Annotated in this window: 48 protein-coding genes and 4 pseudogenes (2 of these 52 running past the window's edge); 23 read left to right on the forward strand and 29 right to left on the reverse strand. The window is 64.1% G+C overall.

Annotation, left to right across the window (positions count from 1 at the left end):
* From DDQ68_RS02605 to DDQ68_RS02620, 4 genes are all read left to right on the forward strand, one after another.
* Positions 1-252: the 3' portion of a 7-carboxy-7-deazaguanine synthase QueE gene (locus tag DDQ68_RS02605; protein ID WP_211320269.1), read on the forward strand. It extends 330 nt beyond the left edge of the window; the window shows 252 of its 582 coding nt (coding positions 331-582); the start codon falls outside the window, past its left edge; it ends in the stop codon at positions 250-252.
* Between the two features lie 10 nt (positions 253-262).
* Positions 263-2,257, forward strand: coding sequence for an OmpA family protein (locus DDQ68_RS02610; RefSeq protein WP_109654557.1), 1,995 nt, complete (start codon positions 263-265; stop codon positions 2,255-2,257).
* A 423-nt stretch (positions 2,258-2,680) separates the two neighbouring features.
* Positions 2,681-3,061, forward strand: coding sequence for a hypothetical protein (locus DDQ68_RS02615; RefSeq protein WP_109654559.1), 381 nt, complete (start codon positions 2,681-2,683; stop codon positions 3,059-3,061).
* Between the two features lie 72 nt (positions 3,062-3,133).
* Positions 3,134-3,325, forward strand: coding sequence for a DUF4177 domain-containing protein (locus DDQ68_RS02620; protein WP_109654561.1), 192 nt, complete (start codon positions 3,134-3,136; stop codon positions 3,323-3,325).
* An 85-nt stretch (positions 3,326-3,410) separates the two neighbouring features.
* On the opposite strand, the gene DDQ68_RS02625 is transcribed toward DDQ68_RS02620, so the two are convergent.
* The 5 genes from DDQ68_RS02625 to DDQ68_RS02645 all read right to left on the reverse strand — a co-directional run bounded on the left by DDQ68_RS02625 (position 3,411) and on the right by DDQ68_RS02645 (position 9,748).
* Positions 3,411-4,703 carry a citrate synthase gene (locus DDQ68_RS02625; protein WP_109654563.1) on the reverse strand — a complete coding sequence of 431 codons (1,293 nt, stop codon included), beginning with the start codon at positions 4,701-4,703 and terminating at the stop codon, positions 3,411-3,413.
* Positions 4,704-4,870: 167 nt separating this feature from the next.
* On the reverse strand, positions 4,871-6,277 hold the full coding sequence (gene mnmE, locus DDQ68_RS02630; RefSeq protein WP_109654565.1) for a tRNA uridine-5-carboxymethylaminomethyl(34) synthesis GTPase MnmE: 1,407 nt from the start codon (positions 6,275-6,277) through the stop codon (positions 4,871-4,873).
* A 274-nt stretch (positions 6,278-6,551) separates the two neighbouring features.
* The gene (locus tag DDQ68_RS02635; protein ID WP_109654567.1) at positions 6,552-7,208 is read right to left on the reverse strand and encodes a metal-dependent transcriptional regulator; all 657 of its coding nucleotides are present in this window, start codon (positions 7,206-7,208) and stop codon (positions 6,552-6,554) included.
* A 278-nt stretch (positions 7,209-7,486) separates the two neighbouring features.
* Positions 7,487-8,488, reverse strand: coding sequence for a 3-oxoacyl-ACP synthase III family protein (locus DDQ68_RS02640; protein WP_109658296.1), 1,002 nt, complete (start codon positions 8,486-8,488; stop codon positions 7,487-7,489).
* A gap of 90 nt (positions 8,489-8,578) precedes the next feature.
* Positions 8,579-9,748 (reverse strand): glycosyltransferase, encoded by a 1,170-nt coding sequence (locus DDQ68_RS02645; RefSeq protein WP_109654569.1) that lies wholly within the window; start codon positions 9,746-9,748, stop codon positions 8,579-8,581.
* A gap of 88 nt (positions 9,749-9,836) precedes the next feature.
* On the opposite strand from DDQ68_RS02645, the gene DDQ68_RS02650 reads away from it, so the two are divergent.
* The gene (locus tag DDQ68_RS02650) at positions 9,837-10,673 is read left to right on the forward strand and encodes a 2,3,4,5-tetrahydropyridine-2,6-dicarboxylate N-succinyltransferase (protein WP_109654571.1); all 837 of its coding nucleotides are present in this window, start codon (positions 9,837-9,839) and stop codon (positions 10,671-10,673) included.
* 271 nt (positions 10,674-10,944) lie between these two features.
* Here DDQ68_RS02650 and msrA read toward each other — a convergent pair whose 3' ends face one another.
* The gene (gene msrA, locus DDQ68_RS02655) at positions 10,945-11,484 is read right to left on the reverse strand and encodes a peptide-methionine (S)-S-oxide reductase MsrA (RefSeq protein WP_109654573.1); all 540 of its coding nucleotides are present in this window, start codon (positions 11,482-11,484) and stop codon (positions 10,945-10,947) included.
* Positions 11,485-12,104: 620 nt separating this feature from the next.
* Between msrA and DDQ68_RS02660 the strand changes: the two genes are divergently transcribed.
* The 6 genes from DDQ68_RS02660 to DDQ68_RS02685 all read left to right on the forward strand — a co-directional run bounded on the left by DDQ68_RS02660 (position 12,105) and on the right by DDQ68_RS02685 (position 16,522).
* Entirely contained in the window at positions 12,105-12,554 is a 450-nt protein-coding gene (locus DDQ68_RS02660; protein WP_109654576.1) for a Rieske (2Fe-2S) protein, read from the forward strand.
* Between the two features lie 60 nt (positions 12,555-12,614).
* Positions 12,615-13,070 (forward strand): thioredoxin family protein, encoded by a 456-nt coding sequence (locus tag DDQ68_RS02665; RefSeq protein WP_162549755.1) that lies wholly within the window; start codon positions 12,615-12,617, stop codon positions 13,068-13,070.
* 16 nt (positions 13,071-13,086) lie between these two features.
* A complete protein-coding gene (locus tag DDQ68_RS02670; protein ID WP_162549756.1) occupies positions 13,087-14,184 on the forward strand; it encodes an FAD:protein FMN transferase in 1,098 nt (365 codons plus the stop codon).
* Positions 14,181-14,414, forward strand: a complete 234-nt coding sequence (locus tag DDQ68_RS02675) for a DUF4266 domain-containing protein (RefSeq protein ID WP_109654582.1) — start codon at positions 14,181-14,183, stop codon at positions 14,412-14,414. Before DDQ68_RS02670 ends, DDQ68_RS02675 begins: the two co-directional genes overlap by 4 nt.
* 189 nt (positions 14,415-14,603) lie before the next feature.
* On the forward strand, positions 14,604-15,893 hold the full coding sequence (locus DDQ68_RS02680; RefSeq protein ID WP_109654584.1) for a DUF3570 domain-containing protein: 1,290 nt from the start codon (positions 14,604-14,606) through the stop codon (positions 15,891-15,893).
* 302 nt (positions 15,894-16,195) lie between these two features.
* On the forward strand, positions 16,196-16,522 hold the full coding sequence (locus DDQ68_RS02685) for a hypothetical protein (RefSeq protein ID WP_162549757.1): 327 nt from the start codon (positions 16,196-16,198) through the stop codon (positions 16,520-16,522).
* Positions 16,523-16,681: 159 nt separating this feature from the next.
* Here DDQ68_RS02685 and DDQ68_RS22435 read toward each other — a convergent pair whose 3' ends face one another.
* From DDQ68_RS22435 to DDQ68_RS02700, 3 genes are read right to left on the reverse strand one after another with little or no spacing between them, the layout of a single operon-like run.
* A complete protein-coding gene (locus DDQ68_RS22435; RefSeq protein WP_162549758.1) occupies positions 16,682-18,334 on the reverse strand; it encodes a hypothetical protein in 1,653 nt (550 codons plus the stop codon).
* Complete coding sequence (locus tag DDQ68_RS02695) at positions 18,331-19,542, reverse strand: FecR family protein (RefSeq protein ID WP_109654590.1); 1,212 nt, start codon at positions 19,540-19,542, stop codon at positions 18,331-18,333. Before DDQ68_RS02695 ends, DDQ68_RS22435 begins: the two co-directional genes overlap by 4 nt.
* Before the next feature lie 2 nt (positions 19,543-19,544).
* Positions 19,545-20,270, reverse strand: a complete 726-nt coding sequence (locus tag DDQ68_RS02700) for an RNA polymerase sigma-70 factor (RefSeq protein WP_109654592.1) — start codon at positions 20,268-20,270, stop codon at positions 19,545-19,547.
* A gap of 575 nt (positions 20,271-20,845) precedes the next feature.
* Here DDQ68_RS02700 and DDQ68_RS02705 point away from each other — a divergent pair.
* A complete protein-coding gene (locus DDQ68_RS02705) occupies positions 20,846-21,571 on the forward strand; it encodes an NADPH-dependent F420 reductase (RefSeq protein ID WP_109654594.1) in 726 nt (241 codons plus the stop codon).
* A gap of 129 nt (positions 21,572-21,700) precedes the next feature.
* Here the strand turns inward: DDQ68_RS02705 and DDQ68_RS02710 are convergent, their stop codons facing one another.
* From DDQ68_RS02710 to DDQ68_RS02730, 5 genes and pseudogenes are all read right to left on the reverse strand, one after another.
* Entirely contained in the window at positions 21,701-22,681 is a 981-nt protein-coding gene (locus tag DDQ68_RS02710) for an aldo/keto reductase (RefSeq protein WP_109654596.1), read from the reverse strand.
* A gap of 430 nt (positions 22,682-23,111) precedes the next feature.
* Complete coding sequence (locus tag DDQ68_RS02715) at positions 23,112-23,678, reverse strand: transposase (RefSeq protein WP_162549759.1); 567 nt, start codon at positions 23,676-23,678, stop codon at positions 23,112-23,114.
* Between the two features lie 18 nt (positions 23,679-23,696).
* Positions 23,697-23,975 carry a hypothetical protein gene (locus DDQ68_RS22440; RefSeq protein ID WP_162549760.1) on the reverse strand — a complete coding sequence of 93 codons (279 nt, stop codon included), beginning with the start codon at positions 23,973-23,975 and terminating at the stop codon, positions 23,697-23,699.
* A 459-nt stretch (positions 23,976-24,434) separates the two neighbouring features.
* Positions 24,435-25,392 (reverse strand): annotated as a pseudogene (locus DDQ68_RS02725) (IS701 family transposase).
* Positions 25,393-25,579: 187 nt separating this feature from the next.
* On the reverse strand, positions 25,580-25,825 hold the full coding sequence (locus DDQ68_RS02730) for an amidohydrolase family protein (RefSeq protein ID WP_109654603.1): 246 nt from the start codon (positions 25,823-25,825) through the stop codon (positions 25,580-25,582).
* Between the two features lie 110 nt (positions 25,826-25,935).
* Here DDQ68_RS02730 and gpmA point away from each other — a divergent pair, with 110 nt between their 5' ends.
* Positions 25,936-26,625 (forward strand): 2,3-diphosphoglycerate-dependent phosphoglycerate mutase, encoded by a 690-nt coding sequence (gpmA, locus tag DDQ68_RS02735; protein WP_109654605.1) that lies wholly within the window; start codon positions 25,936-25,938, stop codon positions 26,623-26,625.
* A 462-nt stretch (positions 26,626-27,087) separates the two neighbouring features.
* Here gpmA and accC read toward each other — a convergent pair whose 3' ends face one another.
* A complete protein-coding gene (gene accC, locus DDQ68_RS02740; protein ID WP_109654607.1) occupies positions 27,088-28,599 on the reverse strand; it encodes an acetyl-CoA carboxylase biotin carboxylase subunit in 1,512 nt (503 codons plus the stop codon).
* 215 nt (positions 28,600-28,814) lie between these two features.
* Between accC and DDQ68_RS02745 the strand changes: the two genes are divergently transcribed.
* Both DDQ68_RS02745 and DDQ68_RS24375 read left to right on the forward strand, forming a co-directional pair.
* Positions 28,815-30,062: an aminotransferase class I/II-fold pyridoxal phosphate-dependent enzyme gene (locus DDQ68_RS02745; protein ID WP_109654609.1), complete on the forward strand. Its 1,248-nt coding sequence runs from the start codon at positions 28,815-28,817 to the stop codon at positions 30,060-30,062.
* Positions 30,063-30,315: 253 nt separating this feature from the next.
* Positions 30,316-30,486 (forward strand): annotated as a pseudogene (locus tag DDQ68_RS24375) (BF3379 family histone-like protein); the annotation flags it as partial.
* Positions 30,487-30,679: 193 nt separating this feature from the next.
* On the opposite strand, the gene tyrS reads toward DDQ68_RS24375, so the two are convergent.
* A complete protein-coding gene (gene tyrS, locus DDQ68_RS02755) occupies positions 30,680-31,993 on the reverse strand; it encodes a tyrosine--tRNA ligase (RefSeq protein ID WP_109658297.1) in 1,314 nt (437 codons plus the stop codon).
* A gap of 149 nt (positions 31,994-32,142) precedes the next feature.
* On the opposite strand from tyrS, the gene holA reads away from it, so the two are divergent.
* On the forward strand, positions 32,143-33,204 hold the full coding sequence (gene holA, locus DDQ68_RS02760; RefSeq protein ID WP_245897261.1) for a DNA polymerase III subunit delta: 1,062 nt from the start codon (positions 32,143-32,145) through the stop codon (positions 33,202-33,204).
* Positions 33,205-33,304: 100 nt separating this feature from the next.
* On the opposite strand, the gene DDQ68_RS02765 is transcribed toward holA, so the two are convergent.
* The 9 genes from DDQ68_RS02765 to DDQ68_RS02805 all read right to left on the reverse strand — a co-directional run bounded on the left by DDQ68_RS02765 (position 33,305) and on the right by DDQ68_RS02805 (position 49,114).
* Positions 33,305-37,381: a T9SS type A sorting domain-containing protein gene (locus DDQ68_RS02765; protein WP_162549762.1), complete on the reverse strand. Its 4,077-nt coding sequence runs from the start codon at positions 37,379-37,381 to the stop codon at positions 33,305-33,307.
* Between the two features lie 496 nt (positions 37,382-37,877).
* Entirely contained in the window at positions 37,878-38,333 is a 456-nt protein-coding gene (locus DDQ68_RS02770; protein ID WP_109654616.1) for an XrtX-associated membrane protein, read from the reverse strand.
* Positions 38,323-38,889: an exosortase X gene (gene xrtX / locus DDQ68_RS02775; protein ID WP_109654618.1), complete on the reverse strand. Its 567-nt coding sequence runs from the start codon at positions 38,887-38,889 to the stop codon at positions 38,323-38,325. The genes DDQ68_RS02770 and xrtX overlap by 11 nt, the downstream gene beginning before the upstream one ends.
* 143 nt (positions 38,890-39,032) lie before the next feature.
* Positions 39,033-39,278, reverse strand: coding sequence for a PID-CTERM protein-sorting domain-containing protein (locus DDQ68_RS02780; protein WP_245897263.1), 246 nt, complete (start codon positions 39,276-39,278; stop codon positions 39,033-39,035).
* Positions 39,279-39,357: 79 nt separating this feature from the next.
* Positions 39,358-43,080, reverse strand: coding sequence for a DUF4394 domain-containing protein (locus DDQ68_RS02785; RefSeq protein ID WP_109654621.1), 3,723 nt, complete (start codon positions 43,078-43,080; stop codon positions 39,358-39,360).
* Between the two features lie 229 nt (positions 43,081-43,309).
* A complete protein-coding gene (locus tag DDQ68_RS02790; RefSeq protein ID WP_109654623.1) occupies positions 43,310-44,659 on the reverse strand; it encodes a sugar MFS transporter in 1,350 nt (449 codons plus the stop codon).
* 171 nt (positions 44,660-44,830) lie between these two features.
* On the reverse strand, positions 44,831-46,225 hold the full coding sequence (locus DDQ68_RS02795) for an FAD-containing oxidoreductase (RefSeq protein ID WP_109654625.1): 1,395 nt from the start codon (positions 46,223-46,225) through the stop codon (positions 44,831-44,833).
* Between the two features lie 449 nt (positions 46,226-46,674).
* The gene (locus DDQ68_RS02800) at positions 46,675-48,246 is read right to left on the reverse strand and encodes an ABC transporter permease/substrate-binding protein (RefSeq protein ID WP_109654627.1); all 1,572 of its coding nucleotides are present in this window, start codon (positions 48,244-48,246) and stop codon (positions 46,675-46,677) included.
* A 226-nt stretch (positions 48,247-48,472) separates the two neighbouring features.
* Positions 48,473-49,114: a chloramphenicol acetyltransferase gene (locus DDQ68_RS02805; RefSeq protein ID WP_109654629.1), complete on the reverse strand. Its 642-nt coding sequence runs from the start codon at positions 49,112-49,114 to the stop codon at positions 48,473-48,475.
* Here DDQ68_RS02805 and DDQ68_RS02810 point away from each other — a divergent pair.
* Positions 49,113-49,451 (forward strand): hypothetical protein, encoded by a 339-nt coding sequence (locus DDQ68_RS02810; protein ID WP_109654631.1) that lies wholly within the window; start codon positions 49,113-49,115, stop codon positions 49,449-49,451. The two genes, DDQ68_RS02805 and DDQ68_RS02810, sit on opposite strands and share 2 nt — an antisense overlap.
* Before the next feature lie 109 nt (positions 49,452-49,560).
* Here the strand turns inward: DDQ68_RS02810 and DDQ68_RS02815 are convergent, their stop codons facing one another.
* Both DDQ68_RS02815 and DDQ68_RS02820 read right to left on the reverse strand, forming a co-directional pair.
* A complete protein-coding gene (locus DDQ68_RS02815) occupies positions 49,561-50,532 on the reverse strand; it encodes an ABC transporter ATP-binding protein (protein WP_109654633.1) in 972 nt (323 codons plus the stop codon).
* Positions 50,533-50,664: 132 nt separating this feature from the next.
* On the reverse strand, positions 50,665-51,447 hold the full coding sequence (locus DDQ68_RS02820) for a T9SS type A sorting domain-containing protein (protein WP_109654635.1): 783 nt from the start codon (positions 51,445-51,447) through the stop codon (positions 50,665-50,667).
* Here DDQ68_RS02820 and DDQ68_RS02825 point away from each other — a divergent pair.
* The 4 genes and pseudogenes from DDQ68_RS02825 to DDQ68_RS22445 all read left to right on the forward strand — a co-directional run bounded on the left by DDQ68_RS02825 (position 51,415) and on the right by DDQ68_RS22445 (position 52,469).
* Positions 51,415-51,882: a hypothetical protein gene (locus tag DDQ68_RS02825; protein ID WP_162549763.1), complete on the forward strand. Its 468-nt coding sequence runs from the start codon at positions 51,415-51,417 to the stop codon at positions 51,880-51,882. The genes DDQ68_RS02820 and DDQ68_RS02825 overlap by 33 nt on opposite strands.
* A 167-nt stretch (positions 51,883-52,049) precedes the next feature.
* Positions 52,050-52,100: pseudogene (locus tag DDQ68_RS24920) on the forward strand (hypothetical protein); the annotation flags it as partial.
* Positions 52,101-52,106: 6 nt separating this feature from the next.
* Positions 52,107-52,271 (forward strand): hypothetical protein, encoded by a 165-nt coding sequence (locus tag DDQ68_RS23655; protein ID WP_245897265.1) that lies wholly within the window; start codon positions 52,107-52,109, stop codon positions 52,269-52,271.
* 24 nt (positions 52,272-52,295) lie between these two features.
* Positions 52,296-52,469, forward strand: a complete 174-nt coding sequence (locus DDQ68_RS22445; protein WP_162549764.1) for a hypothetical protein — start codon at positions 52,296-52,298, stop codon at positions 52,467-52,469.
* 15 nt (positions 52,470-52,484) lie between these two features.
* Here DDQ68_RS22445 and DDQ68_RS22450 read toward each other — a convergent pair whose 3' ends face one another.
* Positions 52,485-52,646 (reverse strand): hypothetical protein, encoded by a 162-nt coding sequence (locus DDQ68_RS22450; protein ID WP_162549765.1) that lies wholly within the window; start codon positions 52,644-52,646, stop codon positions 52,485-52,487.
* Positions 52,647-52,728: 82 nt separating this feature from the next.
* Complete coding sequence (locus tag DDQ68_RS02835; protein WP_211320222.1) at positions 52,729-53,109, reverse strand: RCC1 domain-containing protein; 381 nt, start codon at positions 53,107-53,109, stop codon at positions 52,729-52,731.
* Positions 53,110-53,275: 166 nt separating this feature from the next.
* On the opposite strand from DDQ68_RS02835, the pseudogene DDQ68_RS02840 reads away from it, so the two are divergent.
* Positions 53,276-54,261 (forward strand): annotated as a pseudogene (locus DDQ68_RS02840) (aldo/keto reductase).
* A 295-nt stretch (positions 54,262-54,556) separates the two neighbouring features.
* Positions 54,557-57,517, forward strand: partial view of a tetratricopeptide repeat protein gene (locus DDQ68_RS02845; RefSeq protein ID WP_109654643.1) — the 5' portion only. Its footprint extends 312 nt past the window's final position; only the first 2,961 of its 3,273 coding nucleotides appear in the window; it begins with the start codon at positions 54,557-54,559; its stop codon lies off the right edge, out of view.

The following is a 57,517-nucleotide window of genomic DNA, read 5'->3' on the forward strand; positions in this document are numbered from 1 at the left end:
CCCAAGAAGTTCAGGGCCCCGCGGCCCGACGTACTGGCCCACGCCGACGAGCTGAAAATCATTGTTTTCAACGACAGCGACTTTGCCTGGGCCGAGGAGCACGCTGCCCTGGTGCCCGCCACCACGCGCCTCTACCTCCAGCCCGAATGGAGCCGCGCCGCCCGCATGACGCCCGCCCTCATCGATTACGTGAAGGCCCACCCGCGCTGGCAAGTATCGCTGCAAACGCATAAATACCTCGACATTCCGTAGTTTGCGGGCTATGCGACTACTGGGTACTTTTTGGGATAAAGGCCGGCGTTACGCGCTGGGCAGCGGGCTGGTTTTAGCAGTGGTCCTGAGCGGGCCCTTATCGGCACAGGCTCAGGGAATTGCGCCCCCAGTCATCACCAATACCAAGGCCCGTGGCCTCTATGAGAAGGCTAAGGCCCAAGCCAAAGACCGCGAGTTTAGCAAGGCCCTGGAGACGCTGGGTACGCTCACCCAGAAATTTCCGTCGCTCGGCGAGGGCTGGCTTATGAAGGGCTCGCTGCTGAAGGCTCAGGGCGACACCCGCGGGGCCTTGGTGGCCTACCGCGAGGGCTTGGCCAAGGTGCCGCCCGATGCCGCCCGCGCCACCCAGTACCTACTGCTCGGTGACCTGGCCCTGCAATACGGTGACTACGCCACCGCAGGCGTGGCCTACCGCCAGCTACTGAAAGTTGGCCCCAAAGTGGCCCGCCACCGCGCCGTGGCCGAACGCGGCCTGCGCACCTGCGTGTTTGCCGAAGCGGCCCTGAAGCACCCCGTGGGGCCTCCCCCCGCGCCACTGGGGCCCCCGCTGAACGGCTTCAAGTTTCAGTATTTCCCGACCCTGACGGCCGACAGCCGCTTCCTGCTCTTCACGGGGCGGCCGATGGTGAGCAGCGGCGAGGACCTGTTTGTGAGCCGCCGGGCGGCTGACGGCACATTCAGCCCGCCCGTCAGCATTGCCCCAACCATCAATTCGAGCTATAACGAAGGCGCAGGCACGATTTCGGGCGATGGCAAAACGCTGGTGTTTGCCTCCTGTGACCGGCCCAAGAGCGTCGGCAACTGCGACTTGTACATCTCGCGGCGCACCGGCAACACCTGGAGTCCGCCCCAAAACCTGGGCGCCGCTGTGAACTCGCCAGAGTGGGACTCGCAGCCCTCGCTCTCGGCCGACGGGCGCACACTGTACTTCACCTCCACCCGCCGCGGTGGCCAGGGGCAGGAAGACCTGTACGTGACCACTTTGCAGCCCGACGGCGCCTGGGCCCCCGCCAAAAACCTGGGGGCACCAGTGAACACGCCCGGCAAGGACATGGCCCCCTTCATCCACGCCAGCGGCACTACGCTCTACTACGTCACCGACGGACTAGTGGGCATGGGTGGGCTCGATGTGTTCCGGAGCGAAGCCGCTGCCGGCGGGACCTGGGGGCCCCCGGCCAACCTGGGTTACCCGCTGAACACGTTCGAGGACGAGGCCTCGATGTTCGTGTCGTCTGACAACCAGCGCGGCTTTTACTCGCGCACGCAAATGGGCGATGAAAAGCCGGCCGCTCCCGGGGCCCCCGCGCTCGAGCGGGGCGTGCAGCTCTTCGGCTTCGACGTGCCCGCCGAGGCCAAGGCCCGTGAAACCAGCACCTACGCCCAGGGCCGGGTGTTCGACGCCACCACCAAGAAGCCGATGCGGGCCGACGTGAAAATCTACGACGTGGACACCGACGCCCTCACACAGTTCGTGACCTCTGACCCGGAAACCGGCGAGTATACCGCCGTGCTCAACGAGGGCCACCGCTACGCCATGTATGCCGCCGCCGACAAGTACTTACTCAAAAGCCTGAGCTTCGATTACGCCGGCAAGCAGCAGTTCAACCCGTTCACGCTCGACATTTACCTCGACCCCGTGCGCGCCGGCCGCAGCGTGGTGCTGAACAACCTGTTTTTCGATACCAACAAGTACGAGCTGGAGCCCCGCTCGCGCACCGAGCTCAATCGCCTCATCGAGTTCATGCGCCAGTACCAGGATGTGCAAATCGAGGTATCGGGCCACACCGATAACGTGGGCACCGACGCGGCCAACCTCCAGCTTTCCGAGCGCCGGGCGCAGGCCGTGGTGGCCTACCTCACGGCCCACGGTGTACAAGCCGCCCGCCTGCGGGCCAAAGGCTACGGCGCCGCCCGCGCCCTGGGCCCCAACGACACCGACGCCAGCCGCCGCCTCAACCGCCGCATCGAGCTGCGCATCCTCTAGCCAGGAATCCCGGTTCGGGTACGATTCCTTGTTTCAGGCGGCGTATGCCCTTGCCGCTAAGCGGCGGTGCCAGTGCAGCCTGGTGGTACAGGCGTCCTGTTGCATCTATTTAGGGTTTTTACTTAAAGCAAGGCTTTAAGACAGTGAAAATAATTTGGCATTCCGTAAAGAAAGTCTTGTCGGTATGGATAGCTGCTAAAAAGTGGTGGCGTAAATGCTGTATTTTCGATTATGAAATATAAGATTGTTAATCAGTAGTTTATGGTTAATCCGTGAAATAGCTGAGTTAGAAACCGGCTGAAAACTAGGAAACTTGGCTGGATGAAAAATAGAATTACGTTTGGAGAACCTAAGCCGCCAGCCCTACCGGCTGGCGAGGGATACAAGCCGAAATTTCTCCAATACCTTTTTTCTTTCACCACCATGTACAACTTTTTCGCTACGTTTTGCCTAGTGGCCGGCCTCGGTGCTCAACCTGCTGCCGCGGCCCCGGCCGGTACCGATGATCCCGCCGCGTATTCGGCCGCCACCGTGGCGCGGGCCAACGGCCTGACCCGGGCCCTGGCCGGCCGCGTGCCCCTCGACGAAGCCCAGTACATCCGCATCCGGGCCCTGCACCTGTGCATGCTGGCCGAGCGCCAGGCCCTGGCCATCAGCCTGAGCGGCGCCAACCCCGCCGCCCGCGACCAAGCCCTGTCTGCCGCCCAGCAGCGCTACGAAGCCGCTCTGGCCGGCCTGCTGCGCCCCGCCCAGCTGGTGGCCTACCAGGGCCTGCGCAGCAGCTTCACCGCGCACCGGCTGTAATGCATGGGCCCCAGCGGTGATTGAGTTGTTTTAACCAGTCACTCAGCCGCAGCTCAACGCTGCCTTTAGCCCGTGAAAAAATTTGAATATCGCCTACTGGACGTCAACAGCGGCTTTTTCAGTGCCATTGATTACCAGCAGCTAACGGAACGGCTGAACGTGCTCGGCGAGCAGGGCTGGGAAGTGGTGACGACGGTCGAAACGGAGTTTACCCGCAACCAGGCCCGGGGCTTGCTCATCACCCTTAAGCGCGAAATCGCCTGAATGAGCCCCTGGGGGCCTAAAAAAGCCGTAGCCGGCTTGCCCTTGGGCAAGCCGGCTACGGCTTTTTTCAAGCAAAACGCTAGGGCTAGGCCCGCTCGCCGATGGCGGTGTAATTGCGCTCCAACTCGCCCACATAAATCTGGCGGGGGCGGCCGATGGGCTCCTTATTTTCGCGCATTTCCTTCCACTGGGCGATCCAGCCGGGGAGGCGGCCCATGGCGAACATCACCGTGAACATTTCGGTGGGAATGCCCAGGGCCTTGTAAATGATGCCCGAATAAAAGTCCACGTTCGGGTACAGCTTGCGCTCCACGAAATACTGGTCGGTGAGGGCGGCTTGCTCCAGCTCCTGCGCGATTTTCAGCAGCGGGCTGTCCTGCATGCCCAGGGCGTGCAGTACCTCGTCGGCGGCCTTTTTGATAATTTTGGCGCGCGGGTCGAAGTTTTTGTACACCCGGTGCCCAAAGCCCATCAGGCGGAACGAGTTGTTCTTGTCCTTGGCCTTGTCGATGAACTTGCTGGTGTCGCCGCCGTCCTTCTCGATGGCTTCCAGCATTTCAATCACTTCCTGGTTGGAGCCGCCGTGCAGGGGGCCCCACAGCGCATTGATGCCCGCCGACACCGAGCCGTAGAGGCTGGCATTGGCCGAGCCCACGAGGCGCACCGTGCTGGTCGAGCAGTTCTGCTCATGGTCGGCGTGCAGGATGAGGAGCTTGTTCAACGCACCCACCACCACTGGGTTGATTTCGTACTTCTCCGTGGGGAAGCTGAACATCATGTACAGGAAGTTGGAGGTGTAGTCGAGGTCGTTGCGTGGGTAGTTGAGCGGATGGCCCACCGAGTTTTTGTAGGTCCAGGCGGCGATGGTCGAGATTTTAGCCAGCAAGCGCACGATGTTCAGGTCGAACTCCTCGGGGGTCTGGTTGGGGCTGAGGCTTTCGGGGTAGAAGCCGGTGAGCGCGCAGGTGAGGCTGCTCAGGATGGCCATCGGGTGCGTGCTGGTCGGGAATCCGTCGAAAATCTTGCGCATGTCCTCGTGCACCAGCGTGTGCTTGGTGATGCGGTTGCTGAAGTCGGCCAGCTGGGCGGTCGTGGGCAGGGCCCCGTAAATCAGCAAGTACGCCACTTCGATAAACGACGACTTCTCGGCCAGTTGCTCAATCGGATAGCCGCGGTAGCGCAGAATACCCTCCTCGCCGTCGAGGAACGTGATGGCGCTTCTGGTGGCCCCGGTGTTCTTGTAGCCTGAATCGAGGGTGACGTAGCCGGTCTGTTCGCGTAGTTTGCCAATGTCAAAAGCTTTTTCGTGCTCGGTGCCTTCGATGACGGGGAGGCTGATGGATTGACCGTCTAGGATGAGTTCAGCAGATTCTGCCATGTGCGGGGAAGAAGGAATGAGGGAGTGGGTAAGAGGCGCGAAGCTACGGCCTGCGCGGCAAGCTGCCCGCCTTTTGTACCGTGTCTCTACTACAAAAGTAGCTGCGGCATGGGTTCCCTGGTTCAGGCCGGGCGTAGAACGGGCCCGGCGTGGCCCGGGGCCCCGGCCTACTTGCCGATGCAAAACTGGGTGAAAATGCTGGTTAGCAAATCATCCGACGAAATTTCGCCCGTGATTTCGCCCAGGGCTCCCAGTGCGTGGCGCAGGTCGGCGGCCAGCAGCTCGGTGCCCCGGCCGGCGTCGAGGCCGGCGCGCACGGCGGCCAAGTGCTCGGCCGCCACGGCCAAGGCCCGGGCGTGGCGCACGTTCGTAACGATGGTAGCCCCGGCGTGGCCGGCCAGGCCCGCGCCGCGCACGCGGGCCAGCAACGCCGTTTGCAACGCCTCCAGGCCCTGGCCCCGGGCGGCGGCCAGCCGCACAGCGGCGGTGCCATCCACCGCAAAGCCGTCGAAGCCAGCCAGCTGCTCGCCGCTGGCCAGGTCCAGCTTGTTGCCCACGGCCAGCACGGGCAGGGCGGGGTGCGCGGCCGTGAGGGCTCCAATTTCGGCTTGCACCTGGGCGGGCGTCAGCTCCGTGAGGTCAAAGAGGTAAAGGAGGAGGGCGGCCTGGCCGATGCGCTGGCGGGTGCGCTGCACACCGATGGCCTCCACCTCGTCGGCAGGGTCGTCGCGCAGGCCGGCCGTGTCCACGAAGCGGAAGCGCAGGCCGTCGAGGCTCACTTCGTCCTCAATAAAGTCGCGCGTAGTGCCCGGAATGGCCGATACGATGGCTCGCTCCTCGCGCAGCAACGCGTTGAGCAGCGTGGACTTGCCTGCGTTGGGCCGTCCGGCGATGACGACGGTGATGCCGTTTTTAATGACATTGCCCAGCTCGAATGAGCGCAGCAGCGCCGCCACCCGGTCGGCCACTTCGCCCAGCAAGGCCCTAAGGCCGGTGCGGTCGGCAAATTCTACGTCTTCCTCGCCAAAATCTAACTCCAATTCCAGCAGTGAGGCGAACGTGACGAGCCGGCCGCGCAACGTGCGCAGCTCCTGCGAGAAGCCGCCGCGCAGCTGGTTCAGGGCCACCTGGTGGCTCAGGGCTGAGTCGGCAGCGATGAGGTCGGCCACGGCCTCGGCCTGGGCCAGGTCCAGGGCCCCGTTCAGGAAGGCGCGCTTGGTGAACTCGCCGGCCTCGGCCAGCCGGGCCCCGCGACGCAGCAGCAGCGCCAGTAGCTGGCGCACCACGTAGTCGGAGCCGTGGGTGCTGATTTCCACCGCGTCTTCGCGCGTGAACGAGCGCGGAGCCCGGTACAGGGCCACCACCACTTCGTCGATCAGGGCCCCGCCGTCGGGGTCGCGGATGGTGCCGTAGTGCAGCGTATGGCCGGGCTGGGCAGCCAGATTCTTCTTAGAAAACACGCCGGCTATCAGGCCAACCGCATCGGGACCCGCAAGGCGCACCACGGCTAGGGCCCCTACGCCGGGCGGCGTGGCCAAGGCCACGATGGTATCGGAAAAAAGTGTCTGAACCACGGATTTATCGGATTGGGCGGATTTCGGGGACGATTGCCGGGGGCCGGTTGGGGGCCCCGGGCGGGCTGCCGGCTTTTCGCCGGCTGCCCGCTAATCGTTGAAATATTTATTAACCATCTTGCAGGCAGGTATTTTGACTCGGGCAAATAACGATTCAACGATTAGCGGGCAGCCGGCGAAAAGCCGGCAGCCCGCCCGGGGCCCCCAACCGGCCCCCGGCAATCGTCCCCAAAATCCGACGAATCCGCCCAATCCGATAAATCCGTGGTTCAGACTAAGCCGTTACGAACAAATTGCGGCTCACTTCGGCCGACACCAGGGCGGTGCGCTCCCGGTTCACACGCAGTTCCAGCGACTGGTCGAAGGCTACTTTGTCGAGCACTTCCACCAGGGCCCCCAGCTGGAGGCCCACCTTGTCGAGGTATTGCAGGAAGGGCCCCGACGTGTTTTTAACCGCCGTGAGGGTGGCGCGCTCGCCAGCTTCGAGGTCGGCGAGCAGGCGGTGGGAGGGGCGGCGCATGGCCCCGTCCTCGGCCGGAATGGGGTCGCCGTGGGGATCGAGGGCGGGGTGGCCCAGGAAGGCGTCGAGCCGCCGCATCAGCAGCGGCGACTGCACATGCTCCAACTCCTCGGCCACCTCGTGCACCTCGTCCCAGTTAAAGCCCAGCTGCTGCACCAAAAACACCTCCCATAACCGGTGCCGCCGGATGGTGAGCAGCGCCAGCCGCCGGCCCTCGTCGGTGAGCTGCACGCCGCGGTACTTCTCGTAATCCAGCAAGCCCTTTTCGGACAAGCGGCGCAGCATGTCCGTCACCGAAGCCGGGCGCGTGGCCAGGGCCCCCGCAATGCGATTGGTGCTCACGCCCGTCGCCGGCTCCGCTTCCGAGAGCTTGCAGATGGCCTTGAGGTAATTTTCTTCGGTGATGGTCATTTCATTTAATAGTTAATATTTATCATTTAACAAGCAAATAATCAATTTTTTAGCCCTGATTAACCGGCCTTTCGTTTTAGGCGCAGTTCAATTCGAGCGCGGGTTAAAGTGTTAACTGATAAATGTTATAGTCGTCACGAAGTAGGGTGCGGGGCTTGTCCCCGCCCGTCGTGGAACGAAAGCCGACGGAACCGTTCAAGGACGGGCGGGGACAAGCCCCGCACCCTACTTCGTTTTCGCATTCCACTTCGTGAGCAGTATAACTGTTAAATGAAAAATCACCACTTAATCAGCGCCGAGGCCCAGGTGAAGCCCGAGCCGAAGGCGGCCAGGCAAACCAGGTCGCCGCGCTTGATTTTGCCTTGCTCCACGGCTTCGCTCAGGGCCAGCGGGATGCTGGCGGCGGTGGTGTTGCCGTAGCGCTGGATGTTGCTGAATACTTTTTCGTCGGGCAAGCCCATTTTCTGCTGCACGTACTGGGTGATGCGCAAATTGGCCTGGTGCGGGATGAGCATGTCGATGTCGGCCGGCTGGTAGCCGTTGGTGTCCAGCGCTTCCTTGATGACCTGCGGGAAGCGCACCACGGCATGCTTGAACACGTTCTGGCCGTTCATGTAGGGGTAGAGGTCGGCGGCGTTGGCGATGACGTGGCCCACCCGGTCCTCCTTGTTCGAGCTGGGCTCCTTAACAATGAGCTCCTCGGCAAATTCGCCCTGTGAATAGAGGTGCGTGCTGAGGATGCCGTGGCCCTCGCGGGTGCTGGGCCGCAGCACCACGGCCCCGGCGCCATCGCCGAAAATGACGGCCACGCCTCGGCCGTTGGGCGTTTTGTCGAGGCCCGAGGAGTGAATTTCCGAGCCCACTACTAGTACCGTATCGTACATGCCGGTGCGTACAAACTGGTCGGCCACCGAGAGGCCGTAGATGAAGCCTGAGCACTGGTTGCGCACGTCGAGGGCGGGGCAATTGTTCGTCATGCTCAGCTCGCGCTGCAACAGCACACCCGAGCCCGGAAAGAAGTAATCGGGTGATAGCGTGGCGAATACGATGAGCTGCACGTCGTCGGGCTGGAGGCCGGCCATATCCAGGGCCCGGCGGGCGGCGCGGGCCCCCATGTTGGCCGTGGTGTCGGTGCCTTCCTCAAACCAGCGCCGCTCCTGAATGCCGGTGCGCTCCTGGATCCAGGTGTCCGAAGTATTGAGCAGGGGCTCCAGTTCGGCGTTTTTCACTACCCGGCTGGGCACGTAGTGGCCGACGCCGGCAATTTCGGAATGACGCAAAGTAGCCATGCAACGTAGGAAAAGGGTGGGATTGAGGAAGGAAACGTACGGTACTGCCCCGCCAAAAGGGCCGCAAAGTTGGCAGCTTATTCAGGATAAATGCAGCAGGGCCCATAATTTTTTGGCCTCACTGGCCCACAGCGCGCTGGCCGGGGGGCCCTGCGGGTAGAATGCCGGCCCCGCCGCCAGGGCCCCCAGCACGGCCGCGGCCGCCGCGGCTGGGTCGGCAAAATCGACGACCAGGCCCGCGCCGTGGGCCCGCACCGCCGCCGACCACAGCGGGTTGGGCGGCACCAGTAGTGGCAGGCCGTGGGCCAGGTACTCAAACAGCTTGGTGGGCTGGCATCGTTCCGAGCTGGGGTGGGGGCGGTAGGCCAGCAGGCCTAGGTGGGCCCGCCCAATGGCCGCCACCACGGCCGCGTAGGGCGCCGGCCGTGCCCCGCTTTCCAGCGCCAGCCAAGCGGGGTGCGCAGCGGCCAGTGCCGTAAGCTCTTGCAGCAAAGCCGGTTGCTGGCAGAAGCCGACGATGGTGAGGTGGGCCCCGCCGGGCCGGGCCGCGTGCAGGGCCCCCGCCAGGGCCACGGCCTCGCGTACGCCGTTTAGCTCCGAGAGGGTGCCCGAAAATAGCAGCCGCAGCGGCTCGTGGGGCCCCGGCAGTGGCCGGGCGGCGTGGGGCAGCGCTTCGCCCAGGGCGGGCTGGTACTTGTTTTCGAGCACCGCCACGCGGCCCGGGGCCCTACTTAAAAACGGCAGCTCGCCGGCGTAGCTGGCCTCGGCCAGCACGAGGCCAGCGGCGCGGCCGGCGGCCAGGGTTTCTATGCGGCGCAGGGCCCCGGCCAGCACGCGCCCCACCCACGGCGGGTACACGCGCTGGGTACGGATATTGAGCGCGAAATTTTCCTGGATGTCATAGATAAAGCGCCGCCCGGGGCCCCGTGCCTGCCACAGCAGCGTGAGGGGCAGTAGCTCCGGGGCGTGCACCACCACCAGGCCCGGCCGCAGGCGCCGCAGCAACTGCCAGTAGCGCAACTGGGCCCCCAAGCGGCTCAGCCCCAGCCGCGAGCCCTGGAAAATGGCGTGGGCGTGCAGCCGGCCCGCGGCGTCGGCCGCTCCGGGGCCCCGGCCGGCGCGGAGGCCCTGGCCGGCCACGTGCACAAGCACGTCGGGCCGCTCCAGCAGCGTAGCGGCAAACTTGCCGGCCATCCGCGGCTCATCGACGGGCTTGAGGACGGAGGCGAGCAGGACGGTGAGCGGCGGCATGGGCAAGCAAGGCAGAAAGGAAGCGCCGCTGCGCGGCCGCGGCGGCCAAAGATGCTAGTTTTGCTCCAGATTCACTTTTTCCGTTTTTATGTCATTCGATTCCGCCGCCGCGCAAGCCACCATCGAAGCTGCCTGGGCCGACCGCGCCCTGCTCCAAACTGCCGACACCAAAGCCGCCGTCGAGGCCATTATTGAGGAGCTCGACAAGGGCCGCCTGCGCGTGGCCACGCCGCCCGCCGCCGACGGCGGCGAGTGGACCATCAACGAGTGGGTGAAGAAGGCGGTTATCCTCTATTTCCCCCTGCGTCAGATGAGCACCCAGGAGGTGGGCCCCTTCGAGTACCACGACAAAATGCAGCTCAAAACCGACTACGCCGGCCAGCAGGTGCGCGTGGTACCGCCCGCCGTGGCCCGCTACGGCGCGTTTCTAGCTCCCGGCGTTATCCTCATGCCTAGCTACACCAACATTGGCGCCTACGTGGGCGAGGGCACGATGGTGGACACCTGGGCCACTGTGGGCAGCTGCGCCCAGGTGGGCAAGGGCGTGCACCTGAGCGGCGGTGTGGGCCTCGGCGGCGTGCTGGAGCCCGTGCAAGCGGCCCCCGTCATCATTGAAGACGGCGCCTTCATCGGCTCGCGTAGCATCCTGGTCGAAGGCTGCCGCATCGGCAAAGAGGCCGTCATTGGCGCGGGCGTCACCATCACTGGCAGCACCAAAATCATCGACGTGACGGGCGCCGAGCCCAAGGAGTATCGCGGCTACGTACCGCCCCGCTCGGTCGTCATCCCCGGCTCCATCCCCAAGCAGTTTCCCGCCGGCGAGTACCAGGTACCCTGCGCCCTCATCATCGGCCAGCGCAAGCCCAGCACCGACCTGAAAACGTCGCTCAACGACGCGCTGCGCGATTTCGGTGTGTCTGTCTAAACCGCAGATTAAGTGGATTTAACGGATAACAACGGATTGTAATAGTTGTTTATCTGTCGTCAAAAAGGCCACTCGATGAGTGGCCTTTTTAGTTGAGCTTTGAGACCGCAGGGCCGGGCTGTCGGCTCTTCGCTGGCTACCCGGTAATCGCTGAATCGTTGCGGTTGCGGGTAGGGCCCCTGCGCCGCTATAACGATTAGCGGACAGCCGGCAGCCCGCCTCGGCCCCCCCCGAATCCGCTCTTATTCGTTAAATCCACTCAATCTGCGGCTCAGGCAGTTTCCTTCAGCTTTTCGCCGAACAAGGCTTTCACCTTGTCTACTTTGGGCTTGGCTACGAACTGGCAGTAGGGCTCGTGGCCGTGCAGGTTGAAGTAGTTCTGGTGGTAGTTCTCGGCGGGGTAGAAGGTGGGGGCGGCCGTAATCTCCGTCACGATGGGGTTCGGGAAGGCGTGGCCGTCGTTGAGCTTCTGCTTATACTCCTCGGCGAGCTGCTTTTGCGCGTCGTTATGGTAGTACACGCCCGAGCGGTACTGGGTGCCTACGTCGTTGCCCTGGCGGTTGAGGGTGGTCGGGTCGTGGGTTTTCCAGAAGATTTCGAGCAGTTCCTTGTAGCTGATAACGGCCGGGTCGAAGGCAATGTCAATCACCTCGTTGTGGCCCGTCAGGCCGCTGCACACTTCCTTATAGGTAGGGTTAGCGATGCGGCCCCCGGCGTAGCCGGATACCACTTTCTCCACGCCCTTCAGGTTTTGGAAAACGGCCTCGACGCACCAGAAGCAGCCGGCGCCAAATAATGCATGTTCAGTCATGGGTCAGGAAAAGCGCGCGGGTTGTGAGGTGCGCTGCTGGAGTCTCAACGCAAATTAGGGCCCCGGCGTTCGGTTATGGCGTGTACGCTCCGAGTCCGCGGGGTTGGGCGGCGGTCGGGCGCCCGAATCAAATAGCACAGCCTATCAGACCCGCGTTGCGGTACGTTATCGTTGCGGTACGTTATAAGGAGCCATCCCACAAGCGGTTTTGCCAGGTAGTGCAAGCCTATGCAAAGGGCAGCATAGCCTTTGCACAAGCTGGTTGCGCCCAGCGCTTGCCATTGGCCGCCGGTGCACTGCGCGCCCCGGTCCGGAATGTCCCGCTGCTGGCCGCCCAGCATAGAGGGCCTCGCCACACGCACGCTCACCCATTGATTGCCAATCGTGCCTGAATGGAGCATGAAGTTGTGTATTTCGAAGAATCACCACGCCGCAACACTACTTGCTTATTTACAGATTTCTCAATGATTTAACGACATAAAACTTTGAAAATCAATATTTAACACTTCATAAATACGCTGCTAAAAAATAAAAATCGGCGAAGCGTAGGGGTAGGAGCGGGGCTATGCATCTTCCTAGCAAGGGCGCGCTCTTAACCACCGTCCTCCCTCTCCGAGACCATGCCCGACCCAGCAGGAATGAATCGCCAGAATTTTTTGCAACTCTTTGGCCTGGGAGCCGCCGGCTTGCTGGCCTCGGCGTGCCTGAGCGGGTGCAGCAGCGCCGGCAGCGACCCTGCGCCGACCGCCGCCACTGGCGTCGACTTCGCGGTGGACCTCACGGCCGTGACCAGCACCCCGCTCAACGATGCCGGCGTGGGCTATATCTACGGGGCCAACCGGGCCGTCATCGTGGCCAAAACCACGGCGGGTACCTACGTGGCCTTCCAGGCGCCGTGCCCGCATCAGGGCACCAGCGTGTACTTTGACCAAGCGGCAGCGCACTTCATTTGCCCCAACCATAACGCGGTGTTCAACCTGAGCGGGGGCATTATTAGCGGCCCAGTGTCGTCGGGGCTCAAGCAGTACGCCGTGGTGCAAACGGGCACCAGCCTGCACGTAACCGGCTAGCCGGCTGGTATCTGCAAATTATTAAACCTCATGTTGTTAATGGCTTTCACTTCTGCAATTATGCGCCTGCTTGCCCTTCCTTTTGTCGCGCTGCTGGCCGCCGGCAGCGCCCACGCGCAGGCCCCCGCCCCGGCCTGGACTTCGGACCTCGCCGCCGCCTTGGCGCGGGCCAAGGCGAGCCAACAGCCGGTACTGGTCGTGTTTTCGGGTTCCGATTGGTGTAAGCCCTGCATGATGCTCAAGCAGGAGGTATTCGACCAGCCCGAATTTGCGCAGTACGCCCAGGGCAAGTTTGTGCTGGCGCGCTTCGACTTCCCGCGCAACAAGAAAAACCGCCTCGATCCAGCCCAGACCAAGCGCAATGAGGACGCCGCCGCCCGGCTCAACAAAGACGGGGTGTTTCCGGCCGTGGTGCTGCTCTCGCCCGAGGGCAAGGTGCTGGCGCGCACCGGCTACCGCCCCGGCGGGGCCACCGCCTACGATGCGTACCTGAGCCAGCTTCTCGCCAAAAACTAAGCGTATGCACTTGCTAATGAATTGCCTGGCTGCTTGGCAGCAGCAAGCGCGGGCCGTGCTGCTGGTGGGGCTGTGCGCGGGCGGCAGCCTGGCGGCGGCCCGCGCCCAGGGGGCCCCCACGGTGGCCGCCGCCCGCCCGCCGCGCGCCTACACCCGCGCGGCGCACCTGATGGGCTCGCACTTCACCTTCACGGCCGTATCCAGCGACGACTCGCTGGCCTGGCGGGCCCTGCGCGCCGGCATGCGCGAAACCGGGCGTATCGACCGCCTTTTTTCCTATTGGGATTCGACCTCGCAAGTGGTGAAAATTAACCGAATGGCGGGCATCCGGCCGGTGGTGGTGGACCAGGAGGTGTACGACCTTATCGCGCGGACGCTCAAAATCTCGCAGCTCAGCGGCGGGGCTTTCGACATTACGTTTGCCAGCGGCGACAAGATCTATCAGTTTGATAAAACGGAGCACGCCAGCCTGCCCGATTCGGCCACGGTGCGCAATTCGGTGCGGCGCATTGGCTGGCAGAAGGTGCGGCTCGACCCGGCCGTGCATTCGGTGTACTTGCCCGAAAAAGGGATGCGGATCAATCTGGCCGGCATTCTGCAAGGCTACGGCGTGCGGCGGGCTTCAGAAATTATGAAAAAAATGGGCATCGCCGGGGGCCTCCTCAACGGCTCGGGCGACGTGTACTGCTGGGGCAAGCAGGCCGACGGCAGCGGCTGGCGCATTGCCATCGGCGACCCGGCCCGGCCCCAGAGCGTGTCCTCCTGGCTGACGGTCAGCGATATGGCCGTGGTCACGGCCGGTAACTACGAGCAGTATTTCACGGTGGCCGGCAAATACTACGGCCACATCATCAACCCGCACACCGGCTACCCGGCCACGGGCCTGCGCTCGGTCACCATCATTTGCCCCGACGTGGAGCTGGCCGACGCCCTCGACGACGCCGTGTTTGTGCTGGGGCCCCAGGTAGGCCTGGCGATGATAAACCGCCTCAAGGGCGTGGACGCCACCGTGATTACCGACGACGGCCAAACGCTGGTTTCTAAGGGCATGCAACTTAACTCGTACCACAGCGCCGCCGCGGCGACCGTTGCCAAAACCCCCGTTACCCGATGAAACTCTCTGCTTTTTTCCGCCCGGTAGCCCTGGGCCTGCTGCTGGCTGGCGCCGGGGCCCTGCCCGCCTGCGTGTCGGTGGCCGCCTACCAAAAGGCCTACCTCAACGACGAGGACATGAAGCTGGCCACCAAGAAGGTCGAGACCCCGGAAGTTAACTTCGAAAGCTACCGCGAAGGCGCAGGCGGGGCCAACGGCGGCAAGGTGGGCGGTGGCTGCGGCTGTAATTAGAGCAGTTTCCAAATTAGCGCACGTAGCTGCGGCGTTAGCGTGTACCACTAAGTTGTGCTTAGTCTTGCCCCAGGTGCCCTTAACGCGAAACCAAGTACAGCTTAGTGGCACAGACGTGCACCGTAACTAGGTACACTCACCTAGAAACGGTACTGGCGTAGTATTTACAAGCATATTAACTGCTTATTCATGAGATTTTTACTGGTTGCTGGCCTTGTGCTGGCGCTGCCTATGTCAGCCCTGGCCCAGGGCACGCCCACCTCCAACCGCCTCGATGGCTCAGGCCCGCCGGCGGCAGCCTCGGCGGCGCGCCTAGCGCCCGCGTCGGTGGGCGAAACTGACGTGGACTTTATCAGCAGTTACTACCAGCAAAACGGCGACCACGGGGCCGTGGAGGGTGGCATTGGCACGCAGCACCTCACCGACGTGTCCCCGACCATCATCCTGAATGTGCCGCTCGACTCGGTGGCGCGCCTCACGGCCAACGTGGGCTTCGACTACTACGCCTCGGCCTCGACCGACCGCATCGACCAGGTGCTCTCGTCGCCGTCGTCGCGCGATGTGCGCTACCACCTCGACCTAGGCTACTCGCGCACGCTCAAGGACAAGCGCACCATCCTGGGCCTCGGCGGCGGGGCTTCCAAAGAATATGACTACCAGTCGTTTAACCTGGCCGGTTCCTGGACGCACGGCTCGCGCGACGGCAACCGTGAGCTGAGCATCGGCGGGCAGGTGTACAGCGACCAGGTGACGCTGATTTTGCCCGTGGAGCTGCGCACCGGTACCACCGGCACAGGCAACCAGAAGCACGGCTCGGGCTTTGATAACCGCCAGAGCTATAACCTGAACATCGTGTATTCGCAGGTTATCAGCAAGCGCCTGCAACTGGCCGTGAGCACCGAGCTGGTGACCCAGCGTGGACTGCTAAGCACCCCGTTTCACCGGGTGTACTTCTACAACAGCGCCCCGGAACTGGGCACGCCCGGCCAGCTGGGCACCGCCAAAACCGAGCTGCTGCCCCGCCTGCGCACCAAGTACCCCGTGGGCCTGCGCCTGAACTACTACGCCACCGACCTGGTGCAAATCCGGGGCTTCTACCGCTTCTACAACGATAATTTCGGTATCCGGGCGCACACTTTTGAGCTGGAAGCGCCGGTAAAGGTGACGCCGTTTTTCACGCTCTACCCCTTCTACCGCTACCACACCCAGACGGCCGCGACTTACTTCGCGCCCTACCTGGCCCACTCCACCGCGGACGAATTCTACTCGTCCGACTACGACCTGGCGGCCTTTACGGCCCAGAAATTGGGCCTGGGCTTCCGCTACGCCCCACTCTACGGGCTCAGCCGCTTCAAAACGCCCTTCGGGGACCGGGTGGCCAAGTTCAAATCCATCGACCTGCGCTACGGCCACTACTGGCAAACCACCGGCCTCACGGCCAACATCGTGAGTGTCGATTTCTCCTTCGTCATGCCCTAAGTCGGGGCCCCGCGGCGGCAAACAGCGGCGCGCTGCGGCAGGAGCCAGCACGCAATGCCAAGCTTTGATAAACTGCTTATCCTGAATATTTTATAAAAAATTAACTGCATTCCCACGCCTTTTTGCCTGTGCGCAGCCGTTGCGCCCAAATAAAAACGGGGGCCGCGTGGGGGTAGCGGGGGCCCCGCGCCTCTTGTTGATGCGCGCGCTGCCTGGCAACAAGCCGCGCGAAGGGACTCGGAGACCTTCCGGCCGTAATTAATTCATCGTCAAGTACATGGGTTATGCAAAGCACTTATTTTTTGGAATATGCGCGGCCCACGGCGGCCGGCTGGCGGCCCGTGTGGCCCTGCACTGCGGCGCCGGTCCGCTACCTGCCGGCGCTAGCGGTCCGGCCCTGCGGCCCGGGCGCTGAGCTGCCGGGGTGGTCGTACGGGCCCGAGGCGCGGGGCCCCCTTGCCGCGCCGGCCTGGGGTAGCGGGCTGGCCCGGCAGCAGGCGGTGTACGAAGAGCTGCTGGCGACCCACGAGCTACCTGCCCCGGGGCCCACCCACCGCCCACCCTCCGCCCGCAAAATTGCCCGTGACCTGCCGGGCTGGGCCCCGCCTCATGCTCCCATTGCAACTTAACAATCGTCTGGATAGCTACTTACTCTAGCTTATTCTCTGGTTGAGCGCTCCCGCATCCGGCTCGCCGCTGGGTACGGGGTTGCTCAAAGGGGACCCCCGGTGGCCGTCGTGGCGCGGTGGCTAAGGCCGCATAAGGCCGCCAGACAAGGTAGGCGGTGCCTAAAATCTTAGGCCCAGCTGCACCCCGGGCCACAGGCGCAGCAGCGGTTGGTCATCGAGCGATTCAAACCACAGCCACTGGTCTTGCCCCACGTGCCAGCGCGGCCGTGCGCCCAGGGTGCGCCGGGCTGTGGCCAGGTTGAGGGTGGGCCCGCCCACCAGCTGCCACCGCCCGCCTTGTTTGAGCTGCCAAGCCAGCTGCGGGCGCAGCTGCGTGAGCTGGGTCCGGCCCACGCCGTCATCGTCGCCGTTTAGCCACCACAGTAGCAAATCGAGGCTGGGGGTGAAGCGGCCCCGGGCCCGGCCGGCTGTGCCCAACCCCACGCCCCACGCCGCCCCGTGGTGATGGCCGGTGGGCGCCAAGGCCGCCCCGAGCACGAGGTAGGCCGGGCGCACGCCCACTTTTACTGTTGCGCCCAGGGGCATGCTTTCGCTGGCCCACACCTCGCCATGTAGGTAGGTCCAGCTGCGCAACCCTGCCAGCAGGGGTGCGGAAGAAGGAACGGTGGCAATATTTTTTGCCACGGCGTTGCGTGCAGGATAAGGACTGGCCAGGGCCCCGGGGTGCGGGGCACCGAGCGGAATCGAATCCAGGGCCGCAAAAACGGGCCGCGCCCGCAACGGCTCCAACGAGTCGGGTGCAGCTAGCAGCGCCCGGCGCGCGTCACCGGCGGCCCGGGGCCTTGCCTCCGTGTTTTCCGCCGCGGGCAGGGCCTCAATTGCCCGCCGTGTCGGCGGTACGGGGGGGGCAGGGCTCTGGGCGAGGAAAGCGGTGGTGGTGCGCGGGGCTCCAGGGGCTCCAGGGGTGCCAGGGGCCCCTGCGGAGGCCGCCACCTTGACCCCTGAATCCCCACCCCCGACACCTGAATCCCCACCCCTGGAACCTGAATCTTCACCCCCGGAACCAAGGCCCCGTACCACCGAACGCGGCCGTGCTCGCCCAGCGGGTAGCCTTGTGGAAGCCGCCAGGCTAGCGGCTTTAGTCAAGGGGCTCGTGGCTTTGTTGTGGATGGGGGCCCCCGCCGTGGTTATACTGCTGCCCGGTTCCGCCGCCAATGTGGGGAGGGCGGAGCCAGCCGCTAGGGCGCGGCGGTGCAGCTCGTGCGGTGGGTCAGCAGTGAGCGCCGGGGCCCCAGCTTTTTGAGTAGACTGCGGCTTTGTTGCGAAGCTGGTTGAGTAAGCAGGACCGGGACTTTTTGCCAAGAAGGCCGCTTGGTTGGACAGGGGCGGCCCGCTGCTGGCAGGGTGGCCGTTCACGGCCGTGACGCCGGCGGGCAGGGCCGCCTGGGCGGGCCACAGCACGAGTTGGCCATCGAGCAAGCCATAGGATAAATGGGTAGCGGCCAGCATCTCGCGCAGCACTACGCCCAGTGGGCGCGGCGGCCCCGCCGCCAGCCGGTAGCGGTGCCCCACCGGAATGAGCGAGCTGCTGTAGCTGAACGGCAGCCGGCTCTGGCGCGACAGTTCAGCCAGCACCTCGCCCAACGGGCGGTTGCCGGGCCTCAACGCCACCGGGCGCGCCAGCACCGCGGGCACTGCCAGCGGTGGGCCGGGTTGCTGCGCCCGCGCCGGCCCGCCGCTGGCCAGGCCGCCGGCCGCCAGCGCAAACACCACGCGGCCCGTGGCCCGCCAGTACCCAGGGCCCCCGCTCACGGCTGGGCAACTAGCGTAGCCGAATCTGGGGGGAGGTCGGCCCCGGCCATACCCCCGGCGCAGCCGGGGCCGGCCAGCACGTAGCCGCCGCTGCCGTCGGGGGCCAAGCGGCTGGCGGTGGCGGCGGCTAGCACGGCCAGTATCTGGTGGGGCTGCGGGCGGGCAAAGGTGCCGGTGAAGCGGCACTTGCCCAGGCCAGCGCTCAGCAGCGTCACGGCCGTGCCGAAGGTGGCGCGCAGCGTCTGGGCCACCTGGGCCACCGGCGTGTCGCGGAAGCGCAGGGTATCGGTCTGCCAGGCCCGGAAATTGTGGTCGGCCGTGGGGGTGCGGCGCAGTGTGGCGGCCACGCGGCCGGGGGCATCGGTGGCGCGCAGGGCGGCGCGGGTATCGGCCGTAAGCAGCACGCTGTCGGGGGTGGCGAGGTGCAGCAGCCACACCCGGCCGTGGGTCACGCTCACCTCCACCGAGTCTTCGGCCGCGTAGGCCCGCACGTTGAAGGCCGTGCCCGTTACGCGCACACGGGCCGTGGCCGTGCTCACCAGAAAGGGCCGGGCGGGGTTATGCGCTACCTCAAAATACGCCTCGCCGGTGAGCTGCACGGCTCGCGCGCCAGTGCTGGCCGGTGCACCCAGGCCCCGGTAGTGCAGCCGCGAATGGGCATTCAGCCACACGCGGCTGCCGTCGGGCAAGCGCACCAGCTGGCGGCGGGCGGCGCTGGCATAGGTCGTCACGGTGTCGTGCTTGTGCAGAAACTGCCCATCAGTCAATAGGTAACCCCCACCTACCAGCAGGGCAAGCGCGGCGGCCAGCTGCCACCACCTGGTTGCGGTTGGCCTGGCCCCCGGCCACAGCGGGCGCACCACCGGCGCAGGGATAGGGGCAGGAATGGGCGTGGCGATGGGGCCCGGCGCGGGAAGGGGGCTGAGGGCGAGCGCAGATACGGCGAGTGGCCCGGCCGGTACGGCCATTAGGAGCCGGAAGCGCTGCCAGGCGGCCTCCACATCGGCCGGCGAGAAGAGTACGGGCTGCGCGGCGGCCTCGCCCGCCCGCTCCCAGGCGCGGGTAACGGTGGCCAGGATTTGCAGGTGGCGCGGGTCGGCCTGCACCCAGGCGCGCAGGTCGGCGCGTTCGGCGGCCGAGGTTTCGGCGGCCAGGTGGCGGGCCAGCAGCGCCCAGGGGGCATCCGGCGGGTCGGGGTAGCGTTGCATCGTCAAGCAGGAAGCCGGGGGAAGAGGACGGGGCCAGGTACTGTACGGATACGCCACGGCGCCCCTACCCCCACGCGGCCCCCAAAAATAGCGGCCGGCGCGGGGCGGGCGGGTCCGCCGCCGGCACTCAGCGCCCGCAGCGCCAGCAGGTAGAGCAGCAGTCCGTACAGGTTTTTGAGCACGCCCGCCAGCTCGCGCCGCAGAATGCGCAGGGCCTTACCCATCTGGTTTTCCACGGTTTTAGGCGATATCTCGAGCGCCTCAGCAATCTGCTGGTAGCTCATTTCCTCGTAGCGGCTCAGCTCGAACACCACGCGGCACTGGGGTGGCAGGTGGGCCAGGGCCGCCGCCACGGCCGCGGTGGTTTCGGTGGCGTGCAGCTGGGCCAGGGCGTCGGGGGCCACGGGGGCGCTGGCGGGCGGGGCCTCGTCCCAGGCCACGTGGCGCTGGGCGCGCTGCTGGTAGCGCACGGCGGCATTGAGGGCCATGCGCGTGAGGTAGGCGCGGTGCGAATCGATGGCTGGCAGCGTGGCTAGCCCCTGCCATACCCGTAAAAATACGTCCTGCAAAATGTCTTCCACCGCTGCCCGGTCGGGCACCACGCGGTAGGCCACCGCCCCAAGTGGGGCGTAAAATGCCTTAAACAAGGCTTCCAGAAACGCTGCGGGGTCGGCCTGGCGCAGGTGCGTCAGGCGGGTATCCAGGGCAGCATCGTTAGGGGTCGCCATAGGGGGAAGGCCCGGGGAATAGAGTCGGGCGGAGGGCGAGCCGCCAGAAATTAACAGCTCTGGGGGAAGTGCTGTTCCCCGGGTGGCCGCTCTTTCCGCAAGCTAAGCAGTGAACGCCATCCGCCGCTAAGCCTGTGGATGGGGCCCCGGGCAACTACTACCAGTCCCGGCCCTGCTACTGCGCAAAACCAGGGGGGCGTTGCCCGGGGCTTCGCGCGGTAAAGTCTTTAGCTCCTGCTGCCTGGTACATCGCGCGGAGAGGGGGCCACCGCGTGCAGACTGCCTTCTTATTTAGCGCGTTTTCCAGGTCCGTGTACCATTTGGCCGCTGCCGGTCTGCCGGCTTTTCACTTCTGAATAAGTAGCTACAAAACAAGATTTTGCTTAAGGGAAAACCCTCATCTACTAGCTGGCAAGGCGCTTTTTGGTGGATAGGCTTTTTGAATAAGACATTTGGCCAGTGGCGGGCTGGCCGAAGTCATTTGGAAGCGTCAGGTCAAACAATTCTATTGGCCAGGTAGCCTTGAAAAACGCAGTTGCGTAGAGCAGCTATCACTAATATTAACCTCACCAGTCATGAAAATAGGAATTATCGGAGCCGGCCACATCGGCAGCGCCCTTGCCGTGCGGCTCACCAGCCTCGGCCATTCGGTGCTCATTGCCAACTCGCGCGGCCCCGAAACGCTGGGCGACGTGGCCCAAAAAACTGGCGCCACCCCCTCTACGGCCCGCGAAGCCGCCCAATACGGCGAAATCATTGTGGTCACCATTCCCCTGATCAACATCCCCGACCTGCCCAAAGACCTGTTTGAAGGCGTGCCCGCCAGCGTGCCGGTGATTGACACCAGCAACTACTACCCCCTGCTGCGCGACGGCCACCTGCGCGAGCTGGAAACCGGTACCCTCACCGAGAGCGAGTGGGTGCAGCAGCACCTGGGCCGCCCGGTGGTGAAGGTGTTCAACAATATCTACGCCGAGCACCTCGAAAAATCGGGTACGCCCATTGGCACGCCCGGCCGCATTGCGCTGCCCGTGGCCGGCGACGAGGCCGCCGCCAAGCAGAAAGTGATGGCCCTGGTTGAGGAGTTGGGCTTCGATGCCGTGGAAGATGGCAGCTTGCACGAGTCGTGGCGGCAGCAGCCCGGCACCCCGTCGTACGGTGCCGACTGGACCGAACCTAAGTTGCGCGAGCACCTGCGCAGTCTGGGTCACGAGCGCACGGCGGCCCAGCACGCGCAGTTTCTGGCCAACCACGCCGAGCAGGAAAAGCAGATGGCGGCGCAGGGCATCAAGCTAAAGTAGCTCAGTGCGGCGCCCGGCCCGCCGTTGGGGCCCCCAACCAAAAGAGCCGCGGCAGTTGCCGTGGCTCTTTTGGTTTAAGCAGGTGGGCGGTGCTGGCGGGGAAGGCGCTTTGCCAGCACCGCCCGCCACCTACCTATTAATTGCCTGCTGCATCTGTGCGTTGTAACGTTCTCCCTGAATGGCTACCTGACTGATTGCCTGCTCTAAATGCCGCAAATCATCGGGCGTGAGGATGACCTTGGCCGCGCCGGCGTTCTCTTGCAGGCGGGGTAGCTTGGTGGTGCCGGGGATGGGGGCGAGCCAGGGCTTCTGGGCCAGCAGCCAAGCCAGGGCCACCTGGGCCGGGGTGGCCTGCTTGCGGCCGGCAAGTTGTTTTAGCAAGTCGACGAGGGCCAGGTTGGCTTGGCGGGCCGCCGCCTCGAAGCGGGGCAGGGAGCTGCGAATATCGCCGCTGGCAAACGTCGAGTCGGCGGTGATGGTTCCGGTGAGGAAGCCCCGGCCCAGCGGGCTAAACGGCACGAAGCCAATGCCGAGCGCTTCGAGTGTGGGCAGCACGCTCTGCTCGGGCTCGCGCCACCACAGCGAATACTCGCTCTGCAAGGCCGATACCGGCTGCACCGCGTGCGCCCGGCGAATAGCATCGGGCCCGGCCTCCGAGAGGCCAAAATACTTCACCTTGCCTTCCCGAATCAGGTCCTGCACCGCACCGGCCACGTCTTCCATCGGCACGCTGGGGTCTACCCGGTGTTGGTAAAACAGGTCGATGCAGTCGGTGCCCAGGCGCCGGAGCGACTGTTCGGCCACGAGCCGGATGCGCGCCGGCTGGCTGTCGAGGCCCTGCGCCGGGTCGCCGTCTTTGAAGCCGAATTTGGTGGCGATAACTACTTGGTGGCGCATCGGGGCCAGGGCCGCGCCCACCACCTGCTCGTTGGCCGCGCCGTAGGCCTCGGCGGTGTCAAAAAAAGTGATGCCCAGGTCCACCGCCGCCCGGATGAGCCGGGTAGCTTCGGCCACGTCGGTGGCTGGGCCGTAGCCCCGGTTCAGGCCCATGCAGCCCAAGCCCAGGGCCGATACTTCGAGGCCGGCGGGCCCTAATTTGCGTTTTTCCACGTTGTGTGCTGGTTGAGGTGAAGCCCCGCCAAGGGCTGGCGGGGTAGCGGGCCTTGTACGGCAGGCGGCATCAATCCGGCCGGGGGGCGCCTGGCTGCACCCCAACTTGGAAACTGCTGCAAGCTTGCTTTATCTGGCAGGGAAGGGGAAGTGAAAAAGTCTTTCAAATCAAGTTGTTACGCCGTAAGCCAAGGCAATTGCAGCGTCAGCGGACAGAGCCGTTCTGGTGTTTTTCTCCCTCCCGGCTCTTTTTCGAAAAGCCGGGGGGGCGTCGTCGTCAGGGCCCGCCTGGTGACGCGGGAACGCGGGCTACCAGGCGGGCACTACGGTACCCTGACCTGAAAACCGCGCTAGCTGAGCCAGCTGGGAATAGAGCATCAATTTCTTAATTTTAGAAGAAAATTTCGGTTCTTTGTCAAATCCTGTGAATTCAAGCGGAAGCGACTAAAATTCGCATTCGCATATTCTTGAAATTAGATAATCCAAACGATATGCGTTGCATATACCGTAAATAGTTGTTCATGCCTTTGGTTACCACATTCGATACCCTCCCGTCGGTAAACGCGGCGATTGAATCCTGCCAATTAACCAGCGTTTTGGTGAATTTACTTAGCGAATCACAACGTAGTAATCTGGCTTGAGTTAACCATTCGACTAAACTGGTCTTTAACGCTGGTTTAGTCGCGGCCTCTTCCAGTAATTCATGGAATGACCCGTGTAGTTGATACAGCTTTGCTGGTAAAGGAGCTTTACAGCGGGCTTGTGCTAATGGCGCGCGCTCGTCTGCGCTACAGTGGCTGAATTGTTTAAATAATACCCACTTAAGGTGCTTAAAATCTGTTTCTGCCTGTTCCGTTTGGCGTAATTTTTTACGCTCCATATCCAAGAGCTGATTAAGCAATTTAACGACATGAAAACGGTCAATAACCGTTTGAGCCTGGGGAAAATAGTGCGCGGCTACTTGACGATACGGTACCCATATGTCGCAGGCAACCACTTGAATTTACTGACAAAATTAGGCGCCAAGCAATTCAAAAGGCGTAATTAGCGTCTCTCTACGGCGGTTAGGCAATACGGCCAGCTGAATCCCCCGCTCCAAGTCGGTTAAGACACCCATGTAGCTTTCCTTGCCCTTGCGGTGAGCTACTTTATCAATGCCCAACTGCCGTACCTGGGCGTAGCGCTGCGGCAAATCCACTACTTTTTCCGCTACCGCATAAAAAAGTCGCTCCACGATTTTAACACCCCTGTTTACCAATGCCGCTACTTGCGTGAAGGCTTGCTTTTCGCACATTTCGAAAATCTATTTGGCTTGTTGCCGGGTGTATAATTTGCCCGGCATTACCCAGTCCGAATGAGTGAAAAAATAGCGCTGACACGTGACGTAATACAATTGGGGAATGGTCAGATACAACTATACTTCTCGTTCAAAAACCTTTAGGTCCCTGAATTTGCACACGTCCGTTTGGTTAATTTTTCCGGTAGGCTGTAAATAAACCGGGCAAAGAGCCTTGATTTTTTTGAAACGACCATGCAGGAGTGGTTTCGTGGCGCTTTCTTCTACCTGCGTGATTTCTAACTCCGCAGACCTATCAGTTTCTCGTAAAAGGTCAATTCGTTCATAAATGACAAGTTACCCATTCCACGGGATTTGACAAAGAACCAAACTAATTAGTAACGGATACTTAAATAGGACTTACGCAGTCTTAGGTAGTAAAACAGAAATAGATGAATTTTACAATTGTTGCCGCAGCTATTCGGCCCACGGTAGGCAGGTGGCCTGGTAAATGGTGCGGCCGATGGCGCGGGCATATTACTGCAACGAGACCCAGGCTAAATAACAACAAGTTAAGTGATTGCGCTGCGCCTGGGCCTTGCGGCATTGGCATTTCCCGGAACCCGTTAATTGCTTGAAGCTCCGGTGAAACCCCTCCACCTGCCAGCGTACCTGTACGGCATCGATAACCATCTCCCGATTGAGACGGGCCGCCAGGTGATGGGTTATCACCCATTCAATGCGGCCGTCTATGGCAACCAGCTTGAAGAGTTTTATCCTAAACGGTACTTGTTGCAGGCGTACTTCCACGCCCCGGCTCCACCCCCCCCCGGCCGGCGGTTCGAGCGTGTCCAGCGACTGGGAACCCGTTTCTTTGCTCAGACGCACTAACCGATTGCTCTTCAAGGTGGTAAAAAACGTCCAACCAGCCCGCTCAATCACTTTCAGGTTCTCACTGCTGGCATACCAACTGTCAAAAAGCAGCGTCCGGGCCTGGATTTTTCCTTCCTCCACCACCTGTTTGAACATGCTTTGGAAATGGTCGTTTTTCATCAGCCCGTCTTGAGCAGGCGCGTACACGCGGAAGTCAAGGGGCATAAAATCACCCCTTTCACCGCTATTGTGGACTAAATTAACCAGCCCGATGCCCGTGACTAGCCCGTGTACATTCCCTGAATACTGTCGTTGCGCGACCTCAATGAAGCGACGATAGCGCTTATCCTGCACCCTATCGTCCACCAACAGAAATGCTTCGGGCGAGTCGGACAACAAAGGCTGTACCATCTCTCGTAACTGACTAGCAGAAAACGTATTATTACGCAAAAAGCGGTATACTTGGTCGTGGCTCACCTCCGGGAGGTGGGCTGCCAAATGCGTCCCCGTATAGTTGCGCGGGGTGTTGCAAAAAATCAATATAGGTGCGTTGAGTTAGCATAAAAGGTCGTTTTTAGCCCAAATTACGCCCTTTGCGTAAGTCCTATTAGCGTGTCTTTCAGGTCCGTGTACAGCCCGGTCCGCCGGCTTTTTCAGCCGGCGGACCGGGCTGTACACGGACCTGAAAACTGCTGCAACTCGCTCTGAAAGCTAGGGGCCCCGCCAAACCTGGTCGGGGCCCTACTTATCTACACCAATTTCAACATCATGTCCGCATCTCCATAAGCCAACTTGTCTGAGTCGGCCGGGGCTATTTGCAGGCCGTTAAGGAAGGCTCTGCTGGGAGCGTTGGGGACGTAGGGGTAATCGGCGGAAAACAGGATGCGGTCGCTGCCGAAGGTGGCCAGGGCGGCGTCGAGCAGCGAGCGGGTGAAAATACCGCGGGTGGTGAGGTACGCGTGGTTGCGCAGGGTTTGGGCAGTTTGTTGGCCCAACGGCCCAACGGCCCGGCGGCCCGGCGCGACGGCCCGCCCGGGGCCCCGGCTTCACCAAACCCAACGGCTGGGCCTAGTACCTTGCGGCCTTCACTTAATGCAAGCTTTGCATGGAAAAACTCGTGTTGCTGCGCCACGGCGAAAGCGTCTGGAACCAGGAAAACCGCTTCACCGGCTGGACCGACGTGGACCTGACGGAAACCGGCCGCCAGCAAGCCGTGCTGGCCGGCCAGCTGCTGAAAGCCAATGGCTATGCGTTTGATATGGGCTTCACGTCGGTGCTGAAGCGGGCCATAAAAACGCTCAACATCACGCTCGAAGAAATGGACCAGCTCTGGGTGCCGGTGCAGAAGTCATGGCGCCTGAACGAACGATTCTACGGGGCCCTACAAGGCCTCAACAAGGCCGAAACCGCCCTCCAGTACGGCGCCGATCAGGTGCAACAGTGGCGCCGCGACCCCCACGCGCACCCGCCGGCCATCACCCCCGACGACCCGCGCTTCCCCGGCCACGACCTGCGCTACCAGCACCTCACCGACCGCGAGCTGCCCCTGACGGAGAACTTGGCCGAGACGATGGCGCGCGTAATGCCGTTCTGGACCGAGAAAATAATGGGGGCCCTGCACCGCAACCAAAAGGTAATTGTGTGCGCCCACGGCAACAGTCTGCGCGCCCTGGTGCAGTACATCGACCACCTCTCGGACGAGGAAGTGACCAACCTGGACATCCCCACCGGCGTGCCGCTCGTGTATGAGCTAGACGATAACCTGGACCGGATTCGGCACTATTATTTGGAATAGCTCTGGCGCTATTTATAAAGTATTTTGCGTATTACGAAATATGCTGTTCCACTCTTCAATAAAATTATTTAGGTTGTTGGGTTCGAATAATCTGCGGGAAAGCTTTGGCGAAAAATTATATTTCGAATTCTTAAATCTGATTTTTAGGGCCCCTAAAATTAGGAAATAACTTTCAATTATTTGAAAATTAGAATGTGAAAAATGTATTTCATTTTTGAAAATCCTGTTAATATAAATTCCTTTTTTGTTGAAAGATACTTCGGATAAAAACGATGTATAAGTGAGGTAAATAACTGCTAATAGACAGCCAAAGCTGATGAAATAACCATCGACTAATAATATTGCCAGCATTGCAAACGCGAATACTGCATCGACTGCTAAGTATATCCAAGACAGATTTACTGAACTACTGCTGATAAGTTCTTTTGCCATACAGATACAATCTCAATATGAAAGATTGCTTTACCGCACGCCGAGCCGGTTGCGCCGCCAGCCCGAGGCGGCTGGGGCCCCTGCGGTATCGGCAGCGGCGGGGGCCTGGGGCTGCTTGGTTTCGAGTAGCAGGGCCACTAGGGCGGCGGCTACCTGGGCGGTGGCCTCGTCGGGGGCGGGCGGCGTGAGGGCCCCGGCAGGGAAATGGTCGCGGATGAAGTTAGTGTCGAAGTTGCCGCTCACGAAGGCGGGGTGGCGCAGCACGTATGCCCCGAAGCCCAGCGTGGTTTCGATGCCCGTAATCTGATACTCCTCAATGGCGCGCAGCATCCGGGCGATGGCCTCGGCGCGGTCGGCCCCGAAGGTCACCAGCTTGGCAATCATCGGGTCGTAGTAAATCGGGATTTCCATGCCCTGCTCGAAGCCGTCGTCCACGCGCACGCCGGGGCCCTGGGGGCGCACGTAGGTGGTGAGGGTGCCGATGTCGGGCAGGAAGTTGTTCTGCGGATCTTCGGCGTACACGCGCAGCTCCAGGGCGTGGCCCTGGATGGTCAGGTCCTCCTGGCGAAAGGGCAGGGGCTGGCCCTCGGCGATGCGGATTTGCTCCTTCACCAGGTCGAGGCCCGTGATTTGCTCCGTCACGGGGTGCTCCACCTGGAGGCGCGTGTTCATCTCCAGGAAGTAAAACTTGTGGTTTTCGTCGAGCAAAAACTCTACCGTGCCGGCCCCGGTGTAGTTGCAGGCGCGGGCCACGTCCACGGCCGCGCGGCCCATCTGGGCGCGCAATTCGGGCGTGAGCACCGACGACGGCGCCTCCTCAATCACCTTTTGGTGGCGGCGCTGGATGCTGCACTCGCGCTCGAACAGGTGCACAATATTGCCGTGCTCGTCGCCGAGCACCTGGATTTCAATGTGGCGCGGCGAGCCGATGTACTTCTCAATGAACACCGCCCCGTCGCCAAACGCCGAGGTGGCCTCCGACACGGCCAGCTGCATTTGCTCCACAAACTCGTCGGCGTGGTTCACCACGCGCATGCCCTTGCCGCCGCCGCCGGCCGAGGCCTTGATGAGAATCGGGAAGCCCACCTGCGCAGCAATGGCCTGGGCGGCGGGCACGTCGGTGATGGCTTCCTCGGTGCCCGGCACCAGTGGAATGTCGAAATCGGCCACGGCGGCCTTGGCGGCCAGCTTGCTGCCCATCAGCTCCATGGCCTCGGGCGAGGGCCCCACGAAGATGAGGCCGGCCGCGCGCACGGCGCGGGCAAAGCCGGCGTTCTCGCTCAGGAAGCCGTAGCCGGGGTGGATGGCATCAACGCCCAGCGCCAAGCAGATTTCGATGATTTTGTCGCCGCGCAGGTAGCTGTCTTTGGAGGGCGGGGGCCCCACGCACATGGCCTCGTCGGCGTAGCGCACGTGCAGGGCCTGGCGGTCGGCCTCGGAGTAGATGGCGACCGTCTGGAGGCCCATTTCTTTAGCCGAGCGCAGCACGCGCAGGGCAATTTCGCCCCGGTTGGCGACGAGCAGTTTGGTAATTTTTTTCATGCGGCGGGTGGGAAACGGGCGGTGTGGCCGCAAAGAAAGTGGCAAACAGTCCGCCCGCCGCAAACTCTGCGGCGGCGACGGGGTTATTAGGCCCAAATTATGTACAACCGCATCTGGGGGTTATATTTGTGATTAAGCCCGTCTTGGCTAGCCACACCAATCTCCGGAGGGGCTGTTCCCCCGCGTTTTACACTCACCTTATTCCCGTTCCTTTAGTGGATATTTTCGACCGGATTTCGGCCAATCGTGGCCCGTTGGGTTCGCATTCACACTACGCCCATGGCTATTTTGCCTTTCCTAAGCTGGAAGGTGAAATCAAGCCCCGCATGATGTTTCGTGGTAAAGAAGTGCTAACCTGGAGCCTCAATAATTATTTGGGCCTAGCCAACCACCCCGAAGTGCGCCGTATAGACGGCGAAGCGGCCGCGGCCTGGGGCATGGGGTATCCCATGGGCGCGCGCATCATGAGCGGTAACACGAGCTACCACGAGCAGTTGGAAAGCGAGTTGGCTGATTTCATGAGTAAGCCCGATGCCTTGCTGCTGAATTTTGGCTATCAGGGGATTCTCAGTACGATTGATTCGCTGGTGACCCGCCACGACGCCATCGTATACGATGCCGAGTCGCATGCCTGCATCATCGATGGCGTGCGCCTGCACCAGGGCAAGCGTTTCGTGTACCCGCACAACGACATTGCCAACCTCGAAAAGCAGCTGCAGCGCGCCACCCGCCTCACGCAGGAAACCGGCGGTGGCATTCTCGTCATCACGGAGGGTGTGTTCGGAATGTCGGGCAACATGGGTAAGTTGCGCGAAATTGTGGCGCTTAAGGAGAAATACTCGTTTCGGTTCCTCGTCGACGATGCTCATGGTTTTGGCACAATGGGAGCTACCGGAGCGGGTACGGCCGAGGAATTGGGCGTTATTGACAGCGTGGACATAATTTTTTCCACCTTCGCCAAGAGTATGGCCAGCATCGGCGCGTTCGTGGCCGGGAATGAAAGCGTGATTGAATATTTGCGCTATAACATGCGGAGTCAGATTTTCGCCAAATCGCTGCCCATGCCACTCGTTATCGGCGCACTAAAGCGGTTAGAATTGCTGCGCACCCAGCCCGAGCTCAAGGAAAACCTGTGGAACGTGGTGCACGCCCTGCAGAGTGGCCTGCGTGAAAAAGGCTTCAACCTCGGTACTACCGAATCGCCGGTGACTCCCGTGCTACTGGCTGGTGAAATCTCCGACGCTACGGCCCTAACCTTTGATTTACGCGAGAACCACGGTATTTTCTGTTCCATTGTGGTGTATCCGGTGGTGCCCAAGGGCGTGATTATGCTACGCCTCATCCCCACGGCTACGCACACGCTGGCCGACGTGCAGGAAACGATTGTGGCCTTCGAGGCCATGGCCGCCAAGCTGGATAAGGGGCTTTACAGCAAAGCCATGACCCCGGCCCAAATAGCCTAAAAGCTCTGCCACGGCACATTGCGCCGGTCGTCCAAGTGGGCGGCCGGCGCGCTTGTTTTAGCACTATGCCAAGATGGGTGACTGAGTGGTGAATGTCAGCGTTGGCAGCTTTTCAACTAAAAACTGCTTTCCTGCGTAATGCGGGGACATTGGAAAAATAGCGAAAAGTTGCTTGCATTTGAAATCCCTGTATATTAGGGCCGTCTAAATGCTTCAACCTGTTTCTTTTCCCCAATCCAACCCCCAAACTTCCATGAACAACTTTGCTAAACTGAAAGACCTGGTACTCTCGCTGGAAGGCGACTTCGACAAGTTCTACGACAAGCACAATGCTGCCGCCGGCACTCGCGTCCGCAAGGGCATGCAGGAGTTGAAGACGATGGCCCAGGAGTTCCGCACCGAAGTGCAGAACATGAAGAACACGGCCGAAGCCCCCGCTGCGGCCCCCAAAGCCGCCGCCAAAAAAGCCGCGCCGGCCGCCGCCAAAAAGGCTGCCCCCGCTGCCGCCAAAAAAGCCGCGCCGGCCAAAAAGAAGTAAGTGGTGGGCCGCGTTGGCCACAAAAAAGGCCCCACCAGATGGTGGGGCCTTTTTTGTGGCCAACGCGGCCGGGCGTGGCCTACGTCAGTTCGACGAGGTAATAGTTTTTCTTGCCGCGCTGCACCACCAGGTACTTTCCGTGGAGTAGGGGCAGTTCGGTTACCGGCGCGTCGGGCGAAGTCGCTTTCTGGCCGTTCAGGCTCAGGCCGTTGGCTTGGATGAGCTTGCGCACCTCGCCGCGTGAGGGGAAGATTTGCTGGCCCGTGGCTTCGCTCAGCAGCACGGCCACGTTCAGGGCCCCGGCCTCTGCGCGGGGCACGCGCAGGTGGGGCACGCCGGCAAATACGTCGCGTAGCGTGGCTTCGTCGAGGGCCCCCAGGTCGCCGCCGCCGAAGAGCACCTGCGAGGCGCCCAGCGCCGCTTCGTAGGCCGCCTCGGAATGCACACGGATGGTGACGTCCCTGGCCAGGGCTTTTTGCAGGGTTTTGGCACCGGGGTTTTGGGCGTGCTGGGTTTCCAGGGCCTCAATTTCGGCCTGGCCCAGCAGCGTGAACACGCGGATGAGGCGGGGCGCGTCGGCGTCGTCGGCCCGCAAAAAGAACTGGTAGAATTGGTAGGGCGAGGTCAGGGCCGGGTCGAGGAACACGGCGCCGCTCTCGGACTTGCCGTACTTGGTGCCGTCGGCCTTGGTGATGAGCTGGCCGGTGAGGGCGTAGGCCTTGGCCTCGGGGCCCCCCAGGCGGCGAATCAGCTCGGTGCCGGTGGTGATATTGCCCCACTGGTCGCTGCCGCCCATTTGCAGGGTGCAGTTCAGCGACTTATACAAGTGGAAAAAGTCGTAGCCTTGCAGCAGCTGGTAGCTGAACTCGGTGTAGCTGATACCCTCGCTGCCCCCGGCGGCGGCGCCGTCTTCGGGGCCCCCGATGCGGCGCTTTACCGAATCTTTAGCCATCATGTAGTTCACGGTAAGGTGCTTGCCCACGTCGCGCAGGAAATCCAGAAAGCTGAATTCCTTGAACCAGTCGTAGTTGTTGACCATTAGGGCCCCGGTGGGCGAGTCGTTGAACTCCAGGAACCGCTCCAGCTGGGCGCGGATGCCGGCTTGGTTGGTGCGCAGCGTGTCTTCGTCGAGCAGGTTGCGCTCGGCCGACTTGCCGCTGGGGTCGCCGATCATGCCGGTGGCCCCGCCCACCAAGGCCACGGGGCGATGGCCGGCGCGCTGCAAGTGCATGAGCAGCATGATGCTGGCCAGGTTGCCGATGTGCAGCGAAGCGGCCGTGGGGTCGAAGCCGATGTAGCCCGACACGGGTGCGGCGCTGGCCAAGTGCTCAGCGGTGCCGGGCATGGCGTCGTGCAGCATGCCGCGCCAAGTCAGTTCGTCAATTAGGTTCAAGGCGTGAATGAGGGAATGGGTGAATGGGTGAATGGAAACTTGGTACACCCGCAAAACGTGGCCCTAAAGGTACTAGGCGGCTTTACCTTTGCCAGCAGGGAATGAGCGGGCTGCTTGTTCATTCATTCACTCATTCACGCATTCACCCATTGGTACAAGACGCCGACGCCATTTTCAAGCAACTGCGGCAGCGGCAGTTTCAGCCCGTGTATTTTTTGCAGGGCGAGGAGCCGTACTACATCGACGTGGTGGCCGACCTGATTGAGAAAATGGCCCTGCCCGAAGCCGACCGCAGCTTCAACCAAGCCGTGATTTACGGCAAGGACGTGGACGTGGCCGGCGTGCTGGGCCAGGCCAAGCGCTTCCCCATGATGGCCGAGCGCACAGTCGTCATCGTGAAGGAAGCCCAGACCATCGCTGATTTGGAGCAGGAGCGGAGCTGGCCGTTTCTGGAAGCCTACCTCAAAAACCCGCTCGCCAGCACCGTGCTGGTGCTCTGCTACAAGCACAAAACTCTCGACAGCCGCAAGAAGCTCGGTAAGCTGCTGGCCGGCAAAGACGCCCCCGGCGCGGTGTTGATGACGAGCAAGAAGCTCTACGATAGCCAGGTGCCGGCCTGGCTCACGGCCCACGTGCGGGGCCTGGGCCAGCAGATAACCGGGCAGGCCACCGCCTTGCTGGCCGAGTACATTGGGGCCGACCTGAGCCGGCTGGCCAACGAAATCGACAAGCTGGTGCTTAACCTCAAGCCCGGCCAGGCCATCGACGAAGAGCTGGTGCAGCGGCTGGTGGGCATCAGCAAGGAGTACAACATTTTTGAGCTGCAAAAGGCCCTGGTGCAGCGCGACGTACTGAAGGCTAACCGTATCCTGGGCTACTTCGCCGCCAACCCCAAGGCCAACCCGCTGATCCCCAACCTCACGCTGCTCTTCGGTTTCTTCAGCAAGCTGCTGGTGTTGCATCAGGCGGGCCCCCACCCGCCCGACGGCGTGTTCAAAAGCCTGGGCATCGTCAACAGCTTTGCCCAGAAGGAGTACCAGCACGCTATGAAAGCCTACCCCGCGGCGCGGGTCGTGGACCTCATCCACCTCATCCGCCGGGCCGACGCCCAGAGCAAGGGCATCGAAAGCGGCAGCATGGACGAGGGCGAAATCCTGCGCGAGCTGGTCTGGTTGATTTTGCACGCCGTACCGGCCGGCGTGGTGAGTTAGCGCGGGGCCCCCACGCCGGCTGGCAAGATATCAGACATAAAAAGTGCCCCTGGATTATTTCCAGGGGCACTTTTAGGTTTTGCTACCGAGCTGGTAGCCGTTACTCGTGCGTTAGCAGCAGCGACTGGCTGGTGGCGCCGCCGTGCACGCGTACCAGATAGGTTCCGACGGCCAGGGCGCGCAAATTCAATGGGTGCTGGGCCCCGCCCGCCAGGGAATACGCGGCCACGACGCGGCCGGTCAGGTCGAGCACTTGCACTTGGTAAGGGCCGGCAGGCAGGTTGCTCAGGTCGAGGGTAGCCGTGGCGCTGGCTGGGTTGGGGTACAGGCCAGCAGTGCCGCCGGTTTGAAACGCCACGGTGCGCACTGGCGAGTAGCTGGTTTCCCCGTTGGAATCAACCTGGCGCAGGCGGTAGTAGAGGGGCCGGCCGGCCAGCGCGTGGCGCGCAGCCCCCGCGTCCAGAAAGGCGTAGTCGAAGGCCCGGCTGCTGTTGCCCTGGCCGCGCACGGTGCCCACGGCCTCAAACGCGGTATTGTCGGCGCTGCGTTCCACCACGAACCGGTCGTTGTTGTGTTCGCTGGCGGTGGTCCAGCGCAGCTGGGCGTCGAGGCGCGCGGCCACGGCCGTGAAGCGGGCCAGCGACACTGGTAGCGGCACTTGAATGGTCACGTCCTCGGCCGTGCTGGAGCTGCTGCTGTAGTCGCTGCCGCCGGCCGTGCCCAGTCCCGTGTCGGTGGTGCCCGAGTAGTTCTGGCCGGGCTGGGCGGTGGCGTTGGCCGCAGACGTGCGCAGCGGGTTGTCGTAGCTGGCCTCGGCCGACGCCTGGTACGCAACCCCGTTCTGGGCCGACGCGTCGATGGTGGCCCGGAACGTGATGGTGAGCGAAGCCCCGGCCGGAAGAACGAAGCCTGTGAACGTGGGCTGGCTGACGCCGTCGGCGGGCAGGCCGTAGCCGGTGGGCGTGGCGGTGCGGCCGTCGGGCAGGATAAGCGTCGCGACGGGCGTATACGTGCCGTCGTATGTAAACAAGCTGCTGGCCAGGCGGCCCAGGGCGCTGACGCCGGTGGCCGTGCCGCCCGTGTTGGCGACGGTGAGCGTATAGAGGGCCGGGTCCACCGGGCCAGCGCTGCCCCCGGTGCGCGTAACGCCGGGCGTGGAAGTACTCAGTGCCACCGTGAGGGCCGGCAGGCAAGCCGCCGTGCCCGAGCCGCTAGCCGAGGCATCGGCGGCAAAGGCCCCGGCAGTACCGGTAGTGGCTCCAAAGGCCAGGGCCCCCGTGGTGGTGGTGCCGTTGGCCCCGCCGGCCGCCGACGACGACGACGCCACCGCGCCGTTGGTGAACACGGTGCCGCCGCCGCCGCCGCCGCCGGTCCCGTGCGCCGCGTCGGGCTGCGCGCCGTTCACATTGGCATTGCCGCCCTTGCCGCCGTGGGCCGTCACGGTGAGGGCCCCAAGGGTGCTGGCGTTGGCGGCCAGCACCAGTACCGCGCCGCCGGCCCCGCCGCCGCCGCCGCCGTCGTTGGCGGCGGGGCCAGCGTTGAGGCCGTTGGCCAGCACTTGGCCTGCGCCGGCCACGGCCCCCGTGCGTAGTAGCACAATGCCGCCGCCAGCCGCGCCACTACTGGCCAGGCCAGCGTCGTTGGCCGACCCCGCGCCGCCACCGCCGCCCAGGGCCAACCGGCCCGCAGAGGCGCCAAACGCGGCCCCGCCAATGCCCTGGGCGTTGTCGGTCATGTTGCCGGTGTAGCCGTAGCCGTAGCCGCCGAAACCACCCTGGCCACCGTTGGCGCCGCCGCCGCCGCCGGTGTTGCGTGAGTTGTCAGTGGGCGACTCGTCGGTGCCGCCGCCGCCGGCGTTGCCGGGGCCCCCGCGGCCGTTGCTGCCGCTGCGGTAGCCTTCCTGGCCGGTGCTAACCAGGGCCCCGCTGGGGCCGTCGTAGAGGTAGGCGGGCGTGCCGCCCGTGCCTTCGCCTTTGGCACCGCCCGTGCCCGTGGTAGTGGCGCTGCTCAACTGCCGAAAATCGGTATTGCTGTACGATGTCGTGCCCGTGCCTACGCCGGTGTACTGCTTGCCGCCGCCGCCGCGGAAGCCCCGACCGGTCATGGTGAGGCGGGCACCGGGGGCAAACGTGGTCGAGCCGGCCACGTCCAGGGCCAGCACGCCGCCGGCCGTGCCGTTCCAGGGGGCCCCGGCTACCGAGTCGGCCACGGCCAGGGCCGAGTACTGGGGCACGCGCACTACCTGGAAGCGCCGCTGCCCAGTGGGGTTGGCGGCGTCGCTGTAGTCAAGGTTATCGTAGGCGTTGGCCAGCGCCCGGTCCAGCACGAGGGTGCCGCCGCCGGTGGCCACAGCAGTGGTGGCCACCGCGTATTCGTAGAGGCCGGCCGTAAACTCTTGGCTGCCGTTCAGGCTGCCGTTGCCATTGCCATTGCCGCTGCCGTAAGCGGCGGAGTTGTCGGTATTGAAGGGCGCGCCTTGCATCTGCATCACCAGCACCAGGTCGCCGGCCGCGATGGGGGTAGTAGCTGCGCCTACGCCCGTCAGGGCCGGGCCCAGCACGATGCTGGCCGCGTTGCCGCTCGTTGTCACGCGCTGGCCCGCGAAGTAGGTGTTGGGGGCGGAGGTGGCCCCTAGGTTGCCCACGCCGTCTTTGCCGGGTGTGGCGCACACGCTGGCCACATTGGCCAGCCCGCTGATGAGGGTCGTGATGGAAGCAACGTTGTTGGAGGCCACCGGGTCGGGCTCGGTGGCCGTGTTGGCGGTGGTGCCGGTCACCGAGCCGCTCGCGGGGGCGGTAAAGCTGACCGTGTTCGTGGCCGGGGTGCCGCCCGCGGCCAGGTTGCTAGCGGTAAAGGTGACGAGGCCGGAGACGGCGTCGTACGCGCCACCGTTGCCCACCACCACACTGCCCAAGCCGGCTGGCAATTGCAGCGTCGGCGCCACGTTGGTGGCCGGCAGCGGGCCCAGGTTAGACGTGGTGACGGTGTACTGCACCCGCGCGCCGGGGGAGGCGGCCGTGGGGCCGCTGACGCTATTGGCTATGTCGGCCCCCCGCACCACGACGATGATGTTGGCCGGCGATGCCGTTTGGTCCACCATATCGCCGGCCGTGTACGGCAGCGTCACCGCCCCGGCGAACGTGCCGCTGGGCGTGAACGTAACGATGCCCTCCGGCGTCACCAAAAACGTGCCCTGGGCCAGTGTCAGCGAGCTTTGTACGCCCGGCGTGTTGAGGTCCAAATCGACGCTGCCCGCCTTATAGGGAGCGTAAGTAAAAGTGTCGTTGTTGAGCACATTAATCGACACGGGCTGGTTGTACGCGGTGCCGGCCACGTCATCTCTCAAAAAAGGTAGCTGCTGGACGGCCAGCTTGCGGATTTCGTGCACGTTGGTCCGGCCCCCCGTCGAGCCCGCAAAGCCTATCCGCAAATTTTTCGGAGGGGCGGGCACCACGAAGTCGCGCACGGCTGTTTCCAGGGCCGCCCCATGCTGGATGCGGACCGTGATGCGGTAGGTGCCGTTCACGGGCACCACGTCGATGTACACCCGGCGGTAGTCGGAGCTGCCCGCCTGGGCCCGGACCGTGGGCACGTCGAGTTTGAACGGCAGCGTGGGGCTGCCGGCCAGGTAGGGGTAGTCGGTGGTACTTTGGCCGTTGCCGGCCCCGCGAATGGCCACCGCATTGGGCGTTAGCTCGGGGGTATTGATGCCGCCGACCCGGCCTTCGGTAGCGTTGGAGTAGTTGCCGAACTCGTCGATGCCGATGCCAATGTACCCGAACGGTACTCCGTTGCTGACGGGGTCGCTGACTTTTTGGGCGTAGCCCAACGAGCCGCCCGAAGCCCCCGGTGTAAACGACGCCGCCGATGTGCGGTCGGCGTCCACCAGAAACACCGAAAAGCCGTCGGCCCCATTGCCGCCGTAGGCAAAAAATTCAAACGAAATGCTAAAGCCTGACGGGGCCAGAAATGAAGTCTGGTCAATCGCAAAGCCCGATTGGTTAGCCGTTGCCGAAGTCAGACGCAGGTAGCCTGCGCCGTTTGGGTCGCCGCCCGAGGCCGCCGTCAGCGTGGCGCTGCCGCCCAGCACAAAGCCCCCTGCTGTGCTGTTTTGAAACGATTCGGCACGTGGAAACTGGGCCTGGGCCTGGTATGGCTGGCCCCATAGCAGGGCCATAAGCAGGCAGCCCAAAGGCCAGGCAACGCCTGACGGCAGCCTGCAGGTAGTAAAAAGTCTGCTCATATTAGAAAGGAAAATCATGGTTTTATAATTGTACTAAAGCAATATATAATTTACCCAAAACCGTAATTTGCTCTAATTAATTGCAATATAGATGGTTTGCTGAAAAATTGCTGCTGCATATTCATTCCTTAGATTAAATAATTAATTACCCGGTCGAGTGCTTGGAATGGAATGGCTCAGTTTTTTTGTTTTTGCGGGGCATCGGGCTCGTCGGGCTCGCTGAGCAGATGCGTCCCAGCAAAAAAAAACGCCGTCCGGTGGGGACAGCGTTCGAGGGTCTGGGACCTGGTTTTGCCACTGCGGCGGGTATTGAGCACGGCCCGGTTTTCGAGGCCGTTCGCGTTAACGTCAGTACGAAGTAGCGGCGCATGTAGATGGCTTCCGATTAAACGCCTTGTCCGGATATCGTTCAACCCGGCGCGCGCGCGCCTCACAGTGCGGGATGGGCAGGAGCTTTGGGGCCCGTCAGCAGGGCCAGCGGGTAGGCAAACATGACCGGCAGCGGCGATGACAATACGTCGAGCACCCGGTGGCCGGTGAGCGCGGCGATGGGCAGGCCCGCCCGCTGCCCTAGCCACAGCAGGCCCGCGCCGGCCGCGTAGCCCGCGGTGTAAGCCAGCACGGCCGCCACAGTGTAGCGGCCGTGTAGCAGCAGGTGCAGCAGGGCCACGTTCAGCACAGCATAGAGGAGGCGGTAGCTGATGGCCACGGGCCAGCCGTGGGTGGTGATGCCGGGCACGGCCGCCGGGGCTCCAGCAGGGTGCCAGAGGTGGCCCAGCGCGTCAAAAACTTCTTCTTCAAACAGGCCCAGGCCCAGCAGCAAGGCCACTAGCGCGGCCACCAGCAGGCGGTAGGGCCCCGGTGAGCGGGCGACGCTAGCGGGCACCTTGCAGTGCCGGGGTAGCCACCAGCAAGCCGCTGGCGTTGCGTCGCGCCCACAGCATCCACAGGGCCCCGATGGCCCCATACACCACGAATGTGAAGGTGTAGTGGTGGTTGAAATCGACGGAATGGTACCAGTAGGCGTGGTTGAGGGCCAGCAGGGCCACGCGCCCCACGTTCAGGGCGTAGATGGCCAGGATGCCTGCCGGTACAAACCAGAGCTTGTGCCACCAGGGCCCCGGAAACGCCACCACGAAGCCCGCAAACAGCGCGTACATCAGCAGCCCGTTGCACGGGTCGCCGACGGACACGACCGGCTGGCCGTTGAGCACCACCAGTATGGGGTTGGCCGGGGCGGTGCCGGCAGCAAAGCCCACCGCCCGGAGCAGGGCCCCCGCGGCGGCCGCCAGGTTAGCCGACAGGGCGTGGTCGAGGCGGCCGTCGGGGCCCACCAGGCCGTCGTAGCCCAGCGCCCACAGAGCGTAAAGGGTAGCAAATACCAGCAAAAAGCGCAGCGCGGGTCGGTCCGGCTGCGAAGGGGAAGGTAGGGAAAGCTTCATAAGCGCGTAATTATCTAAGTTGTCAGTCAATATCAGCAATAAGTCTAAAAGGAAATACTGGCCATAAGCACCAAGGCCCGGCGGGGGGGGGTGGGCTCCACGGTTGGTGGGGTCCCCCCGGGCTCGGCGCAACGTAGCGGCAGCTATTTTTTGCGGCGGCGGCGCAGTACCCGCACGCCGTAGGCCACGCCGCTGGCCAGCAGCAGCGAGGCACCCCCGTCGAGGGGCACGGCCGTGGGTGGGGTAACGGGTGGGTCGGTAGGGAGGGGATCAGTGGGCGTGGGGCCGGTGGAGCCCTGTGCCCGGGCTTGCAGGGAAACACCAGCGGCCAGCGCCAGTACGGCGCCAACGGTGAGAGTGCGGAGCGAAACGAGGAATAAGATTTTCATAATCAGGAACAAAGCCCGTGGGAAGGAAAAAGCAGCTTGAACCCGGACCCCAGGGGCCCGGGCTCGTAGCCAATGGCAATTATTCGACGATGAGGCGTTTGTTGACGGTGCCTTCGGCTGTGAGCAGGCGCAGCGTGTACACGCCGCGGGCGACGCCGGGCAGGGCCAGCTGCGACATGGTGCCTGCGGGCAGTGTGGCGCGCAGCACTGTCTGGCCCAGGGCGTTTACCAGCGTGGCGTCGATGGCTTGGCGGGCCAGGGAAGCGGGCAGGCCCACCGACACCGTGCCACGGGCCGGGTTCGGGAACACGTTCACCTGCTTGCTGAGGGCTGCGGGGGCCGTAGCCAGCACGGCCTGCGTGGTGAACAGCACGCTGAAGCGGCCGGTGGCCGAAGCACCGGCCACCACCGCAAACGGGTAGCTGGGCTGCTGGGAGAGGTCGGTTACGCTGCCCGTGAGGGCATCGCGCAGGAAGGCTTTGGTGCCGGTGGGCAGGCGTAGCAGTTCGGCGGCGGCGAGGGTGTAGCTGCCAGCTTCGGTTCGCACTGAGAGCGGCACCAGCACATCGGCGGTGCCGAGGGCGGGGCGGGCGTCGATGGACAGCGCCTCGGGGCCGGCGGTGGCCAGGGCCATCGTGGCCCCGGCGGGGTTAAGCTTGTAGGCGTCGAGGGCGGCGTCGAAGCCGGCGGTAGCGGTGGCGTCGAAGTACACCACGGTCTCATCGGCGCGGCCGGCGGCGTTGCGCAAGGCCAGGCGCACGAGCGGCGCCGCGGTGGCATCACCCCGCTGGAAGGCCGGGCTGGCGTAGCTGGTCAGGCGGCCGCTGTTTTTAAAGGTAAGGGTCCCGGGGGTGCCGGCGGCGGCTACCCGCACGAAGAAGCCCTGGCCGGTGGCAATCTGGTCGGTGCCGCCATTGGTGCCCACGCCGTTCACGTAGCTGGCGTATCCGCCGGCGTACTGGCCGGTCGATTTCACCACGTACACGGCATTGAACAGGCCCGTAGCGCCGTCCTTATAGGTCGTGGTCCAGCTGATGGGCGAAGGATAGGGGTTGCCCAGCAGCTGCCAGCCCGACTCAGTTTGGCCGCCGCGGGTGAGGCCGGTACGGGCCACGTCGCCGTTGTTGAGCGTGCCCACGAAGTCCACCGTTTCCGAGGCGGGAATGTTCACAACGTAGCCTTGGCCGGGCGTGAGGGCGTCGGACAGGGCCCCGGGCGAGAAGAAGCCCTTGTCAAAATCCTGCGGCGTGGGGTTGCCGCTGGTGTTGATGCGGGCCTCGTCAAAGCCGAATACCTTGGGAAAGGGCCGCACCTGACTGGGGATGGCCGCGGTGTTGTAGGCCGGGTTCACCACGGGTACGAAGCCGCTGGTGGCCAGGTTGGCCATCGTGGAGCCCGTCACCGGCGCGGCGTAGTGGCGGTAGCCCGCGCCGCTGTTGATGCCGCCATCAATGTAGCGCTGCACTGTGACGGGGCCCGTGACGTTGCCGGCGGCATTCACCACTTGGGCCGAGTTGGTGGCATCCGAAAGCAGCGTGAACGACTGGCCGGCGACGGTGAGGTTGCCGTTGAGCAGCAGCACGCGGCGTACCGCGGCGGTGCCCGCCAGGCTGACGGGGGCCGTGCCCACGGTCAGGTTTTGGAAGGCCGAGGTGCCGGTGCCGCCGATGACCTGGGCGGCGGTGCCGGCCAGGGTGATGGTGCCGGAGCCCGCGCCGAGCAGCATGCTGCCGTTGTTGGTGAAGTTGCCGCCCACCGTCAGCGTCGAGCCGTCGGTAGAGGTGATGGTGGTGCCGCTGGCTAGCACTACGTAGCGGGCCGCCTGGCTGCCGCTTACGGCGGGTTGGTTGGGCATGCCGCCGGGAATGGTCACATCGTCCACGTTGGTGGGCACGCGGTTGGGCATCCAGTTGGCGGCGTTGGCCCAGTTGGTGTCGGCCGAGCCGTTCCAGGCGAGGGCGGTGCCGATGGCGATGAAAGCGGTGAGGCCGCTCACATTGCTGCCCAGGCCGATGTGGCCCACGGCGGCTGCGGTGCCCGCGGTCAGGTCCACAGTGTAGAGGTTGTCGAAGTTGGGGGCCCCAGCCGTGCCGCCGGGCGCCACGGCCAGGAAGGCCGCGTTGGTGGTGGTGCCGCGGGTGTTGAAGATGTCAAAATCGGCCCCGTCGGCGCTCATGGGGCCCCCGGCGGCGCCCACGGCCACAAGGGTGCCGTTATTGGGCGGGTTTTGGAGGTAAAGCTGGCCTGCTACGGCGTCGTAGTCGTAGAGGGCGGTACTGTTGGCGGCGCTGCTGCTGTTTGTGTAGGCGACGGCGCCCACCGTAGCTCCAGCCGTCAGGTTACCGTCCTTGAGCACGAGGGTCCCGTCATTAGGATTGAGACGGTAGTTGTTGCCGTTGGTAGCCACCACGCGGATACGGTCCACGGTGGGGTTGAAGTCGAAACCCACGCGGTCGGTGGCCGCGCCCAGGGCCAGCGGAATGGCTGCACCTGCGGCGGTAAGGCCTCCCGTGGTTATGTTCACAGCGTACACCGTGGCCGTGCCTGCCGTCGCGTTGTAGCCCAGGGCAAACAGCTGGCCGGTGGCGGGGCGAAAATCAATGCCCACTGTGGTTTCGCCAGCGGTAATGCCGCCGCCAAAATTCACCGCCGAGCGGATGTTCCCCGGGGCCCCCGAATCGAACGAAATCAAGTTGCCGCCGGCCACCGCGTACAGCAACTGCCCTACCAGCGCCGGCTGGGTAGGTGCGGCGATAACGACCGCAATGTCGCGGATGTCAAAGGGGGTACTTAGGGAGGCGGAAAGGATGTTGCGCTTATTGGTAGCGGCCCCGGTGCTCACGTCGAAGTCGTAGAAGTCGCTACTCGAAGTGCCGTTGGCAGCCCTTGCCTTTACATAAGTCAGGTAACCCTTGTTAGTGCCGGAAGTGGGGTCGTAATACACATCCACATTCGCCGCCACGGGGCTACCGAACTGGTTTCCGTCCAGCGTCACGGCCTTAGAGTTAGTCAAAATCCCGCCATTGGGCGGACTTTGGAACGATAGTAAGCCACTGTTCGGGGCAATGGCCTCTTGGTCACTGGCGCCCACGCCCGGGATGTCCAGTGCATAAAGAGCCGTGCTGGTACTGCCGGCGTAGGAATTGGTGTAGGCTACCGAGCCAATGACTGGTGCATACGCGTTGTTCGGCGCAGTATTATAAGTCAGTAGGGGAGGGCTGTCGAAGGCGGCGATGCCACCGGTGTTGGGGTTGAGCCGGTAGTTAGCTCGCATGCTGCTGCCCTCCACGCGGATGCGGTCCACGGTAGGGTTGAAATCGAAACCGATACGGGTGACGTTGGTACCTAGGTTCAGCGAGATGCCCGTGGTGCCAACGGCGGTGGCTATTGCCGTGGTGGGGTCCAGTACGTATAGCTGGGCATTAAAAACCTGCTGCGTTGCATCAAATGCAATGTTGGGGTCGTAACCTAGGGCGTAGAGCGTACCGGTGTTGGGGCGATAGTCCATTCCAACCAGCGTTTGTCCAGCCGCGACCCCCGTAATCAGGGTAGGAAAAGCGCCCGGAGTACCAGTATCGGCGTTGATGGGCAAAATGCCTTGCGCGCCCGCCGGTGCCCCGGCAGGGTAGAGTGGATCGGTATTCGGTTTAATTGCCTGGCTCAGCGTGCCCAGGCCGTAGATGGTAGGCGTTTGAGCGAGGGCCGGGGTGGTAGCTAGCAAGCCTAGCCCGAGGCCGAGGGTAGCGAGCCAGGGCCGACCTGAGAAATTTTGCGACGGTGAAAACGGTACGAATGTTTTCATGAAAAAAAGTTTGGGGATGGGAAACTAACAACTGCTACTACTGGCAAAATCTTATTTTATAAATCCTGGGTGCTACCGAACCAGGGATTTTAATACGCGTAAGGCGCTAAATTGTACGCAGTGAAGTAATATAAGGATGTGCTGTTAATCACCTGTTTTTATCCTTTTTTCATTAAATTTTTATTAAAAAATTTGTTCCCGCCCAACAGGCGCCGGCTAGCTGGGGCGCTTAGCCGCGCCCCGCTTTATACAACTTCGCGCCGTACACAAACACCACCACGTAGCAGATAATGGGTAGGTAGTAGGCGTGGGCCACGCTGGTGTTGGCCACCGGCCCCATCACGAAGCGCGGAAACAGCGCCGCGCCCACCACACCCATCACGATGAACGACGAGGCCAGTTGCTTGTGCCTACCCAAATCCTTGAGCCCTAAGCTATAAATGATCGGGAACATGACGCTGAAGAAGAAGTTGAGCCCGATGAGCGCCCCGAATGACACCCAGCCCCAGTGCTGCGCCACGATGAGGCACATGACGATATTGGCCACGGCCGCGAAGGCCAACAGGCGGTTGGGGGCAATGTATTGCATGAGGTAGGTGCCCAGGAAGCGGCCCAGCATCATGCCCACCAGGCTGAGGGAGAAGAAGTACGCGGCCACATCGTTGGCCAGGTGGGGCAGGCCGGGCACCAGGCCCACGGTGCGGCTGAGGAGCGTGCCCACCTGCCAGAACCCGTGGATGGCCGGCCCGGGCTTGAGGGCCATGTAATCGGTGCCATAGTTGATGAAAAACGCCCAGGTGCCGCCCTGCGCCGCCGTGTTGAAGAGCTGCGCCACGCAGGCCCACACAAAGTGTTTGTGCTGGAACAGGCTTTTGTCGGCCGCCAGGTCGGTGGGCGTTTCGTTGGGGGCCCCCAGGCGCGTTTCGGGCGTGTGCTCGGCGTTGAGCTGGGGCACTTTCACGAAGGCAAACAACAGCCCGACGCTGCCCACTACCACTCCGATGATGGTGTAGAGCACCTTCACGGAGGACAAGTCGCCGGCCGCGTGGTTGCCGCGCAGCACGAAGTAGCCCCCGATGAGGGGCCCTGACACCGCCCCGATGCCGTTGATGGCGTGCGAGAACGTGATGCGCCGGTCGGAGCTGGCTGGGTCGCCCAGGCCGTCCAGGAACGGGTGCGCCACGGCTTCGAGCGTGCCCAGGCCGCAGGCCAGCACGAACAGGGCCATGAGCAGGAAGGTGAACGAGGCGGCGTTGGCGGCCGGCACCATCAAAAAGGCCCCGGCCGCGTACAGGCTTAGGCCCAGGATAACGCCTTTCTGGTAGCCGAAGCGCTTCATGAACCAGCCCGCGGGCAGGCCCATCACGAAGTAGGCCCCGAAGGTGGCGGCCTGCACGTAGGCCGAGTTGGCCTTGCTCACGTGCAGCACCTGCTGGAAGTGCTTGTTGAGGATGTCGGTCATGGTGACGCCCAGGCCCCAGAGCATGAACAGCGACACGACGAAGATGAGGGTAACAACGTAGCGCCGCTCGGTGAACGGCGGCGGCGCCAGGGAAGGAGTAGCGGTAGAAAGCACCATAAAAGCGGGAAAGGAAGCAAAAAATGAAATGAGGCCCCGGTGAAGCCCCGGGCCGGCGGAACAAGCCGCAACGCCCCAAATGGTTTGCCGCCCGGCCCGCAGCAAGGCAGGGACTATGACTCTGTTCGGTATCCCCGCCCCGGGGCCCCGGGGCTTCCGCCCACCGGGGCGCTACTGTTCGGGGGTCGCGGCCAGCGGTTTCAGCTCGCCGAATACCGTCGGAATTAGCTCGGCCACGGTGGGGTGGATAAATACGTTGCGGCGCATGAAGGCGGCGGTTTGCCGGGCGTACATGGCCGTGATGATGCAGTGGATGGCCTCGTCGCCGCCTACGCCCACGATGCTGGCGCCTAAAATCTGGTCGGTTTCGGCGTGCACCAGCACCTTCATAAAGCCCTGGGTTTCGCCTTTTTCCACGGCTCGGCCCACTTTGGTCATCGGGCGCCTGCCCACCAAGGCGGGCGTGCCGGCGGCGCGCACTTCGGCCTCCGTGAGGCCAACTTTGGCGAAGGGCGGATCGATGTAGATGGCCGATGCGGGCAGGCGGTCGCTGACGCGGCGCGGGTCGTGGTCGAGCAGGTTGGCGGCCACGATTTCGAAGTCGTTGTAGGCCGTGTGCGTGAAGGCGCCGCGGCCGTTGCAGTCGCCCAGGGCCCAAATGCCGGGCACTGCCGTTTGCAGCTGCTCATCGACCAGAATGAAGCCGCGGGCGTCGGCGCGCAGGCCAGCTTTTTCCAGGGCTAGGTCGTCGGTGTTGGGCTGGCGGCCCATGGCCAGCAGCAGGTGCGAGCCGCGGCTGGGCGAGGCATCTTGTTTGCAGTTCACCCGAACCACGGGCTGCCCGTCTTCCTGGCCCAGGCTGATGCACTCGACCCCGAGGCGCAGCGTAATACCTTCGTTAGTAAGTATTTCATGCACGGCAGCGGCTACGTCCTCGTCGTCGTGCGGGAGTAGGCGCGGGCTGCGCTCCATGATGGTGACCTGCGCGCCCAGCCGCCGGAACATCTGCCCAAATTCGAGTCCTACGGCCCCCGCGCCCACAATGACGAGGTGCGTCGGCAACTCCTTCAGCGCCAAAATGCTGCTGCTGGTGAGGTGCGGCACCTGCCCGATGCCGGGCAGCGGCGGGCTGGCCGGCCGGCTCCCCACGTTCAGAAAAATGTGCTTGGCCTCCAGTACGTCGTCGCCTACTTGCATGGCGGTGGCCGATACAAACCGGGCGGTGCCCCGAAACACGGTGCAGCCGGGCATGTGCGTCAGCCAGTTCTCAATTCCGTCGCGCGAGGCCGCCACAATGGCGTCTTTGCGGGCCTGCACCGGGGCCAGGTCCACGGCGAAGTCGCCCACCGGCGGCAGGCCGTAGTCCGCCGCCTGGCGCAGGGTGTATGCGGCCTTAGCGCTGGCAATGAGGGCCTTGGTGGGCGTGCAACCGGTGTTGACGCAGGTGCCGCCGAAGTCCTGGCGCTCCACAAGGGCCACCGTCCAGCCTGCGGCCGTGAGCCGGCCGGCTAGCGGCGGGCCCGCCTGGCCGGCCCCAATAATCAGCGCATCGAAGGATTGGTTCATGAGGAGCGGTTTTGCGTGAGTGCCAATAACGTGAGTGCCAATAAACGGCCCGCGGTGCTGCGCCGGCCGTGCCCGCAAGGTAGAAAATTGCGCGCCGGGACCCCCGTTAGGGCCCCTGGCAAGGGCCCCCATAAGTAAAGCCCCTCCGGTGCGCGACCAAGTGGGCTTTTGAGGAAAATGGCCGGGCGGCCCCGGCAGCGCGGGGAATAGCGCCAACATTAAGCAAGGTTCGGCGTCCAAAAGCAACCGGGCGCCCCCAGTCGCCCGGCACGAAGCCGCGCCCCGGAGCCCCAGCGCAGTTTTTAAATCGGTGCACCCGGTGCTGTAAAACGGCGTGGCACGCCGTTTCCGGGCGAACGTCAAACCGGGTTTTGCGCTGCTTCCGTGTGAACGCCGAACGGAGTACCACGCCGTTCTACAGCGCCGGGTGCACCGATTCAAAAACTGCACTATCGCCGCAGGTAGCCGCCCAGGTCCGAGATGCTGGCAATGCCCAGGGCCCCGGCCTGCTGCTGCCGCATCAGCAGGCAGTAGGCGTTGTTGAAGCCCAGCGGCGCGCGCCACGCCAGGCCGTAGCGGCGTTGGAATTCGGCCTGCACGTACTGAAACACCGCTGCCGGCCGGCCGCCCAGCGAGTCGAGTACCGCCGCCGAGGGCTGGAGCAGCACTTGCAGGCCCGTGCCGGTGTACTCGGGATAAAGGTCGATTTCGCCGCCGCGCAGCGCCTCGAAGCAAATGGTGGTGCCCCCGAGGCCGGTTTTGGTGGCTACGCCCAGGTCGGTATTGCCGCGGATGAGGGCGGCGTACATCTCCACCAGAATGTACTGCTCGGCGAAAATCTTCGAGCCCAGGCGCACCACCGGGGCCCCGGGCGGCAGCGGGCGCGGCACTTTCCAGAGGCCCTTGCGGCGCAGCCAGGCCAGGGCCACGGCCCGCGGCGCGCGGTGCAGAAAATCGACCTGGTAGTTCAGGTTCGTCATGGCCGAGTCGGAGAGCTGGCCGCTGAGCTGGTCGAGCACGGGGCCCACCTCGGGGTGGGCGCGGAGCAGGGCGGGGCGCACCACGGGCGCGGCGAAGTAGGGCGGCAGGGCGTGAAGGTCGTCGCGCAGCACGCGCAGGCCGTAAGCCTGGATGCGCCCGTCGGTCGAGTAGCCGTCGATAACGTCCACATTCGCGGCGCGGGCGGCCTCGTATACCAGCGCTGGGGCCAGCACCACGCTGGGCAGATGCGTGAGTCCATAGGTGTGGGTGAGGCCCGGCAGGCAGTCGGCCCGCCCGATGAACTCCGGGCTGAAGCCCGCCCGCAACCGGCCCGCGGCCTGGGGCAGCCAGTAGCCGGCGGCCAGCACCGGCAAAGCCAGCAGCAGGGCCCCGCCCGCCACCCGCAGCCGCCGCGCCGAGAGCTTCTCCAGGGCCCCCAGGCCCGCATCGAAGGCCAGGGCCAGGGCGGCGGCCGGAATGGCGCCGGCCAGAATCATGGCCGGGTTGTTCAGCGCAATGCCGCCAAATATGAACTCGCCCAGGCCGCCGGCTGCCACGTAAGCCGCCAGCGTGGCTACCCCCACGTTGATGACGGTGGCCGTGCGGATGCCGGCCATTAGCACGGGCAGGGCCAGGGGCAGCTCCACGCGCCGCAGAATCTGGCCATCCGTAAAGCCCAGGCCCCTAGCGGCTTCTACCACGGCCGCCGGCACGCCCTGCACCCCGGCCACCGTATTGCGGATGATGGGTAGCAGCGAGTACAGCAGCAGCGCCAGGATGGCCGGGGCCGCCCCAATGCCCATCACCGGAATCAGAAAGCCGAGCAGGGCGATGCTGGGCACGGTTTGTAGCACGCCGGCCGTGCCCAGCACCGCCGGGGCCCAGCGCGGCCGCCGCGTCAGCCACAGGCCCACGGGCACCCCCACGGCCACGCCCAGCAGCAGGGCGGCGGCCGTCAGGGCCACGTGCTGCAAGGTCTGCTGGCCCAGCTTGCCGGCTTGTTCGTGCCAAAAGGCGAAGAGTTCGGCAAGGGTTTTCACGGGCGATGGGTGAATGAGTGAATGGAGGAATGAATGGGGTTGTCCAGGGACTCTTCAGGCTGTCATGCTGAGCGAAGTCGAAGCATCTCTACCGTTCACTACCTATGATTACTGCTGCGGGAGAGATGCTTCGACTTCGCTCAGCATGACGTTCAATCTTGAATTTCCGGACTCCCTAAACAGCGTCATGAGTGAATGGCTGAATTTCATTCACCCATTCCTCCATTCACCCCCCCCCCCCCCCGCTCAGTCGCTGCTGGAAGGCATCCAGGAACTGGCCCACGTGGTAGCCGTCGGCCAGGGCGTGGTGCACATTCACGGCCACGGCCATGCGCCGGGTGGCCCCGGCGGCGTATACCTGGCCGAAGGAAAGCTTGGGGCAGCTGTCGAGCCCCCCGAAGCTGCGGGCGTGGGTGAGGCCGGTGAAGCGCACCCACGGAATGGCCGAGCAGTGCAGCACGTCGGGCCGGCCGGTGCGCTCGGTCAGGTTGAGGCCGCCGATGGCCTGCACGGCCGCAATTTCAAGCTGGGCCCCGGCTACGAAATCGGCCAGGGCCGGCTGCTGCTCGATGAAGGAAAAGCCGAACGTATGGTCGGGTCGGCCGATGGTGGCCGAGGCGTGCACCCGGTCGTAGGCCACTACCTGGCTCGGTTCGATGCGGTGCCGGAACTCGGGCACTGCGTTGGCGGCCTCCACGGCGTGGTAGAGGTAGTAGAGGAAAAACGACATGCCGAGGCGCTTGGCTTCGGCTTGGGCCGGTGTGCAGTCCACGTCGGCCACCAGCCCGAAAAACGGCTCGTCAAACTTCGAAAAGAACTCGTAATGCTCGCGGCGGGGCCAGGTGGCCAGGTCAATGGGCTGCTTCATGGGGCGCAAGTTCGGTACTTTTGGGCCCTGGCTGGCCCGGTGCGGCCGGTTGGCCCGCTCACGCCCCTGTTTATTTAGGCCCCGGCCCCAGCTCATTGCCTTTGACGCCGCCGACCCGCCCTGGCCCAACCAGCCGTACTTCGACCACGTGGAAACCCAGCTGGCGGCCATCCTGGCCCGGTGCGGCGCGGCCGACGCCATCGGGGCCCAGCTCTACGCGGTGCAGCGCGCCAACCTGCACCTGTTCGGCTATGGTGCCAAATCCCTGATGCTGAATATGATTGAAACCGCCATCCAGCTCACCGACGGGGCCGTGACGGGGCGCGAGATTCCGTAGCTGCTCGACCTGGGTAAGCGCCTGCTCGACTTCCCCATCGAGCCGCTGCCCGGCGTGGTGGCGGTGCTGGCTCACCTGAATTAATCTGCCCGAAATAGCCCCGCCCGGACTACCCCAGGGCCCGCCCGAAGGCGGCCAGCAGCTGCCCCAGCGTCAGGGGTTGCGGGCCCCCGGCGATGCACAGGTGGCCGGTGCCAGTATCGCCGAGCAGCGCCACGGCGGCCTGCACGCTGGCAGTGCCGGGCAGTGTGGGGGCCCCGGCGGGCGCCGGCGGGCCGTCAAATTCCACGAAGGGCAGCACCTCGGCCAGCGTCGTCACGCGCATTTGCAGGGCCAGCCGCTCGGCCTGGAAGAAGCGGCGCACGAAGTCGTTAGCGGGCTGGAGCAACAAGTCGCGTGGGGGCCCCAGCTGCTGGATTTTGCCATTATTCAGCAGCATGATGCGGTCGGCCAGCTCGAAGGCTTCGGTCACGTCGTGGGTCACGAGCACCACGGTTTTGCGGCGCAGCTCATCCAGCTCGCGGAAGTCGCGGCGCACGGCGGCGCGGGTGATGGGGTCGAGGGCCCCGAAGGGCTCGTCGAGTAGAATCACGGGCGGGTCGGCGGCCAAGGCCCGGGCCAGGCCCACGCGCTGCTGCTGCCCGCCCGAGAGCTGCGCCGGCAGCATCCCGGCGAAGCGGGCAGCGGGCAGGTGCAGGCGCTCCAGCAGCTCGATGGTGCGGGCGGCGGTTTCGGCGGCCGGGCGGCCCAGCAGGCCGGGCACCACGCCAACATTCTGGGCAACAGTGTAATGCGGCAGCAAGCCCACTTGCTGGATGACGTAGCCGATGCCGCGCCGCAGGGCCTCGGGGGCCTGCTGGCGCACGTCGCGGCCGTTGATTTCGATGGTGCCGCCGTCGGGCTCGATGAGGCGGTTGAGGGTTTTGAGGAGCGTGGTTTTGCCGCAGCCGCTGGGGCCCAGCAGCACCAGCGTTTCGCCGGCGGCTACCTCAAACGAAAGGTCATCGACCACCACCTGGGCCCCGAAGCGCTTGGTGAGGTGCGAAACGCGGATGACGGGTAGGGGCGGAATATCGGGCATGAGCAGGCGGCAAGATACGGCGGCTCCTTGCCTGCCATTACCCGCATCGGCCGGGGCCCCGCCGGGCCACCCTACAAAAACGCCCCTGCCAGTGGGGATAGGGGCGTGGCAAAAGCGAAGCTAGCCCGGACGTTATTCCACTACCAAACGCTGGGTGCGCGTGGTGCCGCCGGCCGCGGCTTGCAGCAGGTAGAGGCCGGGCGTGAGGCCATCGAGCGCTACGGCGGGCCCGGCGGCGGTGCGTACCAGCCGGCCCTGCGCATCGAAAAAGCGCACGGCGGTACCGGCGGGCAGGCCCGGCAGCTGCACTTGGCCGTGGGCGGGGTTGGGGGCCAGCTGCCAGCCGGCGGCCGCGCTGGCGGCCGCGGTGGCCAGCGCGGTGCCGCCGAACGGAATGTAAATGGGCAAGAGGTTGGCATTGTCCTGCCCGAGCTGGCCCTGGTCGTTGTATCCCCACTCCCAGAGCGAGCCGTCGGCCTGGATGGCCGCGGTGAAGGAGCTGCCGGCTGACGTGCTCAGCCAATTGGTGCCGCTGCCGATTTGCAACGGCACCAGCTGCGCGGCCGTCGTGCCGTCTCCCAACTGGCCGTAGTAGTTGTTGCCCCAAGCCCAAAAGGTGCCGTCGGTGCGGATGGCCACGGTGCGGCCGTCCGCGGCACCCGCAGCCACCCGCAGCCACGTAGCAGCGGTGCCAACTTGCACGGGCGTGGTTTGGGCGGTGGTGGTGCCGGTGCCGAGCTGGCCGCCGCTGTTGCTGCCCCAGGTCCAGAGGGTGCCGTCGGTGCGCACCGCTACGGAATGGTTAGCACTGGCGCTCGCGCTGCGCCAGTTGGCATCGGTGCCCACCTGCACGGGGCCCTGGAACCGCTCGGAGTTGAGGCGATGCCCTTGCTGCCCGCCCCCGCCCGCCCGCAACCCCTGGCGGAACGGGTGCTCACCACGGACCGCGGGGCCCTGCCCCGTCAGCTCAACTGGTCCGGCACCGCTCCCTGCCCCCCTATCGGGTGCCGGGTAGAGGTCAACAGCAACGGCATCGCCCTCGGCGAAGGCACGGTACGCTTTTACTACTACGCCCAGGGCGAGCTTGGCTGTGTGGTGGCCTTAGACAACGTGCCGCCCTTCCTGGCCCTCGTGCTGAGCCCCGACACCCAACTCGCGCACTTCTGGGGCGAAGCGCTCGAACGACTCGACCAGGGCGAGGAGCCCGAGGAAGCGGATGAGGACGAAACCCGGGCCCGGGAGCAGGCCGAGAATACCGCCGCGGCCGAAACGGCCGCCGCCGCCGCCGCAGAAGCGTTTACCAGCCCGGGGATGCCCGGGGCCGGTCACGATGAGTTCACCGTTCATTGATGCGCCTGCTTTGCCGGGCCTTCCCCCTGGCCCTGGTGCTGTGCACCTTCGCAAGCTCCGCAATTTAGGCCCAGAACCCCGCCCGGAACCTGGACCGGGACCTGGCCGACGGGCGTCTGCTGCGCAACGTCGAAGACCTGGCTGATGTCACCAGCCGGGTCCTGCGCCTGCGGCCCGTGCGGTTTCAGCTGCAGTCCCCGGCGAGCCCCTTGCTGCTCGGGCCCGTGCGACTCGGCTTCGTGGCCCAGGACCTGGCCCGCGTCTACCCCTCGCTCGTTGTGCGCGACTACGACACGGCGGGCACCCTGCGCGTCGAATATGGTCAGCTTATTCCCGTGCTGACCCGCGCCTTTCAGGAACAGCACGAACTGCTGCTGCTCATGCAGTAGCAGATTCTACTCGAACAGCGGCAGGTGCTGGCCCTGAAGACGGAGATTGGCCGGCTCACTGTGGGCCTGGCCGTGGCTACCGGTACGCCTGCGGCCAGAGCGGACAAAACCCAGCTGCTTACGGCCCAGGTCGCTGACCCTCAGAGCGCCGTCCAACAGCTGCAACGCGTGCTGGCGCAGCTTACGCCCAACCGCTGAGCATAAGGACGTTGCCTACGCAGGCTTTTTGCTATCGTATTCAAGAAAAATAAAGGCCAGGTTAACGGCGATGAGGTAGCCAAAGGCCAGGTGGGCGTTCACAAATAAAAGGCCCAAAGCGGGCACGTAGGCAATCAACTTCTGAGCGACTGAGATCTTCAGTACAGTACGGGGCATGAGCCTTCAGTTTTAGGAGCGTAGAAGCCGTGAAGATAAGCAACTCACCTCAGCCAAGCCCGCCCCAAGGGCGAGGGCGTAATTAAGTAGCCTTTCCTGCCCTGTTCTTACTAAAAAAGCCCCCCGGAAGGGGGCCAGTGGGTTGGCGGTGCTCCCGTTGCCGGCCCACCGAGTTATTGCCCCAGGCCCAGAGTGTGCCGTCGGTGCGGATGGCCAGGGTGTGGTAGTAGCCAGCGCTGACGCTCTGCCAGTTGGTGGCCGTTCCTACCTGAACCGGCGTCGTTCGCAAGGTCGGGCCGCCCGCGGTGCCGGTGCCCAGTTGGCTGTAGTAGTTGCTGCCCCAGGTCCAGAGCGTGCCGTCGGGGCGCACCGCTACGGTGTGCTCGTAGCCCGCCGCGATGCGCTGGGCCCTGCCCGGGCCGGCAAACAGCCCCAGCACTAGCAGCAGAGCCCATAATCGCAAGGTAAAAAGTGGAATCATTTAAGCTAACTGAAAAAAAGGTGGTGGGAAATACTGAAACCAGCGCAGGTAAAAAACCTGGCGAACGTTGCAAAGCACCAGGGCGGCGGCTGAGTGCCGGCGGCTAAGGCTCCAGTACCTTCGGCCCGGTCCAAATACCCCTTTCCCCATGCACCACCGCACCCTCGGCAAAACCGAGTTTTCTGTTTCTGAAATCAGCTTCGGCACCTGGCAGGTGGGCGGCAAGTGGGGCGAGCCCTTCTCCGACGCCACCGCCGACGCCATCCTCGACGCGGGCGCCGATGCCGGCGTCAACTTCATCGACACGGCCGACGTGTACGGCGACGGGGCCAGCGAGGCCGCCGTGGGCCGGCTGGTGCGCCGCCGCTCCGAGCGCATCTTCGTGGCCACCAAGTACGGCCGCCGCCTCCAGCCCCACACCAACGAAGCCTACCAGCCCGCTGCCCTGCGCGGCTTCGTGGAGGACAGCCTGCGCAACACAGGCCTCGACACCCCCGACCTAATGCAGTTGCACTACCCACCTACTGACGTGTTCTACCGCCCCGAAATATTTGAGCTGTTCGATAAGCTGCGCGAATAGGGCAAAGTGCAAAACCTGGGCGTGAGCGTGGAGCGCATGGAGGAAGGCCTCAAGGCCTTGGAGTACCCCAACGTAGCCACGCTGCAAGTCATCTTTAACCTGTTCCGCCAGTGCCCCGCCGAGCTGCTCTTCCAGGAAGCCAAGCGGTGCGACGTGGGCATCATCGTGCGGGTGCCGCTGGCCAGCGGGCTGCTCACGGGCAAGTTTGGGCCCCAGACCGAGTTTACGGCCGACGACCACCGCCACTTCAACCGCGACGGCGCGGCCTTCGACAAGGGCGAAACCTTCGCCAGCGTGGACTACGCCACCGGCCTGGCCGCCGTGGAGGAGCTGAAGGCCGCGGTCCCCGGCGCGGGGGCCCTGGCCGCGGCGGCCCTGCGCTGGGCGCTGATGTTCGACGAAGTGAGCTGTGTGATTCCGGGGGCCTCGCGCCCCGAGCAATTGGAGAGCAACCTGCGCGCCGCCGACCTGCCCGCCCTAGAAATCGGCCAAATGGCCGCTGTCGCGATGTGCACCAGCGCCGCATCCGGTCGTTGGTGCACCAGCTGTGGTAAGGTAGGGCCCCAGGCCGTCATGCTCATCTGGCGTCCGCGCAGTCGAAGCATCTCTACCGCGTAAATATACCCATGCGATTGGGTTAGCGGCGCGGGAGAGATGCTTCGACTGCGCGGACGCCAGATGAGTATGACGTCTTTTATTGCGTAGCTGAACTGCTCGCAACACACCAAAAACCACCCGGCGCGCGTTGGCCCGGGGCCCGAAACGGCCTGTCTTGGCCTTGCGCGCCATTCTTGTCTACTTTTGAGGCCTCCCGGGCCCCTCGCGGCCCCTTCACGCTACCATTTCCCGATGAAGCTATTTTCCCGGCTGGCGCTGGCCGCCACGCTCACGGCGGCGGCCCCGGCGGCCGCCCTGGCCCAGCAAACCCAGGTGTTTGCTAATGACGAGCGGTTTTTCCAGGAAGGGCTCGAACTCTTCGATCGCCAGCAGTACGGGGCCGCCCAGCTCGCTTTCCAGCAGTACCTGGCCGTGGAGCCGCGCCGCACCGGCCGCCAGGAGCCCCTGGCCCGCGACCGCACCGCCGACGCCGAATATTACTACGCCGTGAGCGGCCTTTACCTGCTGCACCCCGACGCCGAGGGCCTCGTGCTGGCCTTCGTGGCCGCCCACCCGGCCCACCCGCGCGCCGCGGTGGCCTATTTTGAGCTGGGCAAGTTCTACTTCGACCAGCAGAACTACCCGCAGGCCATTGCCTACTTCCAGAAGGTGGCCCCCGCCAACCTCAGCGACGGGCAGCGGGCCGAGTCCGACTTTAAGCTGGCCTACAGCCACTTCCAGCAGAAGGACTACGACCAGGCCCGCCTGCTGTTCGACCGCAGCAAGCAGGTCCAGGGGCCCTACCGCTACGCCAGCGCCTACTACGCCGGCTACCTCGGCTACCGCGCTGGGGCCTACGCCGCCGCTCGCGCCGACCTGGCCGTGGCCGAGCAGAACGACGACTACAAGCCCGTAGTGCCCGCCATCATGACGCAGATTTACTACAAGGAAGGCGACTACGACGGCCTGATTGCCTACGCCACGCCCCGCCTGCGCCAAACCCCGCCGCCCCAAAATGCCGACGAAATCCAGCTGCTGGTGGGCGACGCCTACTACCAGAAAGCAGATTATAAGCAGGCCGTGGGCTACTACGACCAGTTTGCCGCCGCCCGCAAAAACAAGATTGAGCCGGCGGTGCAGTATAAAATCGGCTTTGCCAACTACAAAACCGGCGACTACAAGGGCGCCATCACCAACCTGCGCGCCGTGGCTGCCCGCCGCGATACCCTGGGCCAGAACGCCGCCTACCACTTGGGCCTGAGCTACCTGCAAGCCGGCCAGAAGCCCCAGGCCGTCACGGCCTTCGAGGCCGCCCGCCAGGGCCCTGTGCAAAAGGACGTGGCCGAAAACGCCACCCTCAAGCTCGCCCAGGTGCAGGCCGAGCTGGGCAACCAGGCCGAAGTAGTGGCCGTGCTCCGGGACTTCCGCCGCAAGTTCCCGCGCTCGGCCAACCAGGCCACCGTGGACGACCTGTTGAGCACCAGCTTTCTGGCCTCCACCGACTACGCCGCGGCCATCGACTACCTCGAAGGCCTCGACGACCGGGGCCCCAAGCTGAACGCCACCTACCAGCGCGTGACCTACGCCCAAGCCGCTACATTATACAACGCCGGGCAGTACGACCCGGCGCTAGCGCTGCTCGACAAGTCCTTGAAATACCCTTCGGACGAGGCGCTGCGGGCCGCGGCGCAGGTGCTGAAGGGCGAAATTTACAGCGTGGGCCAGCGCTATCCCGAGGCTGCCACGGCCTACGCCGCCGCCGCCCGCACCGTGCGCCAGGGCGGCGTGGCACCCGACGAAGTGGCCTTCGAGCAGCGCGCCCGCTACGGCCTCGGCTACGCCTACTATAATACGAAGCAGTACGCCCAGGCCCGGCCCCAGTTCCAGGCCTACCTGGCGGCCGACGACGCCAGCAAAACCCGCGACGCCAACTACTACGACGCCACCCTGCGCCTGGCCGACCTCAGCTACGTGGCCAAAAGCTACGCGCCCGCGCTGGCCGGCTACGACAAGGTGATTCAGGCCAACGCCTCTGATAAGGACTACGCCTACTACCAGAAGGGCGTGACGCTGGGCCAGATGGGCCGCCGCGCCGAGGCCGACCAAACCCTGGCCACGCTGCTGCGCACCAGTCCCACCTCGCGCTACGCCGAGCAGGCCGCGTTTCAGCAGGCCCAACTGGCGTTCGAGGCCGGCGACTACCAGCCCGCGGTGGATGGCTTCACGAGGCTCATCAGCGGCCGGCCCAGCAGCCCGCTCGTGCCCCAGGCTCTGCAAAAGCGCGGCGTGGCCTACGCCAACCTGCAAAAGCAAGACGCCGCCGTAGCCGATTTCCGCCGCGTGCTGACGGATTTCCCGCGCTCGGACGCCGCCAACCAGGCCATCTACAGCTTGCAGGAAAGCCTGGCCGCGCAGGGTAAAACGGAGGACTTCGACGGGGCCCTGGCCGCCTTTAAGGCCCAGAACCCCGATAGCAAGGCTACCGAAAGCGTGGAGCTGGAAGCGGCCAAGTCGCTGTACCTGGCCGAGAAGTACCCCCAGGCCATCCAGCGCCTGGAAGGCTTCCTCAAGCAGTACCCCGACAACGCCCTGGGTGCCAACGCCCGCTACTACCTGGCCGACTCGTATCTGAAAACCGGTAACAAGGCCGAGGCCCTGCCGCGCCTGCGCGCCGTGGTGGCCGAGAACAAGAGCGAGTTTGTGAATAGGGCCCTGGGCCGCGCCGCCGACCTCGACCTCGAAACCCAGAACTACCCCGAGGCCATCCAGTTCTACACCCAGCTGCGCACGGCCAGTACCAACCGCCGCGAGGTAGCCAACGCCACCCTGGGCCTGCTGAAGGCTGAGTACGAAAGCGCCGACTACCCCGCCACCCGCCGCGTGGCTGAGGAGCTGCGTATCCAGGCTGGGGCCCCCGCCAGCGCCACCAATGCCGCGCTGCTGTACCTGGGCAAGGCCAGCTACCGCGCCGGGGCCCTCGATCAGGCCGCCACCGAGTTGGCCGCCGCCGTGGCCGCCGCGCCCGGCGACGTCATCGGGGCCGAGGCCAACTACCTGTTGGCCGACACCCAGTTCAAGCAGAAGCAGTACGACGAGGCTCTGAAAACGGCCCTGCGCAACAACAGCGACTACGGTAACTTCGAGCTGTGGCAGGGTCGGGCCTTCCTGCTGGTGGCCGATGTGTATGCCGCTCAGGGCGACAACTTCCAGGCC

Source organism: Hymenobacter nivis (assembly GCF_003149515.1).
GTDB classification, from domain to species: Bacteria; Bacteroidota; Bacteroidia; order Cytophagales; family Hymenobacteraceae; genus Hymenobacter; species Hymenobacter nivis.

Excerpts from the sequence above, each read along its gene's own strand:
- DDQ68_RS02700 (WP_109654592.1), bottom strand. The coding sequence starts at position 20,270 with ATGGCGACCCCTAACGATGCTGCCCTGGATACCCGCCTGACGCACCTG.
- DDQ68_RS02660 (WP_109654576.1), top strand. The coding sequence starts at position 12,105 with ATGCCCGACCCAGCAGGAATGAATCGCCAGAATTTTTTGCAACTCTTT.
- DDQ68_RS02625 (WP_109654563.1), bottom strand. The coding sequence starts at position 4,703 with ATGGCAGAATCTGCTGAACTCATCCTAGACGGTCAATCCATCAGCCTC.
- DDQ68_RS02815 (WP_109654633.1), bottom strand. The coding sequence starts at position 50,532 with ATGCCCGATATTCCGCCCCTACCCGTCATCCGCGTTTCGCACCTCACC.
- DDQ68_RS02705 (WP_109654594.1), top strand. The coding sequence starts at position 20,846 with ATGAAAATAGGAATTATCGGAGCCGGCCACATCGGCAGCGCCCTTGCC.
- DDQ68_RS02635 (WP_109654567.1), bottom strand. The coding sequence starts at position 7,208 with ATGACCATCACCGAAGAAAATTACCTCAAGGCCATCTGCAAGCTCTCG.
- DDQ68_RS02780 (WP_245897263.1), bottom strand. The coding sequence starts at position 39,278 with ATGAAAATCTTATTCCTCGTTTCGCTCCGCACTCTCACCGTTGGCGCC.
- DDQ68_RS02795 (WP_109654625.1), bottom strand. The coding sequence starts at position 46,225 with ATGAACCAATCCTTCGATGCGCTGATTATTGGGGCCGGCCAGGCGGGC.
- DDQ68_RS02675 (WP_109654582.1), top strand. The coding sequence starts at position 14,181 with ATGAAACTCTCTGCTTTTTTCCGCCCGGTAGCCCTGGGCCTGCTGCTG.
- accC (WP_109654607.1), bottom strand. The coding sequence starts at position 28,599 with ATGAAAAAAATTACCAAACTGCTCGTCGCCAACCGGGGCGAAATTGCC.
- DDQ68_RS02765 (WP_162549762.1), bottom strand. The coding sequence starts at position 37,381 with ATGGCCCTGCTATGGGGCCAGCCATACCAGGCCCAGGCCCAGTTTCCA.
- DDQ68_RS22450 (WP_162549765.1), bottom strand. The coding sequence starts at position 52,646 with ATGCCCCGTACTGTACTGAAGATCTCAGTCGCTCAGAAGTTGATTGCC.
- DDQ68_RS02805 (WP_109654629.1), bottom strand. The coding sequence starts at position 49,114 with ATGAAGCAGCCCATTGACCTGGCCACCTGGCCCCGCCGCGAGCATTAC.
- gpmA (WP_109654605.1), top strand. The coding sequence starts at position 25,936 with ATGGAAAAACTCGTGTTGCTGCGCCACGGCGAAAGCGTCTGGAACCAG.
- DDQ68_RS02645 (WP_109654569.1), bottom strand. The coding sequence starts at position 9,748 with ATGCCGCCGCTCACCGTCCTGCTCGCCTCCGTCCTCAAGCCCGTCGAT.
- DDQ68_RS02790 (WP_109654623.1), bottom strand. The coding sequence starts at position 44,659 with ATGGTGCTTTCTACCGCTACTCCTTCCCTGGCGCCGCCGCCGTTCACC.
- DDQ68_RS02825 (WP_162549763.1), top strand. The coding sequence starts at position 51,415 with ATGCCCTTGCTGCCCGCCCCCGCCCGCCCGCAACCCCTGGCGGAACGG.
- xrtX (WP_109654618.1), bottom strand. The coding sequence starts at position 38,889 with ATGAAGCTTTCCCTACCTTCCCCTTCGCAGCCGGACCGACCCGCGCTG.
- DDQ68_RS02615 (WP_109654559.1), top strand. The coding sequence starts at position 2,681 with ATGTACAACTTTTTCGCTACGTTTTGCCTAGTGGCCGGCCTCGGTGCT.
- DDQ68_RS02810 (WP_109654631.1), top strand. The coding sequence starts at position 49,113 with ATGGGGCGCAAGTTCGGTACTTTTGGGCCCTGGCTGGCCCGGTGCGGC.
- DDQ68_RS02610 (WP_109654557.1), top strand. The coding sequence starts at position 263 with ATGCGACTACTGGGTACTTTTTGGGATAAAGGCCGGCGTTACGCGCTG.
- DDQ68_RS02665 (WP_162549755.1), top strand. The coding sequence starts at position 12,615 with ATGCGCCTGCTTGCCCTTCCTTTTGTCGCGCTGCTGGCCGCCGGCAGC.
- DDQ68_RS02695 (WP_109654590.1), bottom strand. The coding sequence starts at position 19,542 with ATGCAACGCTACCCCGACCCGCCGGATGCCCCCTGGGCGCTGCTGGCC.
- DDQ68_RS02785 (WP_109654621.1), bottom strand. The coding sequence starts at position 43,080 with ATGAAAACATTCGTACCGTTTTCACCGTCGCAAAATTTCTCAGGTCGG.
- DDQ68_RS02680 (WP_109654584.1), top strand. The coding sequence starts at position 14,604 with ATGAGATTTTTACTGGTTGCTGGCCTTGTGCTGGCGCTGCCTATGTCA.
- DDQ68_RS02650 (WP_109654571.1), top strand. The coding sequence starts at position 9,837 with ATGTCATTCGATTCCGCCGCCGCGCAAGCCACCATCGAAGCTGCCTGG.
- DDQ68_RS22440 (WP_162549760.1), bottom strand. The coding sequence starts at position 23,975 with ATGTGCGAAAAGCAAGCCTTCACGCAAGTAGCGGCATTGGTAAACAGG.
- DDQ68_RS02670 (WP_162549756.1), top strand. The coding sequence starts at position 13,087 with ATGAATTGCCTGGCTGCTTGGCAGCAGCAAGCGCGGGCCGTGCTGCTG.
- msrA (WP_109654573.1), bottom strand. The coding sequence starts at position 11,484 with ATGACTGAACATGCATTATTTGGCGCCGGCTGCTTCTGGTGCGTCGAG.